A 57,671-nucleotide genomic window follows, 5' to 3' on the forward strand; every position below is an offset into this window, starting at 1 on the left:
AGTACAGTTGAAGAACCAGCAATTTGAATCGTATCACGAGCTGCATTTGCAGTCGTTGTTACAGCTGCCCCAGTTACTGCTAACGCAATTGCGATTTGACGTGGATTTAAGCGCATTCTGTTCTCTCTCATTAATGCAATAGGTTGTACGTCACTTTTTGTTGAGTGCTTGTACGCTCTTCGATAGCTGCATTGTGAATAGAAAATATGACAATTAAGTTACAGTATGATGACGCTTTAATGATTTCGATATTGTTAATTGTCACATTATTATTTTTTATCTTTTATCAAATATTTAATTCAATCTGAGTGGATATTTTACTCTGTATATTAGTCTCTATTATGACACTGATTAAAAATATAGATTTTAAGGATTCATAAAATATAAAACCAAAAGATATTATAATTATTTTAAAAATCGATAATTTAACTGTATTTTTACTTTTACTACTAAAAATAATTTTATTACTAAAATTCTGATCAAAAATTGCGATAGATAATAATTTCTTTGTAACATGAAAATAATATGACAAAAGATAAAGGGTTACCTACCGTATGTAAGGTAACCGCAATATCGTTGTAAATTTAGCTTATTAGTTTGATTGCACTTCTGGCATTGCGACCATTTTTCTGCGGTATTTGAAGAAATACATCAGCGCTAAAACAGCAAGCCAGATCGGACCTAAAATAACGGCCAATCTCATATCTGGCGTCATTGCCATAATAATAAGAATAAAGCACACAAAGCTAATGGTTAAGTAATTACTCCATGGACTCATAATGCTTTGGAACTTAGTTTGGCGGCGTTGCAATTTCATTGCTTTAGTAAATTTCAAATGTGTGACTGAAATCATGAGCCAGTTAATCACAAGTGCAGCCACAACAAGCATCATAAAGAGCTGAAAGGCTTGTCCAGGAATTAGGTAATTTACGACCACACATATTGCTGTGATTGATGCAGAAACAACCGCTGCTGGAACTGGAATACCACGGCTATTTACTTTTTTCAAAATTGCCGGAGCATTGCCCTGCTCTGCTAAACCATGCAACATACGGCTATTACAATAGATACAGCTGTTATAAACCGAAATAGCAGCAATTAAGACTACAAAGTTCAGAACATTCGCAACACCATTACTGTTTAATGACTGGAAAATCATGACAAATGGGCTACCGCCTTCTGCCACCATATTCCAAGGGTAAAGACACAGTAAGATCCCAATAGCACCGATGTAAAAAATTAAAATACGATAAACAATTTGGTTCACTGCTTTTGGAATAGTGGTTTCAGGTTTCTTCGTTTCAGCAGCAGCAATACCAATAAGTTCTAGACCACCAAATGCAAACATAATAACGGCTAAAGCCATGACAAAACCGTGAATCCCGTGTGGGAAGAAACCACCGTGTTGCCATAAATTTGCAATACCTGCTTGCGGACCAGCAGAACCTGTAAATAAGAGATAAGTACCAAAACCAATCATGCTTAAAATTGCAACAATCTTAATGCAGGAAAATAAGAATTCGGACTCCCCAAAAAAGCGGACATTCACTAAGTTAATGCCGTTAATTAAAATAAAGAAAAATAAAGCAGTCAGCCAAGTCGGAATTTCAGGCCACCAGAACTGAATGAAGGTTCCAATTGCACTGAGTTCAGCCATGCTTACCAGCACATACAACACCCAGTAGTTCCAGCCAGACATAAAACCAGCCATTTTGCCCCAATACTTGTTCGCAAAATAACTAAAAGAACCACTTACTGGTTCCTCAACAACCATTTCACCTAAATGACGCATAATTAAGAAAGCGATAATTCCGGCAATTGCATATCCTAATAAAATTGAAGGACCTGCCAGTTTAATCGTTTGAGAAAGACCTAAGAATAACCCTGTTCCGATCGCACCTCCTAGTGCGATGAGTTGAATATGCCGATTGGATAAGCCTTGTTTTAACTCGTGCTTATTGTTTGCATCCATAACATTATCTCCAATGTTGGTGTCACTTCCTGTACACCTTTATTCAGCACCATATCCGAAGGCCAGAAACCGACCTTCGGAAATACGTTTGCTTTAATATGAGTCCATTTAATTTTAAGAAGACTTGTCCTATCTTCTATTTAAAACGAGCTTGCATCCTTACATTTAATAGGCTGGGAACGCTCCTTTAAAATTTCGTAGCCACGATCGCCGTAATCAAAACGCGCGATGACTGAAGCAAATTTTTTCAAACTTACTGGCGCATCCATTGCTGGTAGTTTTAATTCAATAAAAGTTAACTGATCATTTAAATGAACATTCTCTAAAACACTTCTAAGCTGTCCGGCAGTTTCAACCACATAGGTGGTATGGCCTTTTTTACCGTTAAATACCGCAGGAATTTCGGTGTATTTCCAGTTTTGCACGTCGTTATAGGCTGCGTTTTCACCCATAATTAAGCGCTCAATGGTGTAGCCGCCATTGTTCAGTAAGAAAATAATAGGTTTTAAACCGTGACGAATAATTGTAGAAAGCTCTTGTACCGTAAGCTGGAAAGAACCATCACCAATAAACAAAATTTGACGGCGTTCAGGAGCTGCCAACAAACTACCAAGTAAAGCTGGCAAGGTATAACCAATAGAACCCCAAAGCGGCTGAGCAATATATTTAGCTGTAGCAGGAAGTTTTAAACCAGACAAAGCTGAGTTTGAAGTTCCTACCTCACCAATAATCACATCATCTTCTTTTAAGAAACCTGCAATATAGTTCCAAAGCACATCTTGGCTTAGTTTTTGTTGAGCTGGGGCTTCAATTACTTTCTGTGGCTGTTTTTCAAGAAGAGGCATTGACGATTTACGTGGTGCAACTTTTTTATTTAGCTCAACAAGTAACTGTCCAATTTCAATACCCGGAAAATCCTGACCAAAGATATTTAAGCCATAAGATTTAATTTCAATATAGTTCTTGGTCTCAATTTGATGAGTAAATACAGCTGAGCCTACATCTGTAAATCGTGCACCAATACCAATTAGGCAGTCAGATTGCTCAATAATATTTTTCACATGCGGTTGGCTTGCCCCACCCACATACGTTCCGATATAACGAGGTGAGCCTTCATCCATAATATTTTTTGCAGTATTCATACCCGCAAATGGAATTGAGCATTTTTGAGATAAATCATTTAAAAGTGAAGTTACGCCAAAAACTGAAGCTTCATTATCAATAAGCAGTGCTGGACTTTTTGCATTGTTCAAAATGTCACAAAGTTTGCTTACCACACTTTGCAATAAGTCTGGTTCAACAGATGGATAACTTAAATCAAGTGGGCGGTCAGTAACTTCAATTTTAACGTGAGTAATATCTCCAGCTAACTGGATGTGCACAGGACGGCGTTCAAGGAAACACTGACGTAATACACGATCAATTTCAAAAGCTGCATTTGCAGGAGTTAAACGTGTTTGAGCAACTGTGAACTCTTTCATACAGTTCATAATATTGTCGTAGTTACCATCGACAAGCGTATGGTGAATTAAAGTGCCCTTTTGAACTGCATGTAAAGGTGGAATACCTGAGATATGAATAAGAGGTACATTTTCTGCATATGCACCTGCAATGCCATTAATCGCGCTTAAATCACCGACACCATAAGTAGTTGCCAAGGCAGAAAAACCGTTAATTCGTGCATAACCATCAGCTGCATAGGCAGCATTTAATTCATTACAATTTCCGATAAATTCGAGTTCTGGATCTGCTTCAACTTGTTCGAGATATGAGAGGTTAAAATCACCAGGTACACCAAAAAGATGTTGGATACCCATTTGTTTTAAACGAAGATTTAAAAAGTCACCGATTTCTATGAACATTGCTCTATATCCTTTGAGACCAATTTTTATTCCATAGAAAAATAATATTTCATCTACCTTTTAGATTTCGTGCATAATGAAAACGCATTTTAATAAAAATACATGATTTGTGTATCATAAAAGGATTTTATGCAATGGATAAGTTCGACTGGCAAATCATTCAGGCACTACAAAAGAATGGACGGCTCACCAATCAGGAAGTTGGAGATTTAATCGGTTTATCTGCTTCTCAATGTTCTAGAAGAAGACAGCTACTTGAGCAAAAAGGTATAATTTTAGGTTACACGGCCCGCATCCAGCAACAAGCGCTAGGACTGGAAGTCACAGCGATGATCCACATTAATTTAAGAACACACGAGGCAAAATCTCAGCAGGCATTTCAAGAGTTAATTGAAGCGGAAGATAACATTCAAGATGCATTTTCAATTAGTGGCGATGCGGATTTTATTTTAAAAGTCGTTGCTGAAAACTTAGAGCAGCTTTCTCAATTTGTAACTGAAAGATTGCTTTCTTATAATTTTATTGGCCACATAAAGTCTTACATTGTTCTGAAAAAAATTAAAGAACAGAATCATTTTTTAATCAAACCTAAAGGTCACGGTTATCATCACACGACTTAAGCAGGTTAGTATTTAATAAGATAATTTAAAATAAAAAGGCGGATCTATGATCCGCCTTAAAATTAATATTTAGATTTTACTGATATGGACTGTTTGCCCGATCGTATTTTCAAGTAAACCTTCTAAACCAAACTCAGCACCTAAGCCTGACATTTTCCAGCCACCAAAAGGTGCATGAGGCAGTACTTCTGCATGGGTATTAATCCAAACAGTACCACATTGAAGCTGAGTCGCATAAGTTTGAGCAGCTTGAATATCAGAAGACCAGATTGAACCACCTAAACCAAACTCACTGTCATTGGCACGAGCAATAGCATCGTTGATATCTGTATATTTTAAAACAGGCAACACTGGACCAAATTGCTCTTCTTGTACCACGCGGCAAGAGTCAGAAACTTCAGTCAAAATAGTTGGCGCAATAAAGTAGCCTTGCTCTGGTAACTGCTGCTGACCAGAAAGCGCTTTTGCACCTTGAGAAATAGCATCGGCAATAAGTTCTTTCACTTTGTTATATTGCATTTGGTTTTGTACCGGACCAAACGTTGTAGAAGACTCCATTCCACCACCCACAACTTGAGCATTGGCAATGTCAGCTAACTTTTGAGATAGAGCTTCATATTGGCTTTCATGTACATATAAACGTTTTAACGCCGCGCACGTTTGACCAGCGTTCAAGAATGCCATATTAAAAATCTTAGCTGCAATTTCATCGATATTTGCATCTGGCAATACAATACCCGCATCATTACCGCCAAGCTCTAATGTTAAATGTTTTAACTGTTGAGCTGCACCAGCCATAATGTGTTGACCTGTTCGAGTTGAACCCGTAAACACGACTTTTTGTACATCTGGATGTGAAGAGAGTGCTTCACCAATCTCACCAGCACCTACCACAATTGAAATAACACCCGCTGGAACTTCTTGCTGAATGATTTCACATAGACGCAAAGTTGATAGCGGTGTGTATTCAGAAGGTTTGCTAATGACAACGTTACCCGCGCGTAAAGCAGGCATGATATGCCAAACAGCAATCATGAGAGGCCAGTTCCACGGAGTAATTGAAGCCACTACACCTAATGGCTGACGATGACGCTCAATACGCTTGGTTTCACTGTCTTCAATCACTTCAACAGGTAAATCCATAGCAGCAGCATAGCGAATCCATCCAATTGCACCCTGCACTTCCATTTGTGCAAGTGCTAGTGGTTTACCTTGCTCAAGCACAACCAGCTCTGCAAGCATTTCAGCGTGCTTTTCAATACCATCCGCAATTTTGTTTAAGATCGATTTACGTTCATCATGTGAAACTTGTTGCCAAGCTTTAGATGCTTGTTTAGCTGCACTCACTGCTTGATTTACTTGCTCAACCGATGCTTTTGCACAACGCGCAGCTGTTAAACCTGTAGCAGGATTAATAACTTCTAGTTCACCTTGTTCACCTGAACAAGATTGACCGTTAATAATCAGTTTAAATTCATTAAGCACATTAACTTGTTGCATTTCTTCTTCCTTGTCTTAATTGTAATTACAGCCACTTACTTTTTTCAGTTAAAACGGGATTATTTAAAGTAAGTACGATATTGATATATCAATGTGACCAAAAATATTGGGGACATACCAATACAATAAGAAATTTGCATAAGATAGATCATGCATAATTATTTTTGTTTTCGAAAAATATGCATGGTTTGTGCATATTTCTATTTACTCATACACATTTTGAATAAAAGAATCTGTAATAAAAAAGCCCAGCAAGAAGCCGGGCTTTTTTTGTTATCAACTCAATTAGTCGATTGGTGGTACATAGTTACCAGAAGCAATCGCATCTTTAATGCGGTCAGCTTCAGCCAATACTTGACCTAAAAGGTTTTTAACGTTTTCAAATGTCACAACAGGGCTTAATGTTGTCATCTTCAATGACTGTACATTACCAACTTTTGTTACACCGATATTTGCTTCACCACGTGCAAACAATTCGTCTGCTACGTTTTGGTTCAAGCTATCGATAAACTCAACTGGGTAGCCTTGTGGCACAACACGGAACAATACTGAAGCAAATTGTGGTTCAACTAAAAGCTCTAAACCGTCAGTTGCCTTGATGTAATCTGCAACTTCACGAGTAAGTTTTACACCATGATCAATCATTGAACCATAAAGGTCTTCACCTAGTGATTCAATTGTCATCCACAATTTCAATGCATCAAAACGACGAGTCGTTTGTAATGACTTAGAAACAAGGTTTGGTACACCATGTTCTTCGTCATAAGCAGAGTTCAGGTATTCAGCTTCGTAGTGCATGAAACGGTAGTTCGCTTCGTCTTTCAACAAGAACGCGCCACAGCTAATGCTTTGGAAATAATGCTTATGGAAGTCGAGGGTAATCGAGTCAGATAACTCAATACCATCAAGCATTGCACGGTAGTCATTTGACAGAATTAATGCACCGCCCCATGCCGCATCAATATGCATCCATGAACCATATTTCGTTGTGATTTCACGAATTTTCATCAATGGATCAATTGCACCAGCATCGGTTGTACCGGCTGTCGCAACAACACAAGCAACTACTTTGCCTTCTGATTGCAAATGCGCCATCGTTTTTTCGAGAGCATCTACATCCATCTGTGCATTTTCATTCACAGGAACAGTCACAACTGACTGGAAGCCCATGCCCATCATTGCCATGTTCTTTTGCACAGAGAAATGCGCATTTTCAGAACAAATAACTTTGACGTTTTTCATTGCTTCAGCTGGAATACCATCACGCTGTACAGACCACGGATTACCGTTTTCGTCTTTCCAGTTTTTCGAAATGCACCAGTCACGAGCAAGTAACACACCCATTAAGTTAGATTGAGTACCGCCAGAAGTGAAAACACCTGCCTGACCAGAACCATAACCAACTTTTTGACGCAACCAATCAATGAGCTGAACTTCCATTAATGAACCGGCTGGGCTTTGATCCCATGAGTCCATAGACTGGTTAGTTGCATTGATTAACACTTCCGCAATTTGGCTCATCACCATAGTTGGGCAGTGTAAATGCGCTAATGAATGTGGATGATGTACTTTTAAGCTTTTATTTAAGAAAAGCTCAATCATACGTTGAAGTGACTCTTGTACACCCATGCCTTCTTTTGAAGGTTGGAAAGAAATTGCTGAACGCAATTCTTTAATGCTACCACCTGTGTACATCTTTTCATTTTGCAACCATGCTGAAACGGCTTTTACCGCTTCGCCCATTGCTGACTCATAGTCAGCAATGGATTGTGCATCATTGCAGAGTAACGCTTTACGATGTTCTGCAAAATCCACCATACTTATGCGCCTCGTACTGCAACCAATGCTTCTGCAATTGCTTTCTTAAAGCGAGCAACTACTTCAACACACTCTTCTTGAGTGATGATAAGCGGGCAAAGTAAACGAATTACTGTACCGTTACGGCCGCCTTTTTCAAGCAATAGTTTATTGTTGAAACAAGCAGTTTGAATTGCAGCAGCTAATTGTGAATCCGCAGGAAGCGAACCAATACGATCAGCTTGTTTACGCTCGTCAACAATCTCGACACCGATCATTAAACCGCGACCACGTACGTTACCGATACATGGGAATTCTTGAGCTAATTTTTTAAATTCAGCTTGTAGATAATCACCACGTTCTTGCGCATTTTGTGCAAGATTTTGTTCAGTAATCGTTTTTAATACGACAAGGCCTGTACCCATAGCAAGTTGGTTACCACGGAAAGTACCAGTGTGACCAGCAGGCTGCCAAGCATCAAATTTACGTTTAATACCTAATACTGCAAGTGGTAAACCACCACCTACTGCTTTAGACATTACAACAACATCAGGTTCAATACCTGCATGTTCAAATGCAAACATTTTGCCTGAACGTGCAAAGCCAGCTTGAACTTCGTCTAAAATTAAAACGATGTTGTGCTTTTCAGTCACTTCACGGATTTTTTGCAACCATTTTACTGGAGCTGTAACTACGCCGCCTTCACCTTGAATTGCTTCAAGAATAACAGCAGCTGGTTTTGTTACACCGCTTTCAACATCTTCGATAAAGTTTTCAAAGAAGTAAGTTAAAGCGTCAACACCAGCTTCACCACCCAAACCAAGTGGGCAGCGGTATTCATGCGGATATGGCATGAATTGCACGCCTGGCATTAAACCGTTAACTGCATTTTTTGCACTTAAGTTACCAGTCATAGCAAGTGCACCATGGGTCATACCATGATAACCGCCAGAGAAACTGATCACTGAACTACGGCCAGTGTAAGTCTTAGCAAGTTTAATTGCTGCTTCAGTTGCGTCTGCACCAGCAGGACCACAGAACTGCAAGCAGTATTCTTCTTTACCACCAGGTAAATATGCTAACAATGCTTCAGTGAATGCATCTTTTAAAGGTGTGGTTAAGTCTAAAGTATGCAATGGCAAACCACTTGCCAATGTATCTTGAATACTTTGAATCACCGCAGGATGATTATGACCTAAAGCCAATGTACCTGCCCCAGCTAAACAATCAAGGTACTCTGTACCTTCAACATCAGTAACCCAGCATCCTTGTGCTTTCGCTATCGCTAACGGTAATTTACGTGGATAGCTACGAACATTTGATTCCATTTGACTTTGGCGAGTCAAATAATATTCGTTAGTAGCATTAGTGGCAGGGTTAACGGAAGTAACGCTCATATCGGATTACCATCTCTGATAGGGGTAGAAAGAAATAAGTCTGGTGACTTTTGGTCCTTTGACTCGGTGCTTTATAGAACTAGTAAAGACACTTATTTTATATCTTGTAACTAGGAGCGCGATGATACCTAATTTTACAAGAAAAAAAACGTCTTTTATGTACTTTACTCATCTAATCTTATTGAAAAAATGTATCATCCCAATAGTTAAGATGAATTATCATCATACTATGTGACAACCTAAAGAAAATATTCTTTTTTTATATTACTTTGATTTTTTAAGTTACATTGACACACTTTATTTTTAAGTATTTATTTTTAAAAGATTTTACATTTACCAAAATTTAAAAAAACTGTTCTAAATATTACAAATACGCCACAAAATCTGCAAAAGTTATGCATAACTTATGTTTAACATTTCTTAATGAAAAAAATTAAATTTATATTAATTTTTAAAGGAAAAAATTATGCGTACTTTAGCTGCCTCAACCCTTCTTTTAGGTTCTCTCCTTAGCCCTTTAGTTTTTGCTCAGGATGATAATGCTTTGAACTATAATATTGTGAATGTACAAGCTGAAGCTTCTCGTCAAGTTTCTAATGATGAAATGCATGCAACTTTATATATTGAAAAAAGTAACAAACAACCAGCCGAACTTTCAAATCAGATTAATCAATTGATGAATCAGGCACTTGCCGTTTCTCGTAAATATCCGCAAGTAAAAGTGGAAACTGGTGCTCAAAGCACTTACCCAATTTACGATAACGATAGTAATAAGCTAAAAGAATGGCGTGGCCGCGCTGAAATTCGTCTTGAAAGTAAAGACTTTAAAGCAGCAAGCCAGTTAGTCAATGAATTGCAACAAAGCTTCCAAACTCAATCGATTAATTTTACGGTTTCAGATGAGCAACGTAAAAAAGTTGAAAATGATTTGATGGTCGAAGCTTCTAAAAACTTTCAACAGCGTGCTCAAATGTTGACTCAAGCATGGAATAAAAGCCAATACACGCTTGTTAACTTAAACTTAAATACCAACAACTATTTTCCTCAGCCTGTAATGAGAGCGAGTATGGCTAAGTTTGCTATGGCCGAAGCTGCACCAGCTCAAGACATGGCAGCTGGTGAGTCTAAAATTACTGTCAATGCAAACGGTTCAATTCAATTTAAATAATTGCTTGAGCTAAAAAAGCCGCATGAAATATGCGGCTTTTTTATGTATGAATCAAAAAACTTAACTCAAATTTTGCAAAGAATCCCAAGCAGCTTTCGCCAAAATATCTTTATAAACTTTAGGATTTGAAGGAACACGTTGTGATAACCACGCACGGCAGTAGTTTTCTGTAGACCCAATGACTAATGAAAGTAATAGCTCATGAGGTATAGCTTTTAAAAATCCGGCCTCAGCATACTTTGAAATTTCACTAAAGATCTTTTGATTTCTTAATTTATTTTTCTGAACAAGACGTTCTTGGTCTTCCCCCTGCATCACACTAAAACGAGCAGATATTAAAAATTTAGCAAACTCAGGTTGTCCACTAACCCAATCAACATAGCTGTGAATAAAAGCATATAACACTTCTTGAAGAGATTTTGTACCCTCCAAATATTCATCTCTTAATGCCGCTTGGTCATCTAAAGCTGCAAAAAATAAAGTCGCAACAATCCCCTCTTTATTTTTAAAGTGGTGATAAATGGCCCCTACACTGCTGTCAGATTTCGAACGAACCATTTCAATGCTAGTGGTTTCAATTCCATTTTCTAAGAAACAAGACAAGGCATCTAATAAAATCTGTCTTTTTAAAGCAGCCTTTCTGCTTGGATATAACCGTTCTAATAACTCTTGTGCAGATTGCATTGTTTGTTCCCTAACCAGTTATCGGAGATATTCTGAATGACTTGACTCACTTTTGTAAACAGAATTATATTCTGTTAAAGAATATAATTCTGTTTTTATTAATATGGAGCTTTAAATCATGGCAACCACACTAGAACTTTGGAACAAAGTGTCTACTTTTCCGAAAGGAAAATGGACTTTCTCACGCATGCTATGTTTAAAAGCACCTTATTTCGGCAGTATTTCGCCGCTATTTATTGAGTTAAAACCGAATTATTGTGAAATAGCCATTAAGAAAAAACGTTCTGTTCTCAATCATATTGGAACAGTTCATGCGATTGCGATGTGTAATATGGCCGAGCTTGCAGGTGGGACAATGACAGAAGTCACGGTACCTTCTACCCATCGCTGGATTCCCAAAGGTATGACTGTCGAATATTTAAAAAAGGCAGAAACAGACTTAATTGCAGTTGCAACGCCTGTAGAAAAAAATTATGACTGGGATAAAGCTGGCGAATATTTAGTAAATGTAGAAGTCTATGATTCTCAGAAAGAAAAAGTCTTTCAAGCTACGATTACCATGTGGATTTCTAAAAAGAAGTAATAAAAAAGCCCTGAACTGATCAGGGCTTTTTTTGATTATTTTTTAAAGGGTAAAGCATATTTAAAGATACGACCCACAACCTGTCCAAACTGTTTAGCCAAACTTGCATTATTGTAATTTAAACCATACTTTTTACATACAGCTTCAACTTTTGGAGCCATTTGGCGATAACGGCGCGCAGGAACATCAGGATATAAATGATGCTCGATCTGATGACTCAAATGTCCGCTTAAGATATGTAATGCTTCTGAACCTTTTAAGTTTGAAGAACCACGAATCTGGCGCATATACCAGTGACCACGGCTTTCTTCCTGTAAAACAGACTTTGGAAATACTTCTGCATCTTTAGTAAAGTGACCACAGAAAATAATCGTAAACGTCCAGATATTACGAAGACCATTCGCAACCAAGTTTCCTGTCAATACAGGTAAAGCTGCGGGCCCTGCAATTAATGGGAAAAAAACGTAATCTTTGAAAAGCTGGGTACCAATCTTTTTATTTACTGGTTTCAATTCTTCCAAGAATTTAGCCATGCTCTTACGCTTGTAAAGAACGCGACCAATTTCAAGGTTCTGAATCGCTACGCCCCACTGGAACAATAAGCAAAATGGAATGCTATAAACGGGTTGAAGCAAGAAACCAGGCTTCCAACGTTGCTCTGGAAATAAACGAAGTAAACCATAACCAATATCATCATCGATACCTTTAATGTTGGTATATGTGTGATGTTTATAGTTATGCGTTTGACGCCAGTTATCAGAAGTACCGACCGTATCCCATTCGTAGGTTTGACCATTAAATTTAGGATCGTTCATCCAGTCATATTGGCCATGCATAACGTTATGCCCAAGTTCCATGTTTTCCATAATTTTAGAAAAGCCTAGTAGACCTGTTCCTAAAATCCATGCTGGTGGGAACCAACCTGCAAACAAACAAGCTCGACCTAAAAAGCTACTGTAGCGAACTGCTGCATAGACACGGCGGATATATTTAGCGTCTTTTTCACCCAAATCATCCAATACTTCTTGTTTGATCTGATCAAGCTCTTTTGCAAATGCGTCAAGTTCTGCTGGAGTCAAATCGCGATTTTTAGGATTTTTAAAATATTCGACTTTCACTGGCATATTCATAAAAGTTCTCTCTTAAAGATCAATAACTAGATCAGATTGTGCTGAGTTCACACAAATTTTGAGTAATTGGCTTGGTTCGGTATTTTCACTACCGTTGAGTAAGTTACGTGTAGAACCTTGAGCTTTACTACAAACGCACTTATTACAAATTCCCATACGGCAGCCATGTGTTGGCTTAAGGCCTTCATGTTCCAGACTCACCAAAATTGATTCGCCTTTTGGAATTGCAATAACCTTATTAGACTGGGTTAATGTGACATTTACATAACCAACTTCAGCCGTACTATCACGCGTTAAGCTAAAAGCTTCTGTTAATACAGTCGGTGCTTTTTCAAAAAGCTGTTCCACTGTTGAAACGAAACCAGAAGGTCCACATGCATATATGGTGCTATTTTCCAAATCGTCTACTAATGCTAAATGCTCTGCATTTAAACGTTCATCATTTGGTGTTTCTTGTGTATAAAAAACCTGATAACTAAAATTTGGGAATTGCTCTGCAACTTTTTCAAAGTATTCAACAAAAGCTGCATCAGAGCGTTGCTTTACCCAATATAAAAGCTGTACTTGAACTTTATCTAACTGCTGGCTTTGTTTAATTGCAGTGATTAAGCTCAACATTGGGGTAATACCACTACCCGCAGCTAGCATAATTAATTTCGGTGTCTTGATGTTTTGTTGCATGTCACCATAAGGCTGACCAAGCTCAAAAACATCACCAATTTGGCTTTCAGTCATAAACCAGTTACTGACAATACCATCAGCCACTTTTTTAATCGTTAAGCGTAAATGTTGTTCATCAATTTGCGTCAAGCTATAAGTACGTTCATAACGACGACCAGCAATTTCAACAATGACAGGATGATGCTGACCAGCAACACCTACTTTCACTAAACGGTTACATTTTAATGTAAGACTCACCATGTCATGAGCGACAAATTCTTTTTTTACAATTTGAACAAGCCCATGTTTTACCGACCATAAAGGATTAACTTTTTGTAGCCAGAAGTTAGCCATTTCTTTATCAAAGATGGCTTGTGTCAATGAATTGAATAGAGAATTTCTCTTTTCGATTACTTGCATAGATGGACGCTCTGTCGCTCTTTTTTAATTATTATACACATGTATATATATTTGTATATACACCCGTACTTTTAATTACAATTTCACAAGTTCAGCTTCTAAGGCTATAATCCTGAGAGTTTACAAATATATTGAACAGCATGACCCAATCTTCACTTTCTCAGAACCTGAATGACACACCTCAACAACAAGATGTCATTGAAATTAAAACAGCTACGCGTTCTGTGGGAAGAAAAGCGACAATTACTAAAGAAGAACTTTTTCAGGCTGCTCTAAATCTGATTGGCCCACAAAAGAGTATTGCTTCATTAAGTTTACGTGAAGTAGCACGAGAAGCTGGCATTGCGCCAAATAGTTTCTATCGACACTTTAAAGATATTGATGAGTTAGCAATTTCTTTAATTGACCGTGCAGGTATCGTCTTACGTAAAATTATCCGGCAGGCTCGCCTACGTGCTTCCTTGCAAGAAAGTATTATTCGCAGTTCTGTCGATATTTTTCTCCAGCAGCTCGATGCCGATGAAGGTAATTTAAGTTTATTACTACGCGAAGGTTTTACAGGTTCTACTTCTTATAAAGCTGCTGTTGATCGCCAATTAAACTTCTTCCAGCAAGAACTACAAGAAGATTTAATTCGTCTAGAGCATTTAAATAATAACCACTTATATCACCCTGATCTTGTTGCAAAAGCAATTACGCAACTTGTGTTTCACATGGGCGCTAAAGTGATTGATCTTCCAATTCATCAACGTGCAGAAGTTGCTGAGCAAACGATGATTATGATTCGAATGATTTTAGAAGGTGCTCGGCATTTGGATGAAGCAGAAATTCGTTAAAATTATCTAATGAATGGCTTGTTAATAAACAGGCCATTTTTACATCTAACTCCTCTATTTTCCAATAAAAATATAATTCACCGATTGAAGCGAATAGCTTGCGAGAGTATAAATAATTATTCCATTTGCTCTTTCTTCTATATTCCCAACGATCTCAGGGATCAACATGCAAAATTTGAATAATCGTCAAAGTCTGATTGCAAGCTACATTCTTATGGGCATCTTTTTGCTTTCGGTTATCCCATTACATCTATTAGCAAGTTTTTTTGCAGGCTTTCTTATTTATGAAATTATTATTAGCTTAAGCTCGGTTGTAGAACGTTATATTGATGGTCAAAGAGCCCGCATTTTTATTAGTATTTTATTAAGTATTATTACGATTTCACTGATCGCCTTTTTCTTTACAAGTTTAATTAGCTTTGTGGTTCATGATTTAAAAGGTGTAGGCATCCATAATATCAACAGCAAAGTCGATCAAACCCTGTTGCATTTACAAGCTGAAATTAGCAAATACCTTCCGGGTTATATTCCCGATAGCGTGACAGAATTAAAAGATGAAATTTTCGCTTTTATGAAAGATAACGTGACCATATTAAAAAATACCAGCTCCGATATTTTGCATAACTTCGTGACGATGGTTATGGGTCTCATTATCGGTATCTTGGTGGCTATACATGGTTTTCACCGCCGCACACCTCAACCTGTTTTTAAATCTCTTCTGATTCAACGTATTCAGAAACTATCAATTTCATTTAAAAATGTTGTTTTTGCACAGATAAAAATTTCAGCAATTAATACGCTGCTCTTTATTTTATTTGCATTTGTTTTATTACCGCTTTGGGGAGTCCACCTTCCTTTTGCAAAAACGCTTACTATTTTGACCTTCATGTTTGGATTGATTCCAATTTTAGGTAATCTTATTTCCAATACATTGACGTTCATTGCCGCGCTTACTGTTTCACTCGGGCTCGCAGGTGCAGCATTACTTTATCTCGTTCTTGTTCATAAACTTGAATATTTTATTAATGCTAAAATTATTGGGCATAAAATCAATGCAAATGCATGGGAGATTTTATTAGCAATGCTGGTATTTGAGTCAATTTTTGGCTTAGGCGGTTTAATCGCAGCTCCAATTTTCTATGCATATTTAAAATTAGAACTAAAAGATGCCGGTCTCATCTAATTCAAAATCCATCTATAAAAAAAAGCGCCCTCTAGGCGCTTTTTTTAGTTTGAGTTAATTATGGCTTAACCACAACTAAAACTTGAATTGCTTCTGGTGTAACAGTTAAACCATCAAGCAAGCTCAAGCCTTCTTTTTGCAGCTTTTGTAAACGTTCAATTTCATCTTGACGAATACTTGGATTGAACTGTTTTAGATAAGTTAAACGGTCAATTTCATATTGCCATTTATTACCATAGTGTTCTTTTGCTTGCTGCTGAAGCTGTGGCAAATCAACTTTCGCGATATCCAATGCTTGTTTATAACGTTGCTCAATAATATCACGGCGAGCTTTAACCACCTGACGACAGCTATTGCCATCTAAGTGATGTAAATATGGTTTCAAAATTGCTGGATCAATTTTTTCAGACAAATCTTGACCAGTTTCGCTTAATAGCACACGAATTAACTGCTTAGGCAAGCTCGATGGTAAGTTTAACGCCTTAGGCGCAACTACATCGACTTTAAACCACACTTCAATTAATACTGAACCCTGCTTTAATGCATTAGATTTGAGTACAGCAACATTGGTACTACCAAATGATTGCGTACGGATCATTTCCATTACACTTTCAATGAATGGGTGCTCTAAAGTTAAATATTGAGCATCTTCACGAAGCTGAGCCTGATCGCGATAGAAAGTTGCTGTCATGCCTTCTTCGTCTAACGCCAAACCTTGCACTTGCATTTGGTCTGTTGGACGAATAATTACCGTACCGTTACTTTGCTCATCAAAGTCAATATTGGTTGATGACATGAAACGCTTCACAAACATTGGTAGCGTTGTATTGTCATCATAATCTTCAAGTGCCTGAACAATCTCTTGCGCCACGATTGGACGACATGAGTTATATTCAAGTAAACGATCTCGGCCCGCTTGAAGTTCAGCTTCTAAAGCTTGACGTTGAACATTCACTTCTTCAAGCAAATCTTCAAATGTTTGACCTTGGTCTGCAAGCAAACAGTCTTTTAATTCAACAATAAAATTCTCTTGCAGCGTTTGCGCTGTTGGAGAAATATTACTGAAAATATTAAGTGCTTCATTGTACCAACGGAACATACGCTCTTGAGCTGTTCCAACAAGATATGGCACATGAATCTGAATACGGTTTTCTTGACCAATACGGTCTAGACGTCCGATACGTTGCTCTAAAACATCTGGATTAGCTGGCAGATCAAATAAAATTAGATCACTGGCAAATTGGAAATTACGGCCTTCCGAACCAATTTCCGAACACAGGAGAATTTGTGCACCATAGCTTTCTTCAGCAAAATAGGCAGCCGCTTGGTCACGTTCAAGTAAGCTCATGCCTTCATGGAACATTGCAGTACGAATGCCTGCATGCAAACGCAATACATTTTCTAGAGCTTCAACAACTGGTCCACTACGCGCAATTAAAAGCACTTTTTTATGCTTGAGATCTTTGCGCAGAATTTCCATTACCCATAGCACACGTGGGTCATTTTGCATCCATGAACCATCAAGTTGTGCTTCTTCCGGCCACATTTGCTCACGTAGTTTTCCATCTTTTGACCAATCTTCTGGTGCTGGTAATGGTGCTGGCTGACAATCACGCCCAGGGAAACCTTGAATTGCTTCACGTGTATTACGGAATAAAATACGACCTGTACCGTGACGGTCTAATAATTCGTGAATCGCTCTAAAGCGTTGGTCCGGCTGGTCTTCAATACTGTGACCTAATAAGCCCTCTAAAGCAGATAAATGCTCAGGAGCCAAAGGCTGATCAGACATGAGTACTTCAGCAATTTTTGCAGTCTGCTGGTATTGAGTTTCTTCATCTAAGAAGCGCTCTAAACTGCTAAAACGCTGCGGATCAAGTAAACGTAAACGTGCGAAATGACTTTCCACACCAAGCTGTTCAGGTGTTGCGGTAAGCAATAACACCCCAGCGGTATTTTCAGCAAGCTCTTCAATTAAATCGTAGCGATCATTACCGCCTTCTTCTTCGCTCCACATCAAATGATGTGCTTCATCGACCACAAGCAAATCGAAGCCAGCTTCTATGGCTTGCTCACGTAAATCATCATGGTCAACCATTAAGTCAACGCTGGCAATAATGCATTGCTCAGTCAAGAACGGGTTAAGTTCTGGATCATGTTCTTTAATAGATGCGGTACGTGTTAAATCAAACAGAGAGAATTGCAAGTTAAAACGACGGCGCATTTCAATCATCCACTGATACTGTAAAGAATCAGGGACTAAAATAAGAATTCGTTCTGAGCGACCAGTTTTAAGCTGTTGGTGAATAATTAAGCCAGCTTCAATTGTTTTACCCAAGCCCACTTCATCGGCAAGTAAAACACGAGGTGCAAAACGTTTACCAACTTCGTGTGCGATATAAAGCTGATGTGGAATTAAACCTACACGCGCACCCACCATCCCACGTAGAGGGCTATTCTGCATTTGTGCTTGCATAAGCATCGCTTCAATACGCAGGTCATACCACTCTTTATAGTCGACCTGACTTGCAAGCAAACGATCTAAAGGCTTCGACAACTGAATTTGCGCACCAATACGTGTTTCATTCAGCGCTTTACGATCTTGTTCGCCATTTTCTAAGGTACGAACAACGTTGTAACGCAAAACACCATGTCGGTCTTCAACAGACTCAACAATCCACTTCTTGCCTTCTTGATCTTGAACTTCATCATTGGTGTTAAAGATGATACGAGATAGTGGAGCATTATTACGTGCATAGACACGTGTCTCATCACTTTTGGGGAATAAAATGCTGACAGATCTTTCATCTACATCAATAAGCACACCTAAACCGAGTTCAGTTTCTGTGTCTGATAGCCAACGTTGACCAATAGCATACTGCTGCAATTTTTCCACCTTTCTCTCAAGTTCGCACTACATATTGTACGATGCAAATTAGCTTATTTTTGCATCTTTTTATGTAGTCTTTAAAGCAAAATTTTGAAGCAAAAACCAATTAAATGACTTTGCTACAAAAAATCACGCATTAAAATTTTTACATTAAAACGGTACGGGACAGTCAAAAGTTAATGTTTCTGCTGTGACAGGATGATTAAAACTTAACTGTTTGGCATGCAAACATAAACGCGGAACAAGTTGTTGCTCCGGCGTTGCATACAGCGTGTCACCTACAATTGGATGCCCAAGATATTGCATATGTACACGGAGTTGATGGGATCGGCCCGTAATTGGTGTTAATTTCACACGAGTTACAGGCTGTCCCTGAATCTGAAAATGTTCTACTGCCTGCCAATGTGTTAAAGCAGGTTTGTTGTGAGAAGCGTCGACAATATGTAAAGGTGGTCGGCTTGGATCGTAGATGACAGGAATATCTACAGTCCCCTCACCCTCTAAATGACCTGCGACAAGCGCTTCATATATTTTTGAAGTCTGACGATCTTGAAATTGACGCGCAATCGCACTTTGACCGCGCTTTGATAAACCAAATACTAAAATACCTGAAGTATCTCGGTCTAGACGATGAATGAGCAAAGTTTTAGGTTCAATCGCAACCAACCTTGTCAAAACGCTATCATGTAAATCACCCTTACCAGGAACACTCAAGATGTCCGAAGGTTTATGAATCACCATAAAATCATCATCACGATAGATCAGATGTTCACTTAGAAAATCACTCAAAGTTGTATTCCCAAGGCAAGATGAAAAACAAGCGGGCAATAATAAAAAGCTTACGTCCGAATTACAATGCCGTTCGGGTAAATTAACAGCATAATTTGCAAATATTATGGATCACTTGGAGTCTATAGTTAATCAAGGCTTCAATAACTGCATAATATGCTGCAATGTCGGTGCTTGCATTATCTCTTCAGTGCTCAAGCTCGCACCATTCGCACGCCACAGTTCGACCAGATAATCAACAGCAGACTGATCTAAACCGTAGTTTCGTAAATCAATTTCAGGATGAATCTCCATGGGGTGTCGCCCCACTTGTTCAGCAATTGCCAATAAGATTCCTTTATCCGACAAAATATATTCAGACGGCATACTTAAAGACCATAGACGCATTAAGGTCTGTGTATTTAAATGTTTTATATGGTCAAAACTGATCTTTTCAACCCATTGAATGTGCTGCTCTAGATTCGCCGCCAAGATCGCATCATTTACAATAGCTACATAATCGGTAATAGATAAAACAAGCTGCATGACTTGTTTAAACAGAGGTGACAAATCACCAGCCATCACAACTTGGGCTTTGCTATTTGATGACAGTCGCTGCCCTAACTGCAACATGGTTTGTTGAAGCTGAGATGCATCAATAAAAATAACCGGAATTTCGAGTGCTTGTGCTCTTTTACTTAGCAATTCTAAATGATCAGCTAATGGCTGGTGTGCCCAGTCAGGTGATTTTTCAAGTTCATTTAGCCCAACCATGAGCAAAATACTTTGCGTAGACTCAATCGACCAATTTGAAGTATTTGCTGCTAATTGGATTTTTCGAGGTAAGGGATAAAACATTGTTCTCTACAAATATAAAAATAGCTCAAATTAAAAAGCCCGTTTTAAACGGGCTTTTTTGCTTACTTCATTTCAGCGAAAGTTTCTTTGGCAGCTTGAATCGTATATTCGATATCTTCATCAGAGTGAGCAGATGAAATAAAGCCTGCTTCAAATGCTGAAGGTGCCAAGTTTACTCCACGCTTTAACATGCCATGGAAGAACTTTTTGAAAGCTTCAATATCACACGCCAACATAGAGTCAAAACTTGTAATGTCTTCTTGGTCTGTAAAGTAAAGACCGAACATTGCACCAGCTTGCTGAGTTTTAAATGGAATACCTGCTTCATTAGCTGCGGCTTGTAAGCCTGCAAGTAACTTTTCAAGTTGAGCAGATAAATTGCTGTAAAAGTCTGGTTGGCGTAAATGTTTAAACATCTCGATACCCGCGCGCATAGCAAGTGGGTTTCCAGACAATGTACCTGCTTGGTATACGCCGCCTAAAGGTGCGATACATTCCATGATTTCACGCTTACCACCAAATGCACCTACAGGTAAACCAGCACCAATAATTTTGCCTAAAGTTGTTAAATCAGGTTTAACGTTATAAACCGATTGAGCACCACCTAAAGCAACACGGAAACCTGTCATCACTTCATCAATAATAAATACAGATTTATATTCATCACACACATCACGAATAGCTTGTAAGAAACCGTCGATTGGTTTCACCATATTCATGTTACCCGCGACAGGCTCAATAATAACGCCAGCAATTTCATGACCAAATTTGGCAAAACATTCTTTTAATGCTGCAATATCGTTGTAAGGTAACGTTAAAGTGTGTTTAGCAAAATCAACAGGAACACCCTTTGAAGTCGGTTCACCCTCACCTAAAGTCAGTAAGCCTGAACCTGCTTTTACTAAAAGTGAGTCAGAGTGACCGTGGTAACAACCTTCAAACTTCACGATCTTGTCACGGCCAGTGTAACCACGCGCTAAACGAATAGCGGTCATGGTTGCTTCTGTACCAGAGTTAGTCATACGCACCAATTCAATTGATGGCATGATTTCACAGATAATATCTGCCAGCGTTGTTTCGTGTACGGTTGGTGCACCAAAACTTAAACCATCTTCTGCGGCTGTTTGTACTGCTTTAATAATTTCTGGATGAGCATGGCCCAAAATCATTGGTCCCCAAGAACCAACATAGTCAACATAACGCTTACCATCTACATCCCATAAATAAGCACCTTTTGCTTTCTCGATGAAAACAGGTGTTCCCCCAACGCCATTAAAGGCACGTACCGGAGAGTTCACACCACCTGGAATGTGTTTGCTGGCTTGTTTAAATAACTGTTCTTGCTTTGGAGATAAACTCATGGAAATGCTCGTCTTAAATATCTAAAAAATAATTTTGAAAGCTTAAGAAAATAGTTGTGCCCAGGCCTGTACACGGGCAGGAATCTCAGCAGTTGATCGGCCTAATATATCACTAATGACTGCACAGAGGTCAGCCCCAGCCTCAATCACAGGTTTTGAGTTCTCAACAGTTAAACCACCAATCGCACAAATTGGTAAATCATATTGGGCTGCTGCTTGCTTAATCACTTCGATACCCACATTGCCTGCTTCAGGTTTTGTAGAGGTCGCGTAGACTGCACCAAATGCAATATAAGTCGCGCCATCTGTAATTGCTTTTTGGGCGAGTTCTAATGAGTTTAGACAAGTACGGCCAATAATGACACCTTCGGGTAATTGCGATTTTGCATCAGTAATTTCACCGTCACTTTGTCCTAAATGCACACCTAAACCAAACTGAGCAGCCAGTTTTAGGTCATCATTAATCACAAAAGGAACTTGATATTTTTCACATAAAAGTTTGATCTGTTCAACTTCTGCGGGTTGGTCTGCTTTTTCTACTTTCTTACGGCGGTACTGTAAAATTGCGACCTGATGAGTTGCGAGTGCGGCGTCTAATTTTTCTAATAATAATTGGATTGGGTCATCATTGGTTATGAGATATAAACCGCGCATACTCTACTCTCGCTTTAAAAAACTTCGCTAGTATAACGGATTTATAGGACATCATAAGTACCGATTGATATAGGCTTACCAGTACCAATCGGTATATTTAGAATAGAAAGTAAAATTAACTTGGTATTTTGTCATGCTTGCGATCAGTCAAACTCAAACGACCACGTGCAACATCAGACAACATTCGCCAATCAGAAATAAAGCTATAGAAAGGTTGTTTAAAACTGGCAGGCTTATTTTTTTCAAACACAAAATGTCCAACCCATGCATTTGCGTAACCCGCTACCAAACCATAGAGCACATATTTGGCCTGTTTCTTACGAATTGCTTTTGAAAAAAAGTATATACCAATACTGCTACCCACCACATGTAAGCGTCTGCTCATGATGTTACGGTGTTCAGTTAAATAAAAACGATAAAATTCCTGATAGTTTTTAATCGGCAATTCAAACTCTGGCTGAGCTTCATGGCTAAAGTTTACTGGTGCATTCACGATCATCTTCCTGATTTTTATTTGATCAAAACGTCACCTGATTGTACACCTAAATAAAAGCCTAGCGTCATATGTTTGATTGTAACTTTCTCTATCAAAAGCATTACTTTTAGCGCTAAGCTATTATACTTATTCAAGATAGTTTAAATACCTGATTCAGGGAGATATATTATGGTCGAAGTCGAACTAAAGTTTCAGTTACCTGAATCGAAGAAAAAAACTGTCCAGCAATACTTAAAAAAACATAAAGCGAAATATATTCACTTACAGGCCAAGTATTACGATACCCCTGATCGATTACTCGCAAAAAATGGCATGGCCCTACGTTTACGTAAAGAAGATGATCAATGGGTACAAACATTTAAAGCCGCAGGTCAAAGCCACCTGCACCGTGTTGAAGAAGAAATTCATTTAGGTGCTTGTGACCAAGAACCTGACTTAAATCTTGCGTTATATCAAGACAATAAAGTCGTAACTGATTTAATCAATGCGGTTTTAGGAACGCAAGCTGAAAAACTAAGTTTGCAGTTTGAGACCGATGTACAGCGCACCTATCATGTGTTTGAAGCAGATAATACAGCTATTGAAGTTTGTTTAGATGACGGCGTCGTAAAAACTGCAGATACACAAAGTATAATTTGTGAAGTCGAATTTGAACTTAAGCAAGGCGCAGTAAAAACGCTAATTCAATTTGCACAGCAATGGATTAATCGTTATGCCCTTTGGCTTGATGTCAGAAGTAAAGCCGAGCGTGGGAATTTATTAGCACTGGGGCAAGCAGCCTCACCCGCTGTACATGCCAAAGCGCTGACATTAAATAAAGATATTACTGCTGAACAGGCTCTAAAAAAGATTATCGAAAACTGTTTAGGACAATTCTTACCCAATATGGCTGTAATTGCCGATGGAGTTGCCGAACCTGAGCATATTCATCAGGCACGTGTAAGTTTACGTCGTTTACGCAGTGCACTAAAACACTTCTCTGGCTGGTCAAGCGAGCTAAACCCTGTTTGGGAAGAACAAATTGCCGAGCTTTTCCGTAAGCTTGGAGACACTCGTGATGAAGATGCTATCCGTACCGAGGTGTTACCTGTCATTCAACAACATGGCTCACCAGAACTTTTACTACCTGTTTCAGTTCAGCCCTCAAAAGAACTCTCAACAATCTTTACCTCTGCGGACACGATTAAGCTATTACTCGATTTATTAGCATTTGCGTATTCAGAAGAAGATTCAAAGAACAAAACAGGTGGATTAAAAAAACATATTAAAAAGAGTTTAGATAAATTACATCATAAAGTGATTAGCAATGCTGAACACTTCTCTGAGCTTGAAGTTTCTGAACAGCACAAAATACGAAAGACAGCTAAGCAGTTACGTTATTGTGTTGAGTTTATTTCAAGTCTTTATCCTGACAAGAAAGTACAGCAATATTTAAAACATCTACAACCTGTACAAAACACCTTAGGTCAATATAACGACTTATTTATTGCGGAAGGTATTTTCAATAAAGTTGTCGAAAATGACTCATCTTTCTGGTTTGCCTTAGGCTGGGTAAAAGCCAAACAACCGCACCTACAAAAGCGCTCAGCAAAAGCTTTACAAACTTTTAGCCAAGCTGAAACTTTCTGGTAATTTATAAAAAGTCGCTGTAAACAGGCAGCGACTTTTTATCGGTATTTACCAAATACTTTCCACACACCGTTATCTGCTAACGGGTCATTATAGCTATCACTACGTTGCTTTCTTGGCTTATCACGGGCATCGACCAATTTAAAATGTGGTTCTACCCCTAACACAATACCATTGGTATAAAACCGTGAACGGGTATATTCACTTTGTCCATGTTGAAATACATACGTTCTTAAATCGATAAATTCACGGTGAGCAACTAGAGCCGCGGTATCATCGCTCTGCAACCATTCTTGCATTGTAAAAATCTGATCAGTTTCGAACTGCCCGCATTTTTCAATAAGACTTGCCACACCACGGAAAGTTTTCGATTCTTTTGCGCGTGTTTTATTAATCCGAATTCGATCTACATGAAAAAAGAATAGCGGTAAATTTAAATGACTTGGCAAATGAATGGCATCTGGTAATTCATCTTCCATAAATGGCTGAAAAAGTTCTTGTGCCCTTTCAATTAGGTCCTGCCATTGGTGATAATAATTTTCGACTTCTTCTTGCAAGCCATAATAAATTGGCAATCCTTCAACATGTTCTAAATATTGAGGTGGGAAAACATGCTGGCGTAATAAAGCAATATCTGTTTTTAAACTTTGAATAGCAATCGCATCTTGCATATTAGACTCTCCAACCAATACTTAGGCTATTTACAGACTAAGTCAAAGGTTTTGTTTCCGCAAGCGTTTGCCTATAATAAGCAGCTCTATTTTTGCGGGAATAAGTCATGTCTCAAAAGATTAATGCAACAGATATTACTGAAGAAGAAGCGTTAAATGCGGTTTTCTTTGAGCGTGCGGATGAATTCATTAAACAAGCCAATGATTTTTGTCGCCCGCCAAAAGGTGAAAAGCCAGATCCAGCCGAACTGCGTGGTCAAGTAAGCGCAGCAATGTTGTTTGCTAGTGCCCGTTTTAACACGTGGGTAGCAGCAAATAATTTTAAAGATGGCGAAGAAATGCGCGCTGCTAAAGATCAAGTGATGTCTTATCTTGTGCAACAATTTCAAATGATGCTTGAAGATAATTTTGATGAGTACTGTGAACAGTTCGAAAATTATTTACGTTTCCGTAAAAATGAAGATTTTCATGCGCATAAACATGATCATTAAGATGATTTAAACATCCAAATAAAAAGCCACAATTTAGTGGCTTTTTATTTGCGATAAGACTTTATTTTTTTGCTGCCTGACCATATTGATCAGCCATCACCTCAACTAAATGTTCAGGTTTAATATACTTTTTAATTACTGCATTTACGTCTGCAACAGTCAGTTTAGTCAAGTTTTGATCATGTCGAATACGGTCTTGTAATGTTTTATCTGTTTCAAGCTGTAGATTTAACATCCCATGAATATTACGTTCATCTTCTAATGCCGTAACGCGTTTCTTCATGATATCTGCTTTAGCAGCTTCAAGCTCTTGCTCAGTCACACCATTTTTCAACAAGTCATTCAACACTTTATGTATTGATGCAGACACTTGTGCTGAGCGACCAGAAGTATAATTTGCACTAATACTTAAGGCCCCTACATTCGTATCACGGTCAAGTTGCAGCCCACTTCCAAAACCATAGACTAGCGCATTTTTCTCACGAAGCTCTTGAGCCAAACGTGATGAAATTTGAGACTCACCTAAAATATAGTTAAGTAAAATTAATGCAGATGCATCTGGATGGTTTTTCCCAACTGGAATTGAAAGCACACTTTGGTAACTACCAAATTCGCGCTGCTCAGATAAAACATGAACTTGCTGAGCTGGAAAATCAACATGATTAATCAAGATTTTTTGATAAGGCTGTTTACCATTCCAACGACCAAATTCCTGATTAAGTAATTTCTGCATTTTTTTCGCATCAAATTTACCTGTAATAGCAATTTGAGCATGGTTCATTGCAAAGAAACGCTCATACAACTCTTTCACTTGCTCTTGAGTTGCATTTTTCAATTGCTGTTTTGCCAGTTCAGGTTCAAAGTGATAACGCAAATCACCCGGTTGATATTCTTCGAGTAAACGTGAAAGTGTTAAGCCCGCTACTACATCTGGCTCGGTATAAGGACGATCAAGACTTGATAAACTTTGCGATTTAATTAAATCAAATTGAGATTGCTCAAATTTTGGATTTTTCATCACATCAAGAACAAACTCGAAAAACTCATCAAATTTTTCTGATTTAGACTGAATATTAATAGTCATGCCATTGCCGTCAGCACTTGCATAAGCCGCGCCGCCCGCATCAATCGATTTATCGGCAATATCTTGCAAACTGTATTTATCAGAACCACGAAGCAATAAGTATGAAGTTAAATCAACGACCGTACCTTTATTAAATAAAGATTTTTCTGTTCCGAAGTCCATCGTAATCGTTGCATAAGTACGATCATCACGTGTTTCAACTGGGAATAAAGCGTACTTCATTCCATTTTTCAGTTTTCCACGGATAATCTTTTTCTCATTGCTTTCAACATATTGCTTAGAAGTTTTTAAAAACTCCGCGACTTCTTGTTGATACACCTTTGGATCTTTTAAAGGCTCTGCCTTTGCTTCTACCTGATCTAGAGTTTTAGGTGCGTCTTTTGCATTTTGCTGTTGAGCTTTTTTCTGATCTTCAGGTGTTGGTAAAATATCACCGTCAATACGATGCTCTGCAACAAGGAATTGTTTTAAAGTTTGATTCACTTGGTCTAACTTAACGTTTTCTACTGAATCTAAATCTTTAAAATATTGATCCCACTGACCGCCAGCGACAGTGTAATCACTTAAACGTGACCCAAGTGCTACCGCATCTTTAGTAATTAAATCACCTTGAGTTTTCATTAAACTCTTAACACGATTTAATTCAACCTCAGTAAAAGGCTTTCCTTTCTCGATACCCGCTAGCAGAGAGCTTTCAACTTTTTTAGGGTCATTACTTGGTGAATAAATGGCACCCAAAAACACCACATTAAAATCTTGGTCTAACCACGTACTTGCATCAACATTTGTGGTAATGCCTGTTTCAACCATATTCTGGTATAGATGACCACTTGGCTGCATGGTATATAACAAAGGTGCTAAAGCGAGTGTTGGCTGAATTTTGGTATTTTTACCATTCATATAGATATGGAATTTAGCGAGATCGCTCCCCTTTTTTACCACAAACTGACGATTTTTTATTTTTGTAGAGTCGAGCACAGGAATCTGTACAGGCTTAGGAACATCACGCGCCGCAATTGGGCTAAAGTATTGATCAATGGTTTTTAAGACATCTGTCTTATCGAACTTACCTGAAATCACCATGACTGCATTATTAGGCACATACCAGCTACGATAGAACTGATTCAATTCAGGCATTTTAATAGATTTAAGCTCAGGTAAATCACCAATCGGTAAACGACCTAAATATTGGTTACCATAAGCTGACTTCCACATTTGATCCATCAGGACAGCAAAAGGCTGATCCATACGGACTTCACGTTCGCGTTTTACGATTTCAATTTCAGAAGGAACAAATTTTTCTTGGAGAACTAATTTGTCCATACGTTCCGATTCAAGATATAACACTTCATTGAGCGCGGTCTTTTCCGGACGAACGATATTGGTATATTTGGTCGAGTAATAATCGGTGCTGGCGTTGGTCATCAATGTATATTGATCTAGACGACGCTGGAATTCTTCCCCTTTAACATTTTTTGTCCCCTTAAAAGCCAAGTGTTCAAGCAAATGAGCTAAACCGCTTTTACCTTGCGGGTCATTTAATGAACCAGTTAAATAAATGGTATTAATAAAGATTTTATTTTCTTTGTCATTCGGTGCAAGTACAATCCGAAAACCATTATCTAATTTATATTCCTCAATATTTTGCTTGCTTTTTACTAGTGTGGTTTGTGCAAAAGACGCAGCACTTAAACCAAGAATACATAGGGAGAGAGTCAGTTGTTTAAACTGCATAAACATATAAATACCAATTAATTTGAATAATAAAAAATCAATAGTTGTGGGACTATAGTAGGAAATTTAAGCTGACATTAATAGTAAAGATTTGAAAAAAAAGCCGTTTATTTAAACGGCCTTATATTTTAAAGAAAAATTTCAGCTTGCATATAAAGTTTTCCATAGCCTGAAATTTCAATACGCTCTTCAGACAGGATATTGCAATATAAAACGCCTCCACGGCTAGAAGCTTGATAAGCCAATATATTATTTTTGCCCAGTTTTTCTGCCCATAACGGCGCTATTGCAGTATGAACTGAACCTGTAACAGGATCTTCATCAATACCCGCGACAGGTGCAAAATAACGCGATATACAGTCATATTGCTGGTCTGCTTTTGAGGTTATTGCAACCTCCATTCCCGTGGTTGTAATCGCAGTCCGTTTACCGAGGGTTTTGAGCAAGCTCATGTCAGGCCGCTCGTCTAATACATCTTGCACTGACTCATATTCAACAATGTAGGCTTGAACATTTTGATAAACCGCTTTAAAAGGTTTGGTTAATGCTTGACGTAAAACAGCCGGATAATCTTCAATTTGTTGAGCTTTACGAATTGGAAAATTCATTCTGATTTTGCCATCATCATCTTGATGAACGATAAAAAGACCTAAGTTTCGGACATGAAAATTAATGGTCTTTTTTTCCGTAAAATCTTTAAATATTACAAAAGCACTAGCAAGAGTCGCATGCCCACAAAAATCGGCTTCAACTGTTGGCGTAAACCAACGAATTTCATAATTTTCAGCGTCTATGATTTTTACAAAAGCAGTCTCAGATAAATTATTTTCAAGTGCTATCTTTTGCATTAAATCTACATTTAGCCACTCTTTTTCAACAATCACAGCCGCAGGATTGCCACGAAACAACTCTTTTGTAAAAGCATCGACTTGATACATTTTCATGATAGTGCTCTCTTTTGTAATAGGTCCATTTTCGAAAATTATTTAAAAGAAAAACAGATACAGTTTTTTAAAAATTAACATCACAGGGGCAATTTAAGCATGTAAAAAAAACGGCTCATCCAAAGTGGATGAGCCGTTTAATACTAAGTCTTAATGATGTTGAGTTAACTCAATTTCATCTTCACTATTTAATATGTCTTTATCGGTCTGACCCATAAATTGGCTCGTAACTACGCCCGCAGTCATTGAACCATTTACGTTTAATGCAGTACGTCCCATATCAATGAGTGGTTCAATTGAAATAAGAAGTGCAACTAAAGTCACAGGTAAGCCCATAGCAGGAAGAACGATCAATGCTGCAAAAGTCGCACCACCACCTACTCCGGCAACCCCAATTGAACTTAAAGTCACAATACCCACTAACGATGCAATCCACATTGGGTCTAGCGTGTTAATTCCCATGGTTGGCGCAACCATGACTGCCAACATTGCTGGGTATAAACCCGCACAACCATTTTGACCAATGGTCGCACCAAAAGAAGCAGAAAAACTTGCAATAGATTCAGGAATACCTAAACGGCGAGTTTGCGTCTCAATGCTCAGTGGAATACTGGCAGCACTTGAACGGCTGGTAAATGCGAAAGTCAGAACAGGAGCAACTTTTTTGAAGAACTTAACAGGAGAAACACCTGTCAGGGTCAAAATAATGGCATGAACGACAAACATGATGGCTAAACCTAAATAAGATGCCACCAAGAAACCGCCTAGATTTAAGATATCTGCAACATTCGAACTTGCCACAACTTTGGTCATGAGGGCAAAAACACCATACGGTGTAAGGGTCATCACTAAACGAACCAACTTCATTACCCAAGACTGCAACGTCTGAATTGCAGTCAGAATACGCTGGCCTTTCTCTGCATCATCTTTCATTAGGTTAAGCGCTGCTATACCTAAAAAGACAGCAAAAATAACCACACTAATAATTGAAGTTGGGTTTGCACCAGTTAATTCAGCAAATGGATTACTTGGAATAAAGGAAAGAATAAATTGCGGTACACTTAAATCAGTAACTTTGCCTACATAATCTGTATTAATGGCAGTTAAGCGTGCAGTTTCAGCAGCACCTTGCACTAAACCTTTTGCCGTTAAGCCAAATAGGTTAGTAACAAATACACCTACGAGTGCAGCAATCAGCGTTGTAAAGAGTAAAGTGCCAATCGTATAAAAACTGATTTTGCCTAAAGATGAGGCTTGGTGTAATTTTGCAACTGCTCCCAAAATAGACACAAATACCAAAGGCATAACGACCATTTGTAAAAGTTTTACATAGCCGTTTCCAACGATATTAAACCAGCTAATAGATTCAGCAAGAATCGGATGGCCACCGCCATAAATCAAATGTAGTCCTAAACCAAACACTACACCTAGAACTAAGCCAGCCAGAACTTTCTTCGATAAGCTCCAGTCTGTTTTACGTGTTTGGGCGAGTAAAAATATTAACCCGACAAAAACCACAATATTGATGATTAAGGGTATATTCATTCCCAAACTCCAAATTATTGCTTGTGTCATCTTTCAAGGGGGCATATTTGACCATAGCCGGCCTATATAAACTACCCTTTTCAACAATTTTATAGCATCAAGATGATTACAAACTTGCGTGAGAATATAAAATGACTTTTAAATACATATATATCACTTTTAATTTATAAATTAAGTGAGATATTTATGTATAAAAACCAGCCTCTACTTAAGCAACCTTTAATTCAAATTGCTGCTCAATAAAATGAATAAATTGCTTTAAATTGGTCCCCCATGTTTCTGGTAACTGGGCAACTAAATATGTAGTGAAAAAAGCAGATTCTGTATTTAGTCCAAAACAATTAACTGAAACTTTATCTGCAACTTTTGTGAGATATGATTTCGGTAATAAAGCAAAACCAACACCCAACTCTACACAACTCACGATTCCATCAAGACTACCCATTTCCATAATTTGCGAAGGCGGAATACTAAAGTCATTCAAGAAAAGCTCTATGGCATGTCGATATGAACAACCTTGCCGAAATGCAATAAATCTGGTCTTTGCAAGGGTTGCCTTGTCTGGAAAACTCTGTTGTTGCTTAGGGCAAACCAAAACCAGCTCTTCATGCCACACAGGAAAACTATATAACTCAGGAATTGAATGTTTAGATGCCACAAAAGCACAGTCCAATTCCCCCTGATGTACCGCATTTAATAAATAACGGGTTGGATGAGTTTGAAGCTCGATGGGCAAAGTAGGATATTGCTGCATAGATTTATTGAGCAACTGTGGCAAACGTATTGCTGCGGTTGTTTCCATGCTGCCCAAACGAATGGTTTCATTCGGGTCAATATCACCTTCTTGAAAGATCTTTTTAGCTTTGTCATGCAGTGCAATCATTTGAACAGCATAACTATGTAGCTGTTGTCCTGCATTCGTTAAAGTCACAGGGTTATTACGATTGAATAAAATAACCCCTAACTCTTCTTCAAGTTTTTTTATATGGCTCGTGATATTCGATTGAACCGTATACATTTTTTTGGCAGCTAATGAAAAACTTCCACTCTCTACAACCGCTAAAAAAAACTCTAAAGACTTAAGTAACATTTCACTATCTCAAAATAAGATAATTACTATCATATTAAATCATTTTTAATGATTGATAAACTCGCTTTTAATAATAAAAAAATTGAGCGTCTTCTCATGTCTACGTTTTATCGAATGAGCTTAATTGTCTTTTTGGCAACTTGTTTAGGAATTGGTGTTTTTAGATTTTCCTATACCGCACTCATGCCCATCATGATCGAGCAGTACCACTGGACTCATGATTTTGCCAGTTACCTAGGCAGCGCAAATTTATTGGGATATCTCATGGGTGCCTTATTAGCGCTATTGAGTATTAAAGAAAAGTACATTCCACCCATGATCGTACTTTCGACTATAGCTGGCAGCCTCAGCCTACTATGCTGTTCATTCATGGATATGCCTTTGGTGTGGTTCATTTTTTGGCGTACGATTTCAGGTATTGCTGGCGGCTTACTTATGATTTTGGCACCTAGCTTTGCAATGAAATACATTCCCACCACGCAAAGATTAAAAGTTAACTTTTTAGGATTTAGCGGGATTGGTGTAGGGGTTTTATCTGCCACCATTATTATTCCCCTACTTAAAAATATGCCCGTGCATTATGTTTGGGATATTTTTGCAGGTATTTCTTTATTAGGAAGCTTAACTCTTTATCGCTTATTAAGTAGCAATACTGCCCAGATTATTAAACCTCAATCTACTACTTTACAAGCCTCACAAAAATCACGTTTAGGCCTTGTCATTATTATTGCCTATATGTGTAGTGCCTTTGCCTATATTCCACATTCTTTGTTTTGGATGGATTATTTATCTGGAACTCTGCATTTTCCATTGCAGCAAAGGAATTTATTTTGGGTTCTGTATGGAGTAGGAAGCTGCATTGGTGCATTTGTCGCTTATTGCTTAAGCCGAATAATTGGATATATACAAGCCATTAAATGGTTATATGCGATTTACTGCCTAGCCGTTGTTTTGCCTTTCCTTTCACAGACCGCTTCTTTACTCGCCTTGTCTTCACTTCTGACAGGCTTACTCACTCCCGCAACCGTATTTATTAGTTCTTATAGTCTGCTACAGATTTATGAGCAACGTTATCAAAAGCTTTGGAGCCTTGCCACCATTGGGTTTGCTAGCACTCAGCTTTTAGGTGGGGTTGTCATTAGTACTTTACATCATTTGCATTGGTCTTATGCCCATCTCTTTCTTTTGGGTGGAATCGTTCTTCTTTTTGCAGTTTGCCTTTTATTTCCTGTACGCCCTTCTTTCACCTCAACTCTCGGAGAAAACAAATCGTGAAAACTCTGCTCTTTCCTTTATTTCTAGTTGCTTTCGTTCTTGTTATTCAAGCCCTAGACCAGAGTTATCAAAAGAAAACTGGTTTTATTAAGTCTCCGAAGCATCCAGAATTTATGCAATAAAAAAAGCCCTCAACCGAGGGCTTTTTTTATAGAAGATTACTCTCCCATATGTTTTATAATCGCATCACCAAATTCAGAACAACGTAATAAGGTTGCACCTGGCATTAGGCGTTCAAAATCGTAAGTTACGGTTTTAGCTGCAATCGCTCCAGCAATTCCTTTAATGATCAGGTCTGCAGCTTCTGTCCAGCCCATATCACGTAGCATCATTTCTGCGGAAAGAATAATAGAACCCGGGTTTACTTTATCCTGACCTGCATATTTAGGCGCAGTACCATGAGTTGCTTCATAAACTGCAATTGCACCTCCAATATTTGCACCTGGTGCAATACCAATGCCGCCTACTTCAGCTGCCAAAGCATCAGAAATATAATCACCATTTAAATTTAGAGTAGCAATAACGGAATAATCTGCTGGACGCATTAAAATTTGCTGTAAGAACGCATCTGCAATGACATCTTTAATAATGATGTCTTTACCAGTTCTAGGATTTTTAATTTTAACCCATGGACCACCATCAATTAGTTCTCCACCGAAACGATCTAGAGCCAGTTCATAGCCCCACTCTTTAAATGCCCCTTCGGTGTATTTCATGATATTTCCCTTGTGAACAAGGGTCACAGAAGGCTTGTCATTTTCAATTGCAAACTGAATGGCTTTACGGACTAAACGCTGTGAACCTTCTTTCGATACAGGTTTAATTCCAATCCCACATCCTTCAGGGAAACGGATTTTTGTGACACCCATTTCTTCTTGAAGAAACCTAATCACTTTTTTAGCTTCTTCAGAATCGGCTTTCCATTCAATACCTGCATAGATATCTTCCGAGTTCTCACGGAAAATCACCATATCCGTTAATTCTGGGTGCTGAACAGGTGAAGGAACGCCTTTAAACCAACGTACTGGACGTACGCAAACATATAGATCTAATTCTTGGCGTAAGGCAACGTTGAGTGAACGAATGCCTCCACCCACCGGAGTCGTTAACGGACCTTTGATAGATACAACGAACTCACGGAGTGCTTCAAAAGTTTCTTCTGGCATGTAGTTGCCATAAATTTTATTGGCTTTTTCACCGCAATACACTTCCATCCATTCGATTGAGCGCTTGCCACCGTAAGCTTTTAAAATAGCAGCATCTACAACTGTTTTCATAGTTGGCGTAATATCCACACCAATACCATCACCTTCAATGAAAGGAATAATTGGATGGTTTGGTACGTTCAGTGACAGGTCTGCATTTACTTTAATTTTGTCGCCGTCAGCAGGAACTACGATCTTCTGATAACCCATTGTGTAAATTCTCCCTTTTATAATACTTAATTAACTAAAAATAATTATCGATAAACAATACTTTCAACTTTTATTAACGCATAATAGCTTAATCGAATTTAATTCTTTTTGAGATTTATGTGGGAAATAAGCAAATTTCACACTTAAATATAGCTCAATGTTTTCTCTAGTTATTTGAAAGAAGAAGCCATTTTTTATGAAAATTGTCATTCTCAACAAACCTTATGACGTTCTCTCCCAGTTTCGTAAAGACGAAGCGCATATGACCGTCTCAGACTTTGTTGATGACCCGACTTTGCGCTTGGCAGGCCGTCTTGATATGGACTCTGAGGGTTTAGTCTTTTTAACCGATCATGGTGGTCTGAATCAGTTCATTACCAATCCTGCAAATAAAAAATACAAAACGTATTTAGTTCAAGTTGATGGCGATGTAACCGAAGAAGCCCTTGAGCAGCTTCGTAAAGGTGTAGAACTTAATGATGGTATGACACTTCCAGCTACTGCCATTAAAGTAAGTGAACCTGAGTGGTTATGGGAACGTAACCCACCTGTACGTTATCGTGCCAACATTCCAACGTCTTGGGTCGAAATTTCAATTTGCGAAGGCCGTAACCGTCAAGTTCGTCGTATGACTTCTGCGGTAGGTTTTCCAACTTTACGTCTCATTCGTACTAAAATTGGTTCAATTGATTTAGTCCAATTAGGATTACAACCGGGCGACATCAAAGAAATCGAACCCCTACTCTACCCAGACTTTAAAGATGTTCCTTCGGAAGAGCCTTATCGTTCACGTTCATATGTGAAAAAACCAGGTGGTACTGGCGGTAAACCGATGGTTCGTAAAAACAAAGATGGTTCTGCGAAAAAGTCTGGTACAAAACGTATTTGGCAAATGGATGAAAGTGAAAAGCCACGTCGTAAGACTAATGGTACAACTCGTCCAAATACAAAAGCACCACGTGGTCGCGGACGTAATAGTCGTTAAGATCTAAATTTTCAAAGCTCACTTCGGTGGGCTTTTTTAATGCCATTTATTTTTATAAAAATAAAAAAAGCCGGTGTTTATACACCGGCTTTTGAGCTATTCACTAAAGAGTTAGTAATTAAGCACTAACAGTTGCAAGAGCTGCATTAAATGTAGCACTTGGACGCATTACAGCATCTACTTTTGCTTTATCAATTGCATAGTAACCACCGATGTCAGCTGGCTTACCTTGTACTTGAGCAAGTTCAGCAACAATCTTCGGCTCTTCTTCAGCTAATGTTTTTGCAAGTGAAGCAAATTTAGCTTTTAACTCAGCATCTTCGTTCTGTGCAGCAAGTGCTTCTGCCCAGTAAAGTGACAAGTAGAAATGGCTACCACGGTTGTCAATCTCACCTGTACGGCGTGATGGAGACTTACCATTATCAAGTAACTTGTCAGTTGCTTCATCAAGAGTCTTCGCAAGTAACTTAGCACGAGCATTATTTTCTTTAATGCCCATTTCTTCTAAAGAAGCTGCTAGAGCAAGGAACTCACCAAGCGAATCCCAACGTAAGTGGTTTTCTTCAACAAGCTGTTGTACGTGTTTTGGCGCTGAACCACCCGCACCAGTCTCGTACATACCACCACCCGCCATAAGCGGAACGATAGATAACATTTTCGCAGAAGTACCAAGTTCCATAATTGGGAACAAGTCAGTTAAGTAGTCACGTAAGATGTTACCAGTCACAGAAATAGTATCTAGACCACGTACTACACGCTCAAGTGTGTAACGCATTGCACGAACTTGAGACATAATCTGGATATCAAGACCAGTCGTGTCATGATCTTTTAAATACGTTTGTACTTTTTTGATCAATTCATTTTCGTGTGGACGGTACGGGTCAAGCCAGAAGATCGCAGGCATGCCTGAGTTACGTGCACGAGTTACTGCAAGTTTTACCCAGTCACGAATCGGAGCGTCTTTAACCTGACACATACGCCAGATATCGCCTTCTTCAACATTTTGAGTCAATAACACTTCACCAGTGTCAAGATCGGTAATGTTTGCAATACCAGCTTCTGAAATTTCAAAAGTCTTATCGTGAGAACCGTATTCTTCAGCTTTTTGAGCCATCAAGCCAACGTTCGGTACAGTACCCATAGTCTTCGGATCGAAGTTACCATGCCACTTACAGAAGTTGATCATTTCTTGGTAAATACGAGCAAATGTTGATTCTGGCATAACAGCTTTAGCATCATATTGCTTACCATCAGCACCCCACATTTTACCACCCGCACGGATCATTGCTGGCATAGAAGCATCAACGATAATGTCGTTTGGTGAATGGAAGTTTGTGATGCCTTTTGCTGAGTCAACCATTGCAAGTGCAGGACGGTGTTCTTGACAAGCATGTAAGTCTTCAATGATTTCTTCACGTAATGAAGTAGGAAGAGTTTCGATTTTTTCGTATAACCCAGCCATACCGTTATTAACGTTAATACCTAATTCGTCAAATAACTTACCGTGTTTTTCGAAAGCTTCTTTGTAGTAAATTTTCACACAGTGACCGAAAACGATCGGGTGTGAAACTTTCATCATTGTCGCTTTTACGTGTAGAGAGAATAAAATTCCCGCTTCTTTACAATCATCAAGTTCTTTTTCATAGAAATCACAAAGTGCTTTCTTGCTCATGAACATTGAGTCAATGATTTCGCCTTCTTGAAGCGCAACTTTTGGCTTAAGAACAATGCTCTTACCACTGGTCGTGATAAGTTCCATTTTCACATTACGTGCGCGATCAAGTGTCATTGATTTTTCACCATGGTAGAAGTCACCTTCTTCCATATGTGAAACGTGAGTTTGTGACCACTGTTTCCACTCGCTCATTGAATGAGGGTGTTTTTTCGCATAGTTTTTAACTGCTGCTGGAGCACGGCGGTCAGAGTTACCTTCACGAAGGACAGGGTTTACTGCTGAACCAAGGCACTTACCATAACGAGCTTTGATTGATTTTTCTTCTTCGGTTGCAGGATTTTCCGGATAATCAGGAATTGCATAACCTTTTGATTGAAGCTCTTTGATACATGCAGTTAATTGCGCAACAGACGCACTAATGTTCGGGAGTTTGATAATGTTAGTATCTGGATCTTGTGTAAGACGACCAAGCTCTGCAAGGTTGTCGGATACCTTTTGCTCTTCACTTAGGTAATCAGCGAATTCTGCGAGCACACGTGCAGCTACAGAGATGTCACTTTTAATAATCTCGATGCCAGCTGGCTTAGTAAAGGTCTCAATGATCGGCAGTAGCGAATAGGTCGCCAATAGTGGCGCCTCGTCAGTCAGTGTGTAAATAATAGTTGACTTTTCACCAGCCATATATAGCCCCTTCCGTTTGATTGAGTGTTGAGGACCGAGCTTTTGGCCCAGTGCCTACGAACCGATATGCTTAAATAAAACCCTGAGAGTATCGGCTCTCATTGCCTTCCAGTCAACGAAATATCCAGTGATAACGACATTTCGTAGCGAAATAATACATAATTCAAATATATAGATAATTTTCTGATATCTAAGTCATTGTAATACGCACATTCAGATCACTTTTCAGGCATTAAACATCATTAAATTACATGAGATATCTTTCAGTGTTCTGACAATTATTATACTTTTCATTCAAAATAAACTCAAAGGTAAAACGGATTTCACCATTTGGATGTACTTAAAAATAAAAACCGATGTGCAAAACATCGGTTTTTTATAAACTATTTAGCTTTAATCTAAGCTTTTAACCATTTTTCAGTTTTAGCTTGATCTTCAACGATGAGTTCAACTTCGGTTAATTCAGATGTAGCGCAATCGACTTCAAAAGATATTAACTCATCACGACGGAAAGCAAAGACTCTATAAGTACCACCCTGCTTTGCATACTTCTCAATAAGCTTAGTGGATGCTTTTAAACCATCAATTGCAATAATCACATCATTGGCAGAAATACCTGCTTTCGCTGCTGCACTATCACGGCGAGCACTTTGCACAAGCACACCTTCTGGCTTATCGACAAGTTTTAAACCTAATGGCAAAGATTTGTCAGTTTTAACTCTATAGCTTAAGCCAAACTCAGGAAACAATTGATCAAGCGGTAATTCATCAGTCGTGTTAATCAAATGATTAATTTGTTCAATCCAATTATCACCCGTCAGTTCTTTACATAAATCAAAAATGGTTCTTTCGTTTACTTGCATACCATTTTGAGTATTTTCATATAATCGACGCATTAAAGCATCAAGACTAGAACCACGTAGACGTAAACCTAAATCTAGGCACAACGCAACTAAAGCACCCTTATTGTAGTAACTCGTACCCGCGTTATTCGAGTTTTCATCTTGACGATAAAATTTAATCCACGCATCAAAACTTGATTCGGCCACTGTTTGAACAAAACGGCCTGGATTTTGTAAATAGCGATCAATTTGTGCTTTGAGTAAATCAAGATAAGACTTCTGAGAAATTACGCCACTACGCAATAAAATCAGGTCATCATAATATGAAGTAAAACCTTCAAATATCCAAAGTAAAGAGGTGTAGCCTTCTTGGTGCAAATTATAATTTGCAAAGTTTTCTGGGCGAATGAACTTTACTAACCATGAATGAAAATATTCGTGACTACATAAGCCTAAAAAGCGTTGATAGTCTTTAGAAGGTTCAGTTGGTTCATTCGATTTTGGCAAATCGTCACGCGGTGTAATCAAACTTGTACTATTACAATGTTCTAATCCACCATAACTATTCCCTGTTGCCATCGTCATAAAGGTATAGTTTTTAAATGGCGCTGAACCGAACATATTTATTTCGGCTGCACAAATCTTTTCAATGTCGGCTTTTAAGCGATCAACATTGGCATTATGTGGGCCAGAAATTACAAACTCATGTTCAATGTCATGTGTTTCAAAACTAAAACGTGTTTGATCAGCCAATTCAAACGGGCTATCAATCAATTGATCATAATGATCAGCTTTTAAAGTAAAGCGACCTTTAACTAGACTTTTTGAAGCCAAACCTGTTGCTAACTGAAAATGCTTTAATTCATCTGGCAAGAACACTTCGACTTCACAAGCAGATTGTTCTTGGCCTTCTAAAGCTAAACATACACATGCTGGATTGATATATAAGCGGGTCTGATCGACATATGCACCACGTACAGACAAATCATATGCATATACATCATATTCAATCGTCATTAACTCATGATCGGTATTAAATAAACGCCAACGATTCTTGCTCGTTTTTTTAATATCCAACAGACGTCCAGCTTCATCATAAGCTTTAACGGCTTCAATATGTTTTGAGAACTCTCGAATTAGATAACTACCCGGAATCCACGTTGGCAGCCAAAGTTCCTGATTCGGATTGGCTAAAAAACGAATTGTCACGTGAACAAGGTGTTGTTTGTAATCATCGAACTCAATTTGATAATGCAACATAAATTCTTCAATTTAAAAATAAGAACGGCTTCGCATTAGATTATCACTTTTTTGTATCCTCTTGCGTACATGTATTTTTTGGCAACAATTTCCACTAGCCTTCCATTAAAAAAAGGCATAGCATGCTGTGCATCTGTGTCCCGTATTTGCCAGTAAAAGTTAAGGTCATCCGTGAAATTTTTTCTATCTCTTTTTACCCTATTCAGTCTTTTCTGCACCACTCTAACCAATGCTGCGCTACTCAATATTGCACCTGAAAGTGTTGAAGCCGCTGCATGGACTATTGTAGATACTCAATCGGGTCAAATCATTGCCGAGCATAATAGCCACGTGCAACGCGCGCCAGCATCTTTAACCAAAATGATGGTTGCCTATATTGCTTTAAAAGAGATTAAAGCCGGAAAGCTGAAAAAAGAAGAAATCATTACTGCAACACCAGTGGTTGGTGTCGTGCAGTGGGATGAATCACAAATGTATCTTAAAGCTGGTGAACAAATTTCTGTTGATCAATTATTGGCAGGTTTAATTGTTATGTCTGCGAATGATGCAGCCGTGACCTTAGCTGAAAAAATTTCTGGTGATGTTCCCCATTTTGTACAACGTATGAATCAGGAAGCTCAGGCTTTGGGTATGAAAGATACCCATTTTAGTAACCCACCTGGAATTACGATGCCGGATCATTACACTACGGCACATGATTTAAGCTTATTAGGTCAGGCCGTAATTAAAGAAACGCCTGAATATTTGCATTATTCAAAAATGCCAAGCTTTAGCTTCAATCAACGTTTTCACCATGCGACTAACCTTGCTTTGAAATATGACCCATCTGTTGATGGACTAAAAACTGGCTACACTAAAGCAGCAGGTTATAATTTGGCATTAACTGCTTCACGTCCTTCATTTTCATCAGACTTAGCTCAAAGACGTTTATTGGTCATTGTTTTAGGCACACCGAGTGCAGTAAAACGTGCTGAGATTGCAGATAAATTAATGAATCTTGCTTATACCTATACACGTGATGAAGTTATTATTCCTGAGCAAAAATTAATTGCCGAGCTGCCTGTTGTAAAGTCGACTTTAAAAATGTTCAAGGTAGCGACAAAACAACCTACGATTGTAACGACTTCGTTATATGCTGATCCAGCACCAATTGACCTAAATAATTTTGATAATATCACTCAGCGCGTTCAAGTAATTGATAGCAACCTTCAGCCAAAGGTTATTGCTCCGCTCGAAACGACTCAAACAAGTGTAAACATTGAACTCAATGAAAAACAATTAACTGCACCGTTAATGAAAGTCATGAGTTTGGCAACAGTATCGATTTATCAAAATAATCAACTGATCCGTAGTCTTCAAATCGAAGATAATGTACATATTGAAGAAGCTAATATTTTCCAAAAAATTGCAATGTGGTTTTCTAGCCTCTTCTCTATTTTTTCATCAAGTGAACATAGTGCTGCAAAACTCTACCCTGTAGATTCGCACTAAAAACATCAAATTGTGCACAGACGCACAATAAATTTTATAAATAAAAGATGGCATAATTTAGCCATCTTTTTTTATAGAAAAATAATTAGGTGAAAAAAATGGCCCAAAATTTACATCATATTGTAATTGTTGGTGGTGGTGCTGGTGGCTTAGAACTGGCAACACAACTCGGTGAAACTTTTGGGAAAAATCGTAAAGCAAAGATTACATTGGTTGATCAAAACCTCACCCATATTTGGAAACCACTGCTTCACGAAATCGCTGCTGGCTCTTTAAATCCACACGAAGAACAAACTAACTATTTTGCACACTCAGAAAAACATCATTATGAATTTGTGCTCGGAACATTAATTGGGGTCAATAAAGATAAAAAGTTAATTGAACTAATGCCCCCTCAAGTGTCTAAGGATCAACAGAATCATCCGCAAGAGCTCAGTTATGACACACTTATTTTAGCGCTTGGGTCAGTATCAAATGACTTTAATACCACGGGTGTACGTGAAAACTGCCATTTCCTCGATAGCAGAAAACAAGCCGATGTTTTCCAGCAAGATTTATTACATCTTTATATTGAAGCTCAAAATCAACCTAATCAGCGAACTTTAAATATCGGAATCGTTGGTGCGGGAGCAACAGGTGTAGAACTTGCAGCCGAGTTAATTGAAACAACCAAAAACTTTTATCGATATGGCTTAAAGAAGATTCACCCCAACCAAGTCAAAATTACACTCATTGAAGCCTCTGAGCGCATTTTACCTGCTCTGACGGATAAAACTGCTGAACACAGTGCCGAGCAACTCAGAAAAATGGGCGTTGAAATGTTAACTCAACACCGCGTTGAAAAAATTGATAAGCATTGCATCTACTTTAGTAATGGCAACCAACTCAAAAGTGATATTACCGTTTGGGCAGCAGGCGTAAAAGCACCTAAGGTATTAGAAAGTTTTACAGACTTTAAACGAGATAACATTAACCGTTTAATGGTCTATGCAACGTTGCAAACCTATTCTGATCCAAATGTATTTGCGTTTGGTGATTGTGCCCATTGCCAACTTGATGCACGAAACCCTCCTCTTGGACCACGTGCTCAAGTTGCCAGCCAACAAGCAAGCTTTTTAGTTGATGCTATGGCTGCCAGACTTAACGGCCGTTCACAGCCAATGTTCACGTTTAACGACAAAGGTTCCCTCGTGTCTTTAAGTCGTAATAAAGCCGTTGGAGAATTACTTGGCGATGTCAGCGTGCAAGGTTATATTGCAAAAACCATGTACGTATCTTTGTATCGTTTACATCAAGCAACGATTCATGGATACACTCAAGCTGGACTACTCACAATGAAAGATTTACTTACAAGACGTGTACGTCCAAAAATTAAGCTGTATTAAGTTGAATTTTTTAAGTTCGTCCCTATTTATATAAAAACGCATTAGAAAAAGTGCCAAAGATTAAGATTTTGTAGTCTACAAAATTTATTTTTCACTTTATGATGTACGCTTTAATTGATTGAATGGATCAAAAACATGACTGCTATTGCAAATAACCACGTGGTTTCATTCCACTACAAATTAACAAACGCTGAGGGTGAAACACTTGATCAATCTCAAGGCGAACCACTTGCCTATTTGCACGGTGCAGGCAATATCATTCCTGGTCTTGAAAATGCATTAGAAGGTAAAACTGTTGGTGACAAATTTACTGTTAATGTACCAGCAGCTGAAGGTTATGGCGAATACAACCCAGACCTAGTACAAGAAGTTCCAGCTCAAATGTTCCAAGGTGTTGAAAACATTCAACCTGGTATGCAATTCCAAGCTCAAACAGATGACGGCGTTCAGATCGTAACTGTTAAAGCTGTTGAAGGCGACAACGTTGTTGTAGATGCTAACTTCCCACTTGCTGGTCAAGATTTAACTTTTGAAGTTGAAATCGTAGAAATCCGTGAAGCTTCTGAAGAAGAATTAGATCACGGTCACGTACACGGTGCAGGTGGTCACCACCACTAATTCATCTTTAGATGAAGATAAAAGCAAAGCTTCGGCTTTGCTTTTTTTATGTATTTATTTTTATATAATATCTTGATAATAAACCTCTAACTCACTCAACTTTATAAGGGTATCTTTCATGTCAAACGTAAATCAGCTGATTTGGTTTCGTCAGGATTTGAGAGTTCGAGACCATGCTGCTTTATGGCATGCTTGCCAGCAAGGGCCTACGATTGGGTTAATTATCTTGTCGCCTGAACAATGGAAAATACATCACGATGCACCTATAAAAATTAATTTCTATTTACGTCAGCTTCAACAACTTAAAAAAGAATTAGAGAAGCTTAATATCCCACTGATCATTCAAGTGATTCCCTACTGGAAAGATATTGCAGATTATATTTGCGAACTCACACATCAACTTCATATCGAAAATGTTTACTCAAATATAGAAGTAGGCGTGAATGAGTTGAAAAGAGATAAAACTGTACAGCAGGCTTTAAATCAACAAGTTAAAGAACTTTTTCTATTTCATGACCGTACGATTTTTCCTTTACGTTCCATTCGCAACCAGTCAGAGCAACCCTATCAAGTTTTCGGTGCATTTAAAAAAGCATGTTATTCAAAACTAGATATCAGCGGTTTGCCTCAGTGCTATCCAATTCCTGAAAAGCAAAAAGCCAAACCAGAGCCTGATTCAAATATAAAAAGTTTAAGTCTAGAAGATATAGAAACTTTTTTTGACTCATCTATTTCTAAAGACCAACAAAACTTATGGTCGACTGGAGAAGATTTTGCCCTTGAGCAGCTCGACATATTTATTGAAGATCATTTATCTGATTATAAATTAGAACGTGACTTTCCAAATGTAAAAGGAACTAGCCAACTTTCCCCCTATTTAAATCTTGGAATTTTGTCTATTCGTCAATGTTTACAAGCCCTTTTCCGAACTAAACATGGCAACTTCCATCTTGCAAACGAAGGTCAGCAGACTTGGTTAGATGAACTGCTTTGGAGAGAGTTTTATCAGCATATTTTATTTGATTTTCCACATGTGTCTAAACACATTCCGTTTAAAAAAGATACTCAGAAAATTAAATGGAATCATAATCCAGAGCACCTAACCGCATGGCAAACTGGCCAAACAGGTATACCGATTATTGATGCGGGCATGCGTCAACTACTAAAAACAGGCTGGATGCATAATCGAGTCCGTATGATTACCGCTATGTTTTTATGTAAAAACCTACTCATCGATTGGCGAATCGGTGAACAATGGTTTATGGAACACTTAATTGATGGTGATTTAGCAGCGAATAATGGTGGTTGGCAATGGTGTGCATCAACTGGAACTGATGCTGTACCCTATTTCCGAATTTTTAACCCTATTGCTCAGTCTAAGAAATTTGATCCAAACGGAGACTATATTCGTCAATGGGTGGATGAATTAGCTCATCTAGACAATAAAGTGATTCATGAACCCTACTCAAGTAAAACTCCGCTTCAGTTGAATTATCCAAAGCCAATTGTTGATTTGAAAGAAACTCGCCTGAAAGCAATTGAAACATACAAGAGTATTTAGATAAGAATTACGTCTTATCTGTTTATTTTTGATTAAAAAATAATAACAATATTTGACTAAATGGTGACTTTGATCTACAAATAAACATAATAGATACTTAAAAAGGCCATAAACAACAATAACTTCGCAATGTCTCACGTTTAGTAATAAAAGTATAAAAAAATTAACATTACAAAAAAGGTAGCCATAGCTCGCATGCAACAGCAACAGAAGAACCCTGGAAGAACACTCGTCTTATGGATTATCGCAGCTCATCTATTTATGGGGATGGTGGCATACGAGTGGCTGCCTGTAAGTTTTAGAGGAAGCTGGATTTTTATTCTTATTCTTTTAATTTCTGGGGCTTTTTTAGAAGTTGGCGCATCTTTAATTGTTGGTTTACTCGCTTTCATAGGTGTTGCCGTATATTTTCTACTCGACCTAGGGGCACAAACACATATTGAACGTCAGCTCCTTTTACTTTTTATTATTCCTCTCATTCCTCTTTTTCTGAGTGCTGTACGCCACAATATTGAAATTAACGTCCAAAAATATCGTGATATACAAAGTTATGATCGAAATTATCGCCGTGATATTTTCCCGCTTAGCGCACTTAAGTATTTTCAACGTAGTTTCTTCAAACTTCTTGATCATCATCACATACAAGACTATGAAGTCTTTGAAATCAGGATTCTCAACCGAAGCTTAATTAAAGAAATGTTAGGCGATGATGTATGGAAAACCACTCAAAATGAAATGATTAAAATTTTGAGCCAGCATCACCCGCAAGAAATTGTTTTCCAGTTTGCTGATGATGATCTAGAAACGATATACAGTATTGTTATTCGTCAACAAAAAACAGAAGAAGAACCTGAATTTATTAAAAAGCTAAAAGAAATTATGACTTTGCGGCTTGAAGTCGAATATAAAATTATTCAGATTCCACCTGAAGAGGAGATTACTTAATGTCTAATCTTCTTAATATTTGTGGAATTATTATTGCCTCTAGTCAGTATCCAGATGGCACTTTGCAGCAATTCTATCGTCAATATTATCATTGCGAGATTAAATCTGAACAAACAAGAACTGAAGTTCAAAGTATTAATGACCTTTCCATGTTTTTCCCCTCACAGGACACATGGTGGCCTATTTTTACAATTGACCAAATCAGTTCAGACAGTTTTCAAGGGCTTATTCATAAAGGAATTAAGCCAGGCATCATATTACCAGATGAGGTTTTTAGCTTTTCTCACTATTTCTTATTAAAAGAGGCAGTGAGCCAAGGCGCTATTCCGATTGTACTTTTTAAATCTGAACAACCTCAATATTTTGCTGCCAAAGCTACATTTTCAACTGCAATTGGTTTACGGCCTATGGCTGCTTTTGTTTCAACAGGTTGGGATGAAAACTTAATTTCCCAGACCGCTGGCAGCTATATTGTTAAGTTTAATCCAAAGGAACTTCCGCTACCCTCTAGAGAGATTAAACAAAAGCAGCATTTATTTTATTCAGCCAAAAATTTTAATGGTCATGTTTCTGGTTATGAAATTATTATTAATCCTCCTGCTGATCTTCCGACCACAAATATTCGATATCCTCAACTCGGCATTTCATGGAAATTTAATAATATTAAATACATAAGCACGCCTGAACATATAAACACTAGTTTTTTTGGGTATATTTTTATTGGTTTAAGTACAGTTGTAGTTCCACTCGATCTTATTTTAACCACAACCTATCCTGACCTACTTGGTACTTTCGGCAGCTATATTTCTTGGATCTCCTTGGTCATCGGGGTGATTTTATTGTTATTGCTGATCTCATCTATTATTAGGAGGGTTAAATCAAATGGCTCCCATTGATATTCTCTTCCTATTTGGTTTTTTAGGCATCTGGATTCCTCAAGCATTTTGGGCATGGCTAAGTTATCAGGCTTGGAAATACTCAAAAACAGCAGAAAAAGAGTTACAGAACCTACCCGTACCCGATAGATGGCCCGTTTTGAGTGTTTTGATTCCTGCCTATAATGAAGGCGTAGTGATTGAAGATACTTTACATGCAATCGCGCAACAGGATTATCCAGCCGAAGCATATGAAGTTTTGCTGATTAATGATGGTTCTAAAGATAACACCCTAGAAATCGCCGAAAATCTAGCGCAGATTTATCCTTGCATAAAAATTGTCAACGTTCCTAAAGGAATGGGAGGCAAAGGTAAATCTAGGACACTAAATAATGGCCTACCCCATGCCAAAGGTGAACTTATTGTTGTTTATGACGCAGACAGTACACCTGAACCCGACTGCGTAAGGTTATTAGCTCAAACACTACTTGCAGATAAAAAATTAGTGGCTGTAAATGGCAAAGTAAGAACCCGTAATTGGCAAGATAGTATTTTGACTCGATTTATTGCCATTGAGTTCATCTTTTTCCAATGGATTTTCCAAGGCGGGCGTTGGCAACGTTTTGAGCTATCCACATTAATGGGTACCAACTATGTCATTTGGCGTGATGCATTAGAAACCTTAGGTGGTTTTGATGAGAAGTCATTGGTCGATGACACTGAAATGAGCTTCCGAATTTTTATCGGACAAAAACGAATTAAATGGGTTCCCTACGCAATTGGTTGGCAACAAGATCCACCATCTTTAAGTGTATTTGTTAAACAACGCTCACGGTGGACTCAGGGTAATTTTTATGTGACTCGTAAATATTTACCAGTAGCGTTGAGAACCCCATTTCCTATTGGAATTGAAATTCTAAATAACATTATGTGCTACATACTTTTCGTACCCGCTTTATTCTGGAGTCATATCACCTTGACGCTTGGGTTACTGGGTATCGCAGGCATTTCAGTTCCTGGTCCCTTCACATTACTGTGGGGCCTCTCGTTTTGTCTATATGTCGCACAAATGTGGTTTACCCTTTCACTCGAAAAAGTTAAACCAGAACTCTATTTTTACTCTGTTTTATCTTATGTAAGTTACTCACAAATATTTCTATTTATTGTTTTTAAAGCCGCATATGACATGCTTAAAAATAAAATACAGGGCAACTCCCTTCAATGGTACAAAACGGAACGTAGCAAGGAGAAAAAATAAATGAAAAAGACTTTTGATCTCTACAAAACAGCTCAAGTGCTCCTTGCCAGCACCAGTCTTATGCTCGCCATGTCTGCTCATGCGTACATATGGAAACTCGACGATATTAGTACTTCAACAAAATATACGGTCGAGCCTCATTTTTTCTATATTGGAAAAGGTGCCCAGTGGCAAAATATTCAATTTTCAAGTGATTATTCCACTGAAAGTGATACAACTTTACTCGTAAAATATGATGATAAACTCATTTATAACACTACACTGAGTGGGGACGGTCAATTCAAATTTGATATCCCAGCAAGTCAGAGTGGCTTTCATCGTTTAGATTTTATTATTCAACAGTATGCTAAACCGACTACGCTGAATCAAACCAAAGAAACATTCTGTACAGAAGATATTGATCACTTAACTTATTTAAGCAATTCCCAACTCGACTTTACGCCTATCCGTAATATATACCGTTTAAAAGACTTACCAGATGCTTTAGCTAATCCACAAGCGAGACGGCCTACTCCGTTTGTTGGTATTTTAAAATATAACCGTAAAGAGATTATAGAAGCTTCTATGCTCGCTAGATTAGCAAGCTCATGGACTTCAATCACACCAATTGAATGGGTTGATTCAGGACAAACTAATTTAAATGATGAAACAAATTTCATTATTGAAGTGATTCGCTCAGCTACGCCACTCAAAGGGGGTGCTTTAGTACAAATTGCAAAACCAGCAGATGGAGTGGCCACTCTTTCAATTACTTATCACACACCACAAGAACTCACTGCTGCCATAAATGGACTAATCAATCCCTCGTATGTAGAGCAACTTGATACAGGAAGTGCAGTTTTCCCTACAACGATCTCTACCCCAACTTGGGCACAGTTTAAAAAAATCAATACACTTGCAGACTTAGGCATTGAGGACTTCAGATTAAATCACGCGGAAAAGAACTTATTCCTTGATTTCCCAGCAGTATGGCAACCAACCGATATCTTGCAAGGGCAAATTGCACTACGTATCCAAAGTGGTTTATTGCAAGGTTCAAATATTACGGCTTGGATTGATGGCGGACTTGCAGGCAGTATGAAAACAGCCGACCTTGCTTCCGATCCCGTTAACCGACAATTCAACATTTTTGCCAAAGCTATTTCTAATACCACCAATTTTAATTTAAAGCTTGAAAACTCGGTGATTGCAAACTCTCAGTGTTTACCCACTGCACATGGTTCGCTCTGGATTGATACAGCTAAATCTACCCTAAAGCTACCCCATAAACTCAAAAATGGTGTAGCCGCAATTTCAATGACTTTAGCAACGACTCCGACTATTGCAATTGATGATCAATCTGGTGCGTTAAATATCGCGATTGTATTAGGCCAAACTGCGAAAAAAATGCTTTTAACACAAGGACCAATGTCACTTAACCTAGTCCGTTATTCGCCAAGTGCTCCACAAGCAATAAATGTTCGTGTGAATAAAGATATTTATCAACAACAAGTACTAATGCATCAAGATATTATTTATGCACCTGCTGCCCAAAATGGTTTTATTGTGAGTTATAACAATAATCGCTTTGACGTGATTACCGACTCACAAGGCGGTGCACAAGCTTTCATGCACCTTTGGGAAAAAATACAACATAAAATTCCAAATAACGTGACAAAAATGCTCGTTTCAGAAAATGGAAATATTTATGTTTTACAAAAACTTATTGTCGGAAATCAAAAAGCACCTTTAGTTCAACAATCTTCTTTCTTCTTATTAGTTGTGATTATCTCCGCAATCATGATAATAATTATCTTCTTGTGGTACTGGTTAAGACGAAATAATGAAAAAACAGATACCAATTAAAATAGCTGCTTTTATTATTTTAATTATTTGTAGTGTTATAGCTTATGCGGGGTTGTTCAAACATCAAGGACAAGCCCCGCATATTGAAGGAGTTTTCTGGCAGCCCGACAATAACACTACTCCACCAGAGGGAAACTGGCACTATTTAGGTGTTGATACATTTGTTCCCCAATGGTCTGTTGTTGAGTCTAAATCATGGTGGAAAGAATCAAATTTTCCTCAATGGGAAAAAGCAATTAATTTAGAAAAAATTAAACAAGAGCCTTGGGCTAAAAATCTAATATTGGGTTTAGCCGGCGAATATAATGAACCTAAAGCTCGGGCAAATGTCACTGAGTTAGGGGAAAAATCTGCTGAAATTATAAAAGAGCAAAAAACTGCACCTAAAGGTTATTATTTCCCAGTGGAAGCAGATCCGACTTGGTTAAGAGTAAGTGCTTTAGGTCAGGTTTTAACTAAACTTCCAGTACCAGTTTGGGTGAGTATTTATAGTGGTGAAACCGAACCCGAACATTACGATTTATGGGTTAAAAGCTGGTTACCAGAACATAACGGCGTTTTCTTCCAAGACGGAGTTGGCGTAGGTGTACGTTCCCCTCAACAAGCTAAACATATTTTAGATCAACTTGAACAAAAGCTTGGAAAAGATAAAGTAATTATAGTACTCGAAGCCTTTAGAGTTAAAAAGAATGGGCAATTTAGAGCCGCATATCCTTGGGAAATTATTTCTCAGCTAAAAGCATATGAAGGAAAAACTGTCTATATTTTTGATGGTCCTCATTACATGAGCCGCTGGTGCGTCAATATAGTGAGCTTGTGGTATCGCCTCACTTATGGTGGTGTTAATAAAGCCATAAGTGAGAAGAAATTCTTAACTCATCATTATGCCAATTCATAAGATTTAGCAATTTGATCGAGAATACGTTGAGCTGCTTGCCCGTCACCAAATGGGTTTTCTACATGTGCCATTTTTTCATAGTGCTGTTGGTCGGTGAGTAGCTTTTCAGCTTCTTCAAAAATTTTTTGTTGGTTTGTACCCACTAAAACGCCTGCTCCCACTTCAACGACTTCTGGTCGCTCTGTGGTGTCTCGCAAAATTAAAACGGGCTTATTAAATGATGGACTCTCTTCTTGCAACCCACCTGAGTCCGTCAAAATAAAATTAGATCGGTCTATAACTGCCAATAAACTAGGGTAGTCTAATGGTTTAACTAGATGGATTTGCGGATGGTCTTTAAACTTATCATGAACCACATCATGTACTGCTGGGTTTAAATGGACTGGCCAAATAAAATGTAAATCAGGATGGTCGTGGGCTAAGTGCTCAACGGCATTACAAATATTTTGAATTCCCCCGCCAAAGTTTTCACGACGATGCGCAGTAATAAGCACAACTTTATCATCTTGCTTTAATTGAATTCCATAAGGTTCAAGCTGGTTCTTCAAATCAGATTTTTCAGAAATTAATTTACGTCCTAAATACACCGCATCAACAACGGTATTGCCTGTAACTGTAATGAGTTCTAATGGAATTTGTTCATTGAGTAAATTTCTTTTTGATTGTTCTGTCGGAGCAAAATGCCATTTGGTAATACGTGACACTAACTGACGATTTCCCTCTTCTGGAAAAGGATGATCCAAATCATAAGAACGTAAACCAGCTTCCACATGTGCTACAGGAACTTTCATTGAAAACGCGACTAAGCCAGCTGCTAAAACAGTTGTTGTATCTCCCTGAATAACAATTGCATCTCTTTTTTGCCCATCAGTATATACATTCTCGATTTGGCTCAAACCGTGTATGAGTAGCTGATTTAAACTTTGTCCAGCATTCATAATTTTAAGACGATGGTCAATTTCAACCCCAAAGAAATCTATCGCATCTCTTACTAATTCATCGTGTTGTCCAGTAAAAATCACCTCAACTTGAAAACGAGGATCTTGCTTTGCCAATAAAATAACAGGGGCAAGTTTGATTAATTCAGGACGAGTTCCAAATACAATAGATATAAAAATTTTCTTCATTTTAGAAATCCTTATAAAAGACGAGTTCCACTCGGGTATTGTTGTAATGATCTTTTGTATTTACTGGCACATCTTTAAAGTAATTGCCATATAGTCGCTCAACACGTAGTTTTATCGGCTGATAATTAAAAGGCTGCCATGAAATACCGGGGCCATATTCAAATAAATTATTGTAATACTCATCTTTACTGTCAGCTAAGCCATGCAATTTCAAATAAGCCTGTACAGTTCCATTCTCGCCTTTATAGACATTCAAACCCGTACGTAAGCGTAAATCACCAATAACGTTATAATCTTCTCTAGAATACGTTGCTGCATTACCATATAAATCAGTGAAGTAATCATTAAAGCAAAGTGAATGATTACAATTATTTTGAGAATACCACTCTTGATAACCTGTCACCCCACCGACAACACTTTCACGAAATTTATCTCTATTTCGATCAATCAGATCGTAACTTCCCCCCACTTCTAAATACATGCGCACAGGTATAGATATCCAAGGTTGGTAATTAGCGCCCACACCTAGAGTTACTGCATTTTCATCAATAATTTCAGGTCGTACCCCGCCCTGAGATTGAGTATCACGGTTTAAGTTTAAAAAGCCATACACCTGTGCTCGACCATTATCAATATTCTTACCATAGCGAGCTTTAAGTGGAAAAATCACATCGTCGTAACGTGACTCATATGAAGGTGCAAAATACACATCGCGGAAATAAGTTTTGACTTCCCCTCCACTTAAATTCTTTACAGCCTGTGTCGCTTTATTGGCAATATCGGCATCTTTAGATTGCGTAAGCTCCTTAAAAACTACTAAAGCTTCTTTATTATTTTTTTGAGAGTTAAGCAGATAGGCTTCTTGGAGTTTTAAATTATCATCTGCTGGGTCTAATGCCTCTGCTTTTCTTAAACTTTGCAAAGCTGCTTCTTGTTTGCCTATTCTAATCTGCAAATAAGTTAAACTTTTCCATACTTTAATATCTTGAGGTGTCATTTCACCGAGCTCTAATAATAACTTCTCGGCATTTTCAGGTTGAGTCTTCTCAATTTTATAAAATTGGTCCCATTTATCATAAATCGGATTACCTGGTTTATATTCTTGATTCACAATCTCTTGGGCAAATGTAGTCTCCATGCTTAAGAGGCCTAAAGCTGGACAGATCGAACCAATAACGAGGAAGGAACGGGTTAGAGATTTTATTGTTTTGTTATTCATTGAGACCTCTAGAGTAAAATGGATAGAATGTTTGCGTAGAAGTAAGATTAAAATTTAATCAATAAATATTATAATTAAACTCATAAATTACACTGTTGGGGTAAGTAGGCTAGGTTCCATAAATTGTTCATTTTATCTCCTTTTATATTATGTTTTGAAAAGTAGTTATCTGATTGTTTTTCCTATAATGACACATTTTTTAATCGTATTATTGTAAATAATCTTATAGGATAAGATAAAAATTTATAACTAAAAAAGGTAAAGTCATGTCCTTTTCCCAACATCCAGAACATCATTTTATTCACCGCTCAGGTTGGTTAAGGGCAGCCGTTTTAGGCGCTAATGACGGAATTATTTCTGTTACTAGTCTAATCATGGGAATGGCTGCAAGTGGAGCCACTGCTCATACGCTTCTTATTACCTGTATTGCTGGTTTAATTTCTGGTGCAACCTCTATGGCGGCCGGAGAGTACATTTCTGTAAAATCACAAGAAGATATTGAAAAAGCTGACTTAAAATTTGAGGCACAAGAACTCAAAAAGCATCCGCAACGTGAACTTGATGAGCTCACCCAAATTTATATAGCCAGAGGCTTAGCACCAGATTTAGCTCGACAAGTTGCGACTGAACTTACAAATCATGATGCCTTGGGTGCTCACGCACGTGATGAAATTGGTATTCATGAAAATACAGCAGCAAATCCTGTTCAAGCTGCATTAGCTTCAGCTGGCTCATTTTCATTTGGGGCATTGTTTCCTATGCTCGCTATTCTACTCAGTCCTGATATATGGATCGAAAAGACAGTTCTAATATTTGGCATTATTTCATTAGCTTTTTTAGGGGCACTATCAAGTCATTTCGCAGGTACTTCTAAGCTGAAAGGAAGTTTACGCATTACCTTGTGGGGAATTTTAGCGATGGCTTTTTCAAGCTGGATCGGATCTTTGTTTCATGTTACTCCACTTTAAAAAACCAGAACTTTTAAATATTTAAGAAATAAATATTTAAAAACTAAATGCCCAATATTATTTGCTCTTGGTTCTGATTTCACGTTATGGTGAAGAGAAAGAAATGAGGTGAATAAAATGACCCTGTTACAACAACTTGAAATTAAACATCCTATTTTTCTTGCCCCTATGGCGGGTGTGTCTACGCCTGAACTTGCCGCAGAAGTTTCTAATCAGGGTGGTCTTGGGTCATTAGGGCTCGGAGCAAATACGGCGCAAAGTGCTCGAGAACAGATTTTAAAAACTCAAACACTTACAGAAAAATCATTTCAGGTTAATTTTTTCTGCCATCAGCCCGAACAACTTAATCTTCAAACTTCTGCTCAATGGATTGAATATTTACGCCCACAGTTTGAAAAGTTCGGAGAACAGCCTCCTCAAAATTTAAACTGTATTTATCCAAGTTTTCTTGATAACGATGATTTTCTAAATGTCGTATTAGAAACTAAGCCTAAAGCTGTAAGTTTTCATTTTGGCATTCCCCATCCCCATCAAATTCAGGCATTAAAAGATGCCGGAATTATCACTATGGTTTCTGCTACCAATTTAGTTGAAGCACAAGCTATTGAAGCGGCTGGTATAGATATTATTATTGCTCAAGGGATTGAAGCAGGCGGACACCGAGGAATCTTTAATAAGACTTTTGATGCAGCAATTAAAACGAGTGATTTAGTACATCTTATTGTCAAACATTGCAAACGACCTGTAGTAGCCGCTGGTGGCATTATGAACGGCGCACAAGCACGACATATGTTGAGCTTAGGAGCTACAGCTGTTCAACTCGGAACTGCTTTCGTTCAATGTCCATCTTCAAATGCATCTGCCGAGTACCGTAAAGCTTTATTTAATGAGCCTGTGACGCAAATTAGTGCCAGTCTTTCTGGACGTCCGGCCCGTGGATTGCTCAACCATTGGCACACACAAATTGATTTACCTAATCGCCCTCCTCAACCCGAATATCCCTATACCTATGATTTAGCCAAGCAACTCAATGCAATTGCAAGCAAAAATAAAGACTATGGCTTCGGTGCTTTTTGGGCGGGTAGTAATGTCTCACAAATACGTGAATTAGCTGCTGCCGATTTAGTTAATCAGTTAGTGGTAGAAATGCTAGAAGATGAGTAAATTTAAAAAAGCCAGTAAATTTACTGGCTTTTTCTTTAATGAGTTTCTAATAAGTTAACCTGTTCAACTTGCACATCACTCATCAAATTGCCTTCAGCTAATAACTGATTAAAATAGTTTTCGACCACTAATGCTTGTTCAGCAGTACTTTCAACTTTATACATATTTTGGCGAAATTCGTTACTTGAGCGTAATCCTTTTGTGTACCAAGCAATATGTTTACGGGCAATACGACATCCAGAATATTCACCATAAAATTGATAAAGTTCCGATAAATGCCCAAGCAAAACATGCTGCACCTCTTCAATATTAGGTGCAGCTAAGTGCTCTCCAGTTTTTAAATAATGAGCAATTTCACGGAAAATCCATGGTCGACCTTGAGCAGCACGACCAATCATGATTGCATCAGCACCTGTATAATCGAGCACATATTTTGCCTTTTCAGGACTATCAATATCACCGTTTGCAATAAGTGGAATATTGATTAACTCTTTGACATGTTTGATCAAATCATAACGTGCTGTATTTAAATACATGTCTTCACGGGTGCGACCATGTAAAGCCAATGCAGCAATTCCCGCTTCTTCTGCTCTTTTTGCGACTCTTAAAATATTTTCTTGACCATTTAAAAAGCCCAAACGGGTTTTTAATGTCACAGGAACCTCAACAGCAGTAACCACTGCATCAAGAATTCGTGCCACTAAATCTTCATCTTGTAATAATGCTGAACCAGCAAGTTTGTTACATACTTTTTTGGCAGGACATCCCATATTGATATCAACAATTTGTGCGCCATTTGCCACTTGATAACGTGCAGCTTCTGCTAATTGCTCAGGATCAGAACCTGCAATTTGAGCAGAAATTGGAGCGAGTTCGCCGTCAAAATTTGCACGGTAGAGGCTCTTTTTGCTCATCCGCAAAGTCTTATCGGCAGTCATCATTTCACTGACTGCATGGCCTGCGCCAAAATACTTGCAGAGCGTTCTAAATGGACGGTCAGTGACCCCAGCCATTGGAGCAACGATTAAATTATTTGACAGTTGATAGGGACCAATATACATATATATTCATACAATTGATGATCAACATAGTATACTTCATCCGCTTAATCGGCTCATCTTTTTATGCAGGTGCTTTCCTCGCCATGAACAAACCGTTGTCTTCCCGTTTTTTATTAAAATCATTCGGTATGGTTGCCGTGTGCATGAGTTTAGCTGCTTGTGGAGATAAAGCTTGGTGGTCAAATAATGATGAGCCTGAATTAGAAAGCCAACAGATTAAAAAGTTAATTCCATCGCGTGTGCATGATCGTGAATCATGGGCTAAAGATATTGATGACATTATGAAAGACTTGGATATTCCTAAAACCAAGAAAAATGTCTGTAGTATTGTGGCTGTAGTAGATCAAGAATCTAACTTTGTTGCCAACCCTCAAGTACCGGGTTTAGGCCAAAAAGCAGTTGAAGAAGTCAGCACACGTTTAAATGAAAAGTTTGAAGATAAGCTTGGCAAAACCATTGGTGGAACAATTGCGGGTTATTTTGAAGAAGTGCTAAGAACTCAGCCTTCTCCCGATAACAACTATATGAGCCAAATGCGTAAGGTTAAAACCGAGAAAGACCTCGATTTACTTTACCGAGAAATTTTCGATTTTATGGCTAAGCATTACCATGTGAGTGCATTAACAGGTGCGGCCAAATTAGTTGGGCAAGATATTGGCGAGAAAATGAACCCTATTACGACCTTGGGTTCTATGCAAGTTCATATTAACTACGCGAAAGCCAATAAACGCTCAAGCATGAATACTGCTGCACTTCGTGATGACTTATATACTGAATATGGCGGTTTATATTATGGTATTCATCGTTTAATGGTTTATCCAGCAGACTACGATAAAGCCATTTATCGATTTGCAGACTATAACTCAGGTATGTATTCTAGCCGTAATGCTGCTTTTCAAAGCATGTTAAATGACCTAACAGATACAGAAATCAGTCTTGATGGTGATCTACTTCTTTACACAAAAGATGGTGATCCACGCCCTACTCAAAGCCAGTCAGAAAAAGAACTGATTACTGTATTTGCAAAAAATAATGTATTGGTTACCCCACGACAAATTCGTGATGATCTTAAATTAGAAAAAGAGAAAAAGTTTGA

General features: G+C 38.2%; 48 protein-coding genes (2 of these 48 running past the window's edge). 22 read left to right on the plus strand and 26 right to left on the minus strand.

Going from position 1 to position 57,671, the window contains the following annotated elements:
• The 3 genes from I7H67_RS02495 to I7H67_RS02505 all read right to left on the minus strand — a co-directional run.
• Positions 1–116, minus strand: the 5' end (the start) of a protein-coding gene (locus I7H67_RS02495; protein ID WP_013197143.1) for a substrate-binding domain-containing protein. The gene continues 916 nt to the left of window position 1, outside the view; the window shows 116 of its 1,032 coding nt (coding positions 1–116); the start codon lies at positions 114–116; its stop codon lies off the left edge, out of view.
• Between the two features lie 476 nt (positions 117–592).
• Positions 593–1,972, minus strand: coding sequence for an amino acid permease (locus tag I7H67_RS02500; protein WP_013197142.1), 1,380 nt, complete (start codon positions 1,970–1,972; stop codon positions 593–595).
• A gap of 140 nt (positions 1,973–2,112) precedes the next feature.
• Entirely contained in the window at positions 2,113–3,834 is a 1,722-nt protein-coding gene (locus tag I7H67_RS02505) for an alpha-keto acid decarboxylase family protein (protein ID WP_151766898.1), read from the minus strand.
• Between the two features lie 134 nt (positions 3,835–3,968).
• Between I7H67_RS02505 and I7H67_RS02510 the strand changes: the two genes are divergently transcribed.
• Positions 3,969–4,454 (plus strand): Lrp/AsnC family transcriptional regulator, encoded by a 486-nt coding sequence (locus tag I7H67_RS02510; RefSeq protein WP_004643588.1) that lies wholly within the window; start codon positions 3,969–3,971, stop codon positions 4,452–4,454.
• Positions 4,455–4,523: 69 nt separating this feature from the next.
• On the opposite strand, the gene I7H67_RS02515 is transcribed toward I7H67_RS02510, so the two are convergent.
• The 3 genes from I7H67_RS02515 to I7H67_RS02525 all read right to left on the minus strand — a co-directional run bounded on the left by I7H67_RS02515 (position 4,524) and on the right by I7H67_RS02525 (position 9,148).
• The gene (locus tag I7H67_RS02515) at positions 4,524–5,954 is read right to left on the minus strand and encodes an aldehyde dehydrogenase family protein (protein ID WP_198306989.1); all 1,431 of its coding nucleotides are present in this window, start codon (positions 5,952–5,954) and stop codon (positions 4,524–4,526) included.
• A gap of 285 nt (positions 5,955–6,239) precedes the next feature.
• The gene (locus tag I7H67_RS02520; protein ID WP_198306990.1) at positions 6,240–7,772 is read right to left on the minus strand and encodes a pyridoxal phosphate-dependent decarboxylase family protein; all 1,533 of its coding nucleotides are present in this window, start codon (positions 7,770–7,772) and stop codon (positions 6,240–6,242) included.
• A gap of 2 nt (positions 7,773–7,774) precedes the next feature.
• Positions 7,775–9,148 carry a diaminobutyrate--2-oxoglutarate transaminase gene (locus tag I7H67_RS02525; RefSeq protein ID WP_013197138.1) on the minus strand — a complete coding sequence of 458 codons (1,374 nt, stop codon included), beginning with the start codon at positions 9,146–9,148 and terminating at the stop codon, positions 7,775–7,777.
• A 466-nt stretch (positions 9,149–9,614) separates the two neighbouring features.
• On the opposite strand from I7H67_RS02525, the gene I7H67_RS02530 reads away from it, so the two are divergent.
• Positions 9,615–10,316: an SIMPL domain-containing protein gene (locus I7H67_RS02530; RefSeq protein WP_198306991.1), complete on the plus strand. Its 702-nt coding sequence runs from the start codon at positions 9,615–9,617 to the stop codon at positions 10,314–10,316.
• A 60-nt stretch (positions 10,317–10,376) separates the two neighbouring features.
• Here the strand turns inward: I7H67_RS02530 and I7H67_RS02535 are convergent, their stop codons facing one another.
• Entirely contained in the window at positions 10,377–11,000 is a 624-nt protein-coding gene (locus I7H67_RS02535) for a TetR/AcrR family transcriptional regulator (protein WP_198306992.1), read from the minus strand.
• A gap of 118 nt (positions 11,001–11,118) precedes the next feature.
• On the opposite strand from I7H67_RS02535, the gene I7H67_RS02540 reads away from it, so the two are divergent.
• Entirely contained in the window at positions 11,119–11,583 is a 465-nt protein-coding gene (locus I7H67_RS02540; RefSeq protein WP_013197135.1) for a hotdog fold domain-containing protein, read from the plus strand.
• A gap of 35 nt (positions 11,584–11,618) precedes the next feature.
• Here I7H67_RS02540 and I7H67_RS02545 read toward each other — a convergent pair whose 3' ends face one another.
• Together I7H67_RS02545 and I7H67_RS02550 are read right to left on the minus strand one after the other, a co-directional pair.
• On the minus strand, positions 11,619–12,713 hold the full coding sequence (locus I7H67_RS02545; protein ID WP_004790847.1) for a fatty acid desaturase family protein: 1,095 nt from the start codon (positions 12,711–12,713) through the stop codon (positions 11,619–11,621).
• A 12-nt stretch (positions 12,714–12,725) separates the two neighbouring features.
• Positions 12,726–13,793, minus strand: coding sequence for a ferredoxin reductase (locus tag I7H67_RS02550; protein ID WP_151822887.1), 1,068 nt, complete (start codon positions 13,791–13,793; stop codon positions 12,726–12,728).
• A 140-nt stretch (positions 13,794–13,933) separates the two neighbouring features.
• Here I7H67_RS02550 and fabR point away from each other — a divergent pair, with 140 nt between their 5' ends.
• Both fabR and I7H67_RS02560 read left to right on the plus strand, forming a co-directional pair.
• Positions 13,934–14,629 (plus strand): HTH-type transcriptional repressor FabR, encoded by a 696-nt coding sequence (fabR, locus tag I7H67_RS02555; RefSeq protein ID WP_107882831.1) that lies wholly within the window; start codon positions 13,934–13,936, stop codon positions 14,627–14,629.
• 166 nt (positions 14,630–14,795) lie between these two features.
• Entirely contained in the window at positions 14,796–15,812 is a 1,017-nt protein-coding gene (locus I7H67_RS02560) for an AI-2E family transporter (protein WP_004790840.1), read from the plus strand.
• Between the two features lie 58 nt (positions 15,813–15,870).
• On the opposite strand, the gene rapA is transcribed toward I7H67_RS02560, so the two are convergent.
• From rapA to I7H67_RS02590, 6 genes are all read right to left on the minus strand, one after another.
• Positions 15,871–18,708, minus strand: a complete 2,838-nt coding sequence (gene rapA / locus I7H67_RS02565; RefSeq protein ID WP_013197132.1) for an RNA polymerase-associated protein RapA — start codon at positions 18,706–18,708, stop codon at positions 15,871–15,873.
• A 144-nt stretch (positions 18,709–18,852) separates the two neighbouring features.
• Entirely contained in the window at positions 18,853–19,491 is a 639-nt protein-coding gene (locus I7H67_RS02570; protein WP_111854438.1) for an RluA family pseudouridine synthase, read from the minus strand.
• A gap of 132 nt (positions 19,492–19,623) precedes the next feature.
• Positions 19,624–20,328: an acyl carrier protein gene (locus I7H67_RS02575; RefSeq protein ID WP_198306993.1), complete on the minus strand. Its 705-nt coding sequence runs from the start codon at positions 20,326–20,328 to the stop codon at positions 19,624–19,626.
• 62 nt (positions 20,329–20,390) lie between these two features.
• The gene (gene hemL, locus I7H67_RS02580; protein ID WP_013197129.1) at positions 20,391–21,689 is read right to left on the minus strand and encodes a glutamate-1-semialdehyde 2,1-aminomutase; all 1,299 of its coding nucleotides are present in this window, start codon (positions 21,687–21,689) and stop codon (positions 20,391–20,393) included.
• Between the two features lie 42 nt (positions 21,690–21,731).
• The gene (thiE, locus tag I7H67_RS02585) at positions 21,732–22,343 is read right to left on the minus strand and encodes a thiamine phosphate synthase (protein WP_198306994.1); all 612 of its coding nucleotides are present in this window, start codon (positions 22,341–22,343) and stop codon (positions 21,732–21,734) included.
• A 115-nt stretch (positions 22,344–22,458) separates the two neighbouring features.
• The gene (locus I7H67_RS02590) at positions 22,459–22,842 is read right to left on the minus strand and encodes a DUF962 domain-containing protein (protein ID WP_111854442.1); all 384 of its coding nucleotides are present in this window, start codon (positions 22,840–22,842) and stop codon (positions 22,459–22,461) included.
• A gap of 165 nt (positions 22,843–23,007) precedes the next feature.
• Here I7H67_RS02590 and I7H67_RS02595 point away from each other — a divergent pair, with 165 nt between their 5' ends.
• Positions 23,008–24,471 (plus strand): CYTH and CHAD domain-containing protein, encoded by a 1,464-nt coding sequence (locus I7H67_RS02595; protein ID WP_198306995.1) that lies wholly within the window; start codon positions 23,008–23,010, stop codon positions 24,469–24,471.
• Positions 24,472–24,506: 35 nt separating this feature from the next.
• Here I7H67_RS02595 and I7H67_RS02600 read toward each other — a convergent pair whose 3' ends face one another.
• Positions 24,507–25,139, minus strand: a complete 633-nt coding sequence (locus tag I7H67_RS02600) for a hypothetical protein (protein ID WP_005307359.1) — start codon at positions 25,137–25,139, stop codon at positions 24,507–24,509.
• A gap of 107 nt (positions 25,140–25,246) precedes the next feature.
• Between I7H67_RS02600 and I7H67_RS02605 the strand changes: the two genes are divergently transcribed.
• Entirely contained in the window at positions 25,247–25,630 is a 384-nt protein-coding gene (locus I7H67_RS02605; RefSeq protein WP_004790823.1) for a DUF3144 domain-containing protein, read from the plus strand.
• A 61-nt stretch (positions 25,631–25,691) separates the two neighbouring features.
• Here the strand turns inward: I7H67_RS02605 and I7H67_RS02610 are convergent, their stop codons facing one another.
• The 4 genes from I7H67_RS02610 to I7H67_RS02625 form a co-directional block, all read right to left on the minus strand.
• Positions 25,692–28,454: a M16 family metallopeptidase gene (locus tag I7H67_RS02610; RefSeq protein WP_198306996.1), complete on the minus strand. Its 2,763-nt coding sequence runs from the start codon at positions 28,452–28,454 to the stop codon at positions 25,692–25,694.
• A gap of 122 nt (positions 28,455–28,576) precedes the next feature.
• Positions 28,577–29,392, minus strand: coding sequence for a PhzF family phenazine biosynthesis protein (locus tag I7H67_RS02615; RefSeq protein ID WP_198306997.1), 816 nt, complete (start codon positions 29,390–29,392; stop codon positions 28,577–28,579).
• Between the two features lie 150 nt (positions 29,393–29,542).
• Positions 29,543–30,937 carry an L-cystine transporter gene (locus I7H67_RS02620; RefSeq protein WP_005307367.1) on the minus strand — a complete coding sequence of 465 codons (1,395 nt, stop codon included), beginning with the start codon at positions 30,935–30,937 and terminating at the stop codon, positions 29,543–29,545.
• Between the two features lie 208 nt (positions 30,938–31,145).
• Positions 31,146–32,027 (minus strand): LysR family transcriptional regulator, encoded by an 882-nt coding sequence (locus tag I7H67_RS02625; protein ID WP_198306998.1) that lies wholly within the window; start codon positions 32,025–32,027, stop codon positions 31,146–31,148.
• A gap of 96 nt (positions 32,028–32,123) precedes the next feature.
• Here I7H67_RS02625 and I7H67_RS02630 point away from each other — a divergent pair, with 96 nt between their 5' ends.
• A complete protein-coding gene (locus tag I7H67_RS02630; protein WP_227602513.1) occupies positions 32,124–33,302 on the plus strand; it encodes a YbfB/YjiJ family MFS transporter in 1,179 nt (392 codons plus the stop codon).
• Positions 33,299–33,424 (plus strand): hypothetical protein, encoded by a 126-nt coding sequence (locus I7H67_RS02635; RefSeq protein WP_080749844.1) that lies wholly within the window; start codon positions 33,299–33,301, stop codon positions 33,422–33,424. Before I7H67_RS02630 ends, I7H67_RS02635 begins: the two co-directional genes overlap by 4 nt.
• Before the next feature lie 36 nt (positions 33,425–33,460).
• Here I7H67_RS02635 and icd read toward each other — a convergent pair whose 3' ends face one another.
• Entirely contained in the window at positions 33,461–34,717 is a 1,257-nt protein-coding gene (gene icd, locus I7H67_RS02640) for an NADP-dependent isocitrate dehydrogenase (RefSeq protein ID WP_198307000.1), read from the minus strand.
• A gap of 196 nt (positions 34,718–34,913) precedes the next feature.
• Here icd and I7H67_RS02645 point away from each other — a divergent pair, with 196 nt between their 5' ends.
• Entirely contained in the window at positions 34,914–35,702 is a 789-nt protein-coding gene (locus tag I7H67_RS02645; protein WP_198307001.1) for an rRNA large subunit pseudouridine synthase E, read from the plus strand.
• Positions 35,703–35,820: 118 nt separating this feature from the next.
• On the opposite strand, the gene I7H67_RS02650 is transcribed toward I7H67_RS02645, so the two are convergent.
• Together I7H67_RS02650 and I7H67_RS02655 are read right to left on the minus strand one after the other, a co-directional pair.
• A complete protein-coding gene (locus I7H67_RS02650; protein WP_198307002.1) occupies positions 35,821–38,058 on the minus strand; it encodes an NADP-dependent isocitrate dehydrogenase in 2,238 nt (745 codons plus the stop codon).
• Between the two features lie 398 nt (positions 38,059–38,456).
• Positions 38,457–40,160 carry a M61 family metallopeptidase gene (locus I7H67_RS02655; RefSeq protein WP_198307003.1) on the minus strand — a complete coding sequence of 568 codons (1,704 nt, stop codon included), beginning with the start codon at positions 40,158–40,160 and terminating at the stop codon, positions 38,457–38,459.
• Between the two features lie 171 nt (positions 40,161–40,331).
• On the opposite strand from I7H67_RS02655, the gene I7H67_RS02660 reads away from it, so the two are divergent.
• The 9 genes from I7H67_RS02660 to I7H67_RS02700 all read left to right on the plus strand — a co-directional run bounded on the left by I7H67_RS02660 (position 40,332) and on the right by I7H67_RS02700 (position 51,036).
• The gene (locus I7H67_RS02660) at positions 40,332–41,651 is read left to right on the plus strand and encodes a D-alanyl-D-alanine carboxypeptidase PBP6B (protein ID WP_198307004.1); all 1,320 of its coding nucleotides are present in this window, start codon (positions 40,332–40,334) and stop codon (positions 41,649–41,651) included.
• Between the two features lie 98 nt (positions 41,652–41,749).
• Positions 41,750–43,036 carry an NAD(P)/FAD-dependent oxidoreductase gene (locus I7H67_RS02665; protein ID WP_198307005.1) on the plus strand — a complete coding sequence of 429 codons (1,287 nt, stop codon included), beginning with the start codon at positions 41,750–41,752 and terminating at the stop codon, positions 43,034–43,036.
• A gap of 135 nt (positions 43,037–43,171) precedes the next feature.
• A complete protein-coding gene (gene slyD / locus I7H67_RS02670; RefSeq protein WP_005307390.1) occupies positions 43,172–43,654 on the plus strand; it encodes a peptidylprolyl isomerase in 483 nt (160 codons plus the stop codon).
• A 118-nt stretch (positions 43,655–43,772) separates the two neighbouring features.
• Entirely contained in the window at positions 43,773–45,215 is a 1,443-nt protein-coding gene (locus I7H67_RS02675) for a cryptochrome/photolyase family protein (protein WP_198307006.1), read from the plus strand.
• A gap of 195 nt (positions 45,216–45,410) precedes the next feature.
• A complete protein-coding gene (locus tag I7H67_RS02680) occupies positions 45,411–46,160 on the plus strand; it encodes a hypothetical protein (protein ID WP_198307007.1) in 750 nt (249 codons plus the stop codon).
• A complete protein-coding gene (locus I7H67_RS02685) occupies positions 46,160–47,056 on the plus strand; it encodes a hypothetical protein (RefSeq protein ID WP_198307008.1) in 897 nt (298 codons plus the stop codon). Before I7H67_RS02680 ends, I7H67_RS02685 begins: the two co-directional genes overlap by 1 nt.
• Positions 47,043–48,293, plus strand: coding sequence for a glycosyltransferase family 2 protein (locus I7H67_RS02690; RefSeq protein ID WP_005307402.1), 1,251 nt, complete (start codon positions 47,043–47,045; stop codon positions 48,291–48,293). Before I7H67_RS02685 ends, I7H67_RS02690 begins: the two co-directional genes overlap by 14 nt.
• Positions 48,294–50,138, plus strand: coding sequence for a hypothetical protein (locus I7H67_RS02695; protein WP_198307009.1), 1,845 nt, complete (start codon positions 48,294–48,296; stop codon positions 50,136–50,138).
• Positions 50,116–51,036 (plus strand): hypothetical protein, encoded by a 921-nt coding sequence (locus tag I7H67_RS02700; RefSeq protein ID WP_198307010.1) that lies wholly within the window; start codon positions 50,116–50,118, stop codon positions 51,034–51,036. Before I7H67_RS02695 ends, I7H67_RS02700 begins: the two co-directional genes overlap by 23 nt.
• On the opposite strand, the gene wecB is transcribed toward I7H67_RS02700, so the two are convergent.
• Together wecB and I7H67_RS02710 are read right to left on the minus strand one after the other, a co-directional pair.
• Positions 51,021–52,163 carry a non-hydrolyzing UDP-N-acetylglucosamine 2-epimerase gene (wecB, locus tag I7H67_RS02705; RefSeq protein WP_198307011.1) on the minus strand — a complete coding sequence of 381 codons (1,143 nt, stop codon included), beginning with the start codon at positions 52,161–52,163 and terminating at the stop codon, positions 51,021–51,023. The genes I7H67_RS02700 and wecB overlap by 16 nt on opposite strands.
• 1 nt (position 52,164) lies before the next feature.
• The gene (locus I7H67_RS02710) at positions 52,165–53,382 is read right to left on the minus strand and encodes a tetratricopeptide repeat protein (protein WP_198307012.1); all 1,218 of its coding nucleotides are present in this window, start codon (positions 53,380–53,382) and stop codon (positions 52,165–52,167) included.
• Positions 53,383–53,648: 266 nt separating this feature from the next.
• On the opposite strand from I7H67_RS02710, the gene I7H67_RS02715 reads away from it, so the two are divergent.
• Both I7H67_RS02715 and I7H67_RS02720 read left to right on the plus strand, forming a co-directional pair.
• Positions 53,649–54,350 (plus strand): VIT family protein, encoded by a 702-nt coding sequence (locus I7H67_RS02715; protein WP_005307417.1) that lies wholly within the window; start codon positions 53,649–53,651, stop codon positions 54,348–54,350.
• Positions 54,351–54,467: 117 nt separating this feature from the next.
• Complete coding sequence (locus I7H67_RS02720) at positions 54,468–55,514, plus strand: NAD(P)H-dependent flavin oxidoreductase (RefSeq protein ID WP_198307013.1); 1,047 nt, start codon at positions 54,468–54,470, stop codon at positions 55,512–55,514.
• 35 nt (positions 55,515–55,549) lie between these two features.
• Here the strand turns inward: I7H67_RS02720 and dusB are convergent, their stop codons facing one another.
• A complete protein-coding gene (gene dusB, locus I7H67_RS02725) occupies positions 55,550–56,575 on the minus strand; it encodes a tRNA dihydrouridine synthase DusB (RefSeq protein ID WP_005307422.1) in 1,026 nt (341 codons plus the stop codon).
• A gap of 83 nt (positions 56,576–56,658) precedes the next feature.
• Between dusB and I7H67_RS02730 the strand changes: the two genes are divergently transcribed.
• Positions 56,659–57,671 carry the 5' portion of a DUF1615 domain-containing protein gene (locus I7H67_RS02730; protein ID WP_198307014.1) on the plus strand. Its footprint extends 196 nt past the window's final position, so 1,013 of the gene's 1,209 nt are visible here — the first part of the coding sequence; it begins with the start codon at positions 56,659–56,661; its stop codon lies off the right edge, out of view.

Source organism: Acinetobacter sp. ACIN00229 (genome assembly GCF_016106645.1).
Taxonomy (GTDB): domain Bacteria; phylum Pseudomonadota; class Gammaproteobacteria; order Pseudomonadales; family Moraxellaceae; genus Acinetobacter; species Acinetobacter oleivorans.

Coding starts and splice junctions, on each gene's coding strand:
- I7H67_RS02500 (WP_013197142.1), bottom strand. CDS start 1,972: ATGGATGCAAACAATAAGCACGAGTTAAAACAAGGCTTATCCAATCGG.
- I7H67_RS02505 (WP_151766898.1), bottom strand. CDS start 3,834: ATGTTCATAGAAATCGGTGACTTTTTAAATCTTCGTTTAAAACAAATG.
- I7H67_RS02510 (WP_004643588.1), top strand. CDS start 3,969: ATGGATAAGTTCGACTGGCAAATCATTCAGGCACTACAAAAGAATGGA.
- I7H67_RS02515 (WP_198306989.1), bottom strand. CDS start 5,954: ATGCAACAAGTTAATGTGCTTAATGAATTTAAACTGATTATTAACGGT.
- I7H67_RS02520 (WP_198306990.1), bottom strand. CDS start 7,772: ATGGTGGATTTTGCAGAACATCGTAAAGCGTTACTCTGCAATGATGCA.
- I7H67_RS02525 (WP_013197138.1), bottom strand. CDS start 9,148: ATGAGCGTTACTTCCGTTAACCCTGCCACTAATGCTACTAACGAATAT.
- I7H67_RS02530 (WP_198306991.1), top strand. CDS start 9,615: ATGCGTACTTTAGCTGCCTCAACCCTTCTTTTAGGTTCTCTCCTTAGC.
- I7H67_RS02535 (WP_198306992.1), bottom strand. CDS start 11,000: ATGCAATCTGCACAAGAGTTATTAGAACGGTTATATCCAAGCAGAAAG.
- I7H67_RS02540 (WP_013197135.1), top strand. CDS start 11,119: ATGGCAACCACACTAGAACTTTGGAACAAAGTGTCTACTTTTCCGAAA.
- I7H67_RS02545 (WP_004790847.1), bottom strand. CDS start 12,713: ATGAATATGCCAGTGAAAGTCGAATATTTTAAAAATCCTAAAAATCGC.
- I7H67_RS02550 (WP_151822887.1), bottom strand. CDS start 13,793: ATGCAAGTAATCGAAAAGAGAAATTCTCTATTCAATTCATTGACACAA.
- fabR (WP_107882831.1), top strand. CDS start 13,934: ATGACCCAATCTTCACTTTCTCAGAACCTGAATGACACACCTCAACAA.
- I7H67_RS02560 (WP_004790840.1), top strand. CDS start 14,796: ATGCAAAATTTGAATAATCGTCAAAGTCTGATTGCAAGCTACATTCTT.
- I7H67_RS02575 (WP_198306993.1), bottom strand. CDS start 20,328: ATGTTTTATCCCTTACCTCGAAAAATCCAATTAGCAGCAAATACTTCA.
- hemL (WP_013197129.1), bottom strand. CDS start 21,689: ATGAGTTTATCTCCAAAGCAAGAACAGTTATTTAAACAAGCCAGCAAA.
- thiE (WP_198306994.1), bottom strand. CDS start 22,343: ATGCGCGGTTTATATCTCATAACCAATGATGACCCAATCCAATTATTA.
- I7H67_RS02590 (WP_111854442.1), bottom strand. CDS start 22,842: ATGATCGTGAATGCACCAGTAAACTTTAGCCATGAAGCTCAGCCAGAG.
- I7H67_RS02595 (WP_198306995.1), top strand. CDS start 23,008: ATGGTCGAAGTCGAACTAAAGTTTCAGTTACCTGAATCGAAGAAAAAA.
- I7H67_RS02600 (WP_005307359.1), bottom strand. CDS start 25,139: ATGCAAGATGCGATTGCTATTCAAAGTTTAAAAACAGATATTGCTTTA.
- I7H67_RS02605 (WP_004790823.1), top strand. CDS start 25,247: ATGTCTCAAAAGATTAATGCAACAGATATTACTGAAGAAGAAGCGTTA.
- I7H67_RS02610 (WP_198306996.1), bottom strand. CDS start 28,454: ATGTTTATGCAGTTTAAACAACTGACTCTCTCCCTATGTATTCTTGGT.
- I7H67_RS02615 (WP_198306997.1), bottom strand. CDS start 29,392: ATGAAAATGTATCAAGTCGATGCTTTTACAAAAGAGTTGTTTCGTGGC.
- I7H67_RS02620 (WP_005307367.1), bottom strand. CDS start 30,937: ATGAATATACCCTTAATCATCAATATTGTGGTTTTTGTCGGGTTAATA.
- I7H67_RS02625 (WP_198306998.1), bottom strand. CDS start 32,027: ATGTTACTTAAGTCTTTAGAGTTTTTTTTAGCGGTTGTAGAGAGTGGA.
- I7H67_RS02630 (WP_227602513.1), top strand. CDS start 32,124: ATGTCTACGTTTTATCGAATGAGCTTAATTGTCTTTTTGGCAACTTGT.
- icd (WP_198307000.1), bottom strand. CDS start 34,717: ATGGGTTATCAGAAGATCGTAGTTCCTGCTGACGGCGACAAAATTAAA.
- I7H67_RS02645 (WP_198307001.1), top strand. CDS start 34,914: ATGAAAATTGTCATTCTCAACAAACCTTATGACGTTCTCTCCCAGTTT.
- I7H67_RS02650 (WP_198307002.1), bottom strand. CDS start 38,058: ATGGCTGGTGAAAAGTCAACTATTATTTACACACTGACTGACGAGGCG.
- I7H67_RS02655 (WP_198307003.1), bottom strand. CDS start 40,160: ATGTTGCATTATCAAATTGAGTTCGATGATTACAAACAACACCTTGTT.
- I7H67_RS02665 (WP_198307005.1), top strand. CDS start 41,750: ATGGCCCAAAATTTACATCATATTGTAATTGTTGGTGGTGGTGCTGGT.
- slyD (WP_005307390.1), top strand. CDS start 43,172: ATGACTGCTATTGCAAATAACCACGTGGTTTCATTCCACTACAAATTA.
- I7H67_RS02675 (WP_198307006.1), top strand. CDS start 43,773: ATGTCAAACGTAAATCAGCTGATTTGGTTTCGTCAGGATTTGAGAGTT.
- I7H67_RS02680 (WP_198307007.1), top strand. CDS start 45,411: ATGCAACAGCAACAGAAGAACCCTGGAAGAACACTCGTCTTATGGATT.
- I7H67_RS02685 (WP_198307008.1), top strand. CDS start 46,160: ATGTCTAATCTTCTTAATATTTGTGGAATTATTATTGCCTCTAGTCAG.
- I7H67_RS02690 (WP_005307402.1), top strand. CDS start 47,043: ATGGCTCCCATTGATATTCTCTTCCTATTTGGTTTTTTAGGCATCTGG.
- I7H67_RS02695 (WP_198307009.1), top strand. CDS start 48,294: ATGAAAAAGACTTTTGATCTCTACAAAACAGCTCAAGTGCTCCTTGCC.
- I7H67_RS02700 (WP_198307010.1), top strand. CDS start 50,116: ATGAAAAAACAGATACCAATTAAAATAGCTGCTTTTATTATTTTAATT.
- wecB (WP_198307011.1), bottom strand. CDS start 52,163: ATGAAGAAAATTTTTATATCTATTGTATTTGGAACTCGTCCTGAATTA.
- I7H67_RS02710 (WP_198307012.1), bottom strand. CDS start 53,382: ATGAATAACAAAACAATAAAATCTCTAACCCGTTCCTTCCTCGTTATT.
- I7H67_RS02715 (WP_005307417.1), top strand. CDS start 53,649: ATGTCCTTTTCCCAACATCCAGAACATCATTTTATTCACCGCTCAGGT.
- I7H67_RS02720 (WP_198307013.1), top strand. CDS start 54,468: ATGACCCTGTTACAACAACTTGAAATTAAACATCCTATTTTTCTTGCC.
- dusB (WP_005307422.1), bottom strand. CDS start 56,575: ATGTATATTGGTCCCTATCAACTGTCAAATAATTTAATCGTTGCTCCA.